39 protein-coding genes and 2 tRNA genes (1 of these 41 running past the window's edge) are annotated in these 57671 nt (G+C 58.9%); 28 read left to right on the top strand and 13 right to left on the bottom strand.

Annotation, left to right across the window (positions count from 1 at the left end; translation table 11 throughout):
- Positions 1 to 1206 carry the 5' portion of a nicotinate phosphoribosyltransferase gene (locus ACTQYB_RS05595; protein ID WP_318249932.1) on the bottom strand. Its footprint begins 147 nt before the window's first position, so the window shows 1206 of its 1353 coding nt (coding positions 1-1206); the start codon lies at positions 1204 to 1206; its stop codon lies off the left edge, out of view.
- A gap of 309 nt (positions 1207 to 1515) precedes the next feature.
- On the opposite strand from ACTQYB_RS05595, the gene ACTQYB_RS05590 reads away from it, so the two are divergent.
- The 3 genes from ACTQYB_RS05590 to rdgB all read left to right on the top strand — a co-directional run bounded on the left by ACTQYB_RS05590 (position 1516) and on the right by rdgB (position 3877).
- Positions 1516 to 2148, top strand: a complete 633-nt coding sequence (locus ACTQYB_RS05590) for a Pr6Pr family membrane protein (RefSeq protein ID WP_321046968.1) — start codon at positions 1516 to 1518, stop codon at positions 2146 to 2148.
- Between the two features lie 212 nt (positions 2149 to 2360).
- Positions 2361 to 3095, top strand: a complete 735-nt coding sequence (gene rph / locus ACTQYB_RS05585) for a ribonuclease PH (RefSeq protein ID WP_441482110.1) — start codon at positions 2361 to 2363, stop codon at positions 3093 to 3095.
- Between the two features lie 113 nt (positions 3096 to 3208).
- Positions 3209 to 3877 (top strand): RdgB/HAM1 family non-canonical purine NTP pyrophosphatase, encoded by a 669-nt coding sequence (rdgB, locus tag ACTQYB_RS05580; protein ID WP_441495915.1) that lies wholly within the window; start codon positions 3209 to 3211, stop codon positions 3875 to 3877.
- A gap of 30 nt (positions 3878 to 3907) precedes the next feature.
- Here rdgB and ACTQYB_RS05575 read toward each other — a convergent pair whose 3' ends face one another.
- The 4 genes from ACTQYB_RS05575 to ACTQYB_RS05560 form a co-directional block, all read right to left on the bottom strand.
- Positions 3908 to 4909 carry a permease gene (locus ACTQYB_RS05575; RefSeq protein WP_273303445.1) on the bottom strand — a complete coding sequence of 334 codons (1002 nt, stop codon included), beginning with the start codon at positions 4907 to 4909 and terminating at the stop codon, positions 3908 to 3910.
- A gap of 596 nt (positions 4910 to 5505) precedes the next feature.
- Positions 5506 to 5578, bottom strand: a tRNA-Thr gene (locus tag ACTQYB_RS05570).
- A gap of 170 nt (positions 5579 to 5748) precedes the next feature.
- Positions 5749 to 5829, bottom strand: a tRNA-Leu gene (locus tag ACTQYB_RS05565).
- Between the two features lie 843 nt (positions 5830 to 6672).
- Positions 6673 to 7140: a hypothetical protein gene (locus ACTQYB_RS05560; protein ID WP_441495914.1), complete on the bottom strand. Its 468-nt coding sequence runs from the start codon at positions 7138 to 7140 to the stop codon at positions 6673 to 6675.
- 349 nt (positions 7141 to 7489) lie between these two features.
- On the opposite strand from ACTQYB_RS05560, the gene ACTQYB_RS05555 reads away from it, so the two are divergent.
- From ACTQYB_RS05555 to ACTQYB_RS05520, 8 genes are all read left to right on the top strand, one after another.
- Entirely contained in the window at positions 7490 to 8731 is a 1242-nt protein-coding gene (locus tag ACTQYB_RS05555) for a mannose-1-phosphate guanylyltransferase (protein ID WP_239646922.1), read from the top strand.
- A gap of 150 nt (positions 8732 to 8881) precedes the next feature.
- Positions 8882 to 10579 (top strand): glucose-6-phosphate isomerase, encoded by a 1698-nt coding sequence (pgi, locus tag ACTQYB_RS05550; RefSeq protein ID WP_015449853.1) that lies wholly within the window; start codon positions 8882 to 8884, stop codon positions 10577 to 10579.
- A 634-nt stretch (positions 10580 to 11213) separates the two neighbouring features.
- Positions 11214 to 11579, top strand: coding sequence for a 50S ribosomal protein L19 (gene rplS / locus ACTQYB_RS05545; RefSeq protein WP_015449855.1), 366 nt, complete (start codon positions 11214 to 11216; stop codon positions 11577 to 11579).
- A gap of 541 nt (positions 11580 to 12120) precedes the next feature.
- A complete protein-coding gene (gene lepB, locus ACTQYB_RS05540; protein WP_441482078.1) occupies positions 12121 to 13053 on the top strand; it encodes a signal peptidase I in 933 nt (310 codons plus the stop codon).
- A complete protein-coding gene (locus ACTQYB_RS05535) occupies positions 13034 to 13888 on the top strand; it encodes a ribonuclease HII (RefSeq protein ID WP_441482079.1) in 855 nt (284 codons plus the stop codon). The genes lepB and ACTQYB_RS05535 overlap by 20 nt, the downstream gene beginning before the upstream one ends.
- Before the next feature lie 172 nt (positions 13889 to 14060).
- Positions 14061 to 15179: a LacI family DNA-binding transcriptional regulator gene (locus tag ACTQYB_RS05530; RefSeq protein WP_033506776.1), complete on the top strand. Its 1119-nt coding sequence runs from the start codon at positions 14061 to 14063 to the stop codon at positions 15177 to 15179.
- 479 nt (positions 15180 to 15658) lie between these two features.
- Positions 15659 to 19444: an ATP-binding cassette domain-containing protein gene (locus ACTQYB_RS05525; protein WP_441482080.1), complete on the top strand. Its 3786-nt coding sequence runs from the start codon at positions 15659 to 15661 to the stop codon at positions 19442 to 19444.
- A 302-nt stretch (positions 19445 to 19746) separates the two neighbouring features.
- Positions 19747 to 21624 (top strand): DUF4012 domain-containing protein, encoded by a 1878-nt coding sequence (locus ACTQYB_RS05520; protein WP_441482081.1) that lies wholly within the window; start codon positions 19747 to 19749, stop codon positions 21622 to 21624.
- Positions 21625 to 21815: 191 nt separating this feature from the next.
- Here ACTQYB_RS05520 and ACTQYB_RS05515 read toward each other — a convergent pair whose 3' ends face one another.
- A complete protein-coding gene (locus ACTQYB_RS05515) occupies positions 21816 to 22667 on the bottom strand; it encodes an SDR family oxidoreductase (RefSeq protein WP_441482082.1) in 852 nt (283 codons plus the stop codon).
- Between the two features lie 51 nt (positions 22668 to 22718).
- Positions 22719 to 24044 carry an aminotransferase class III-fold pyridoxal phosphate-dependent enzyme gene (locus tag ACTQYB_RS05510; protein WP_441482083.1) on the bottom strand — a complete coding sequence of 442 codons (1326 nt, stop codon included), beginning with the start codon at positions 24042 to 24044 and terminating at the stop codon, positions 22719 to 22721.
- Positions 24045 to 24285: 241 nt separating this feature from the next.
- On the opposite strand from ACTQYB_RS05510, the gene ACTQYB_RS05505 reads away from it, so the two are divergent.
- The 4 genes from ACTQYB_RS05505 (at position 24286) to ACTQYB_RS05490 (ending at position 30952) form a co-directional block, all read left to right on the top strand.
- Positions 24286 to 26397, top strand: a complete 2112-nt coding sequence (locus ACTQYB_RS05505; protein ID WP_441482084.1) for an aminotransferase-like domain-containing protein — start codon at positions 24286 to 24288, stop codon at positions 26395 to 26397.
- Positions 26398 to 27028: 631 nt separating this feature from the next.
- The gene (locus ACTQYB_RS05500; RefSeq protein ID WP_441482111.1) at positions 27029 to 28300 is read left to right on the top strand and encodes an ABC transporter substrate-binding protein; all 1272 of its coding nucleotides are present in this window, start codon (positions 27029 to 27031) and stop codon (positions 28298 to 28300) included.
- A 339-nt stretch (positions 28301 to 28639) separates the two neighbouring features.
- Positions 28640 to 29446 carry an HNH endonuclease family protein gene (locus tag ACTQYB_RS05495; protein ID WP_441482112.1) on the top strand — a complete coding sequence of 269 codons (807 nt, stop codon included), beginning with the start codon at positions 28640 to 28642 and terminating at the stop codon, positions 29444 to 29446.
- A gap of 105 nt (positions 29447 to 29551) precedes the next feature.
- Complete coding sequence (locus ACTQYB_RS05490) at positions 29552 to 30952, top strand: Nramp family divalent metal transporter (RefSeq protein ID WP_441482085.1); 1401 nt, start codon at positions 29552 to 29554, stop codon at positions 30950 to 30952.
- A gap of 342 nt (positions 30953 to 31294) precedes the next feature.
- Here ACTQYB_RS05490 and ACTQYB_RS05485 read toward each other — a convergent pair whose 3' ends face one another.
- Positions 31295 to 32860 carry an MDR family MFS transporter gene (locus ACTQYB_RS05485; RefSeq protein WP_441482113.1) on the bottom strand — a complete coding sequence of 522 codons (1566 nt, stop codon included), beginning with the start codon at positions 32858 to 32860 and terminating at the stop codon, positions 31295 to 31297.
- Between the two features lie 566 nt (positions 32861 to 33426).
- A complete protein-coding gene (locus ACTQYB_RS05480; protein WP_441482086.1) occupies positions 33427 to 35121 on the bottom strand; it encodes a sugar transferase in 1695 nt (564 codons plus the stop codon).
- Positions 35122 to 35485: 364 nt separating this feature from the next.
- Between ACTQYB_RS05480 and ACTQYB_RS05475 the strand changes: the two genes are divergently transcribed.
- The 6 genes from ACTQYB_RS05475 (at position 35486) to ACTQYB_RS05450 (ending at position 43055) form a co-directional block, all read left to right on the top strand.
- Positions 35486 to 36091, top strand: coding sequence for an arsenate reductase/protein-tyrosine-phosphatase family protein (locus tag ACTQYB_RS05475; RefSeq protein ID WP_441482087.1), 606 nt, complete (start codon positions 35486 to 35488; stop codon positions 36089 to 36091).
- A 453-nt stretch (positions 36092 to 36544) separates the two neighbouring features.
- A complete protein-coding gene (locus tag ACTQYB_RS05470) occupies positions 36545 to 37642 on the top strand; it encodes an endonuclease/exonuclease/phosphatase family protein (RefSeq protein ID WP_441482088.1) in 1098 nt (365 codons plus the stop codon).
- Between the two features lie 562 nt (positions 37643 to 38204).
- On the top strand, positions 38205 to 41027 hold the full coding sequence (locus tag ACTQYB_RS05465; protein ID WP_441482089.1) for a starch-binding protein: 2823 nt from the start codon (positions 38205 to 38207) through the stop codon (positions 41025 to 41027).
- Positions 41028 to 41231: 204 nt separating this feature from the next.
- On the top strand, positions 41232 to 41459 hold the full coding sequence (locus ACTQYB_RS05460; RefSeq protein ID WP_441495913.1) for a glycosyltransferase family 2 protein: 228 nt from the start codon (positions 41232 to 41234) through the stop codon (positions 41457 to 41459).
- A gap of 34 nt (positions 41460 to 41493) precedes the next feature.
- Positions 41494 to 42174 (top strand): transposase, encoded by a 681-nt coding sequence (locus ACTQYB_RS05455; protein ID WP_441482091.1) that lies wholly within the window; start codon positions 41494 to 41496, stop codon positions 42172 to 42174.
- Between the two features lie 20 nt (positions 42175 to 42194).
- Positions 42195 to 43055 carry an IS3 family transposase gene (locus ACTQYB_RS05450; protein ID WP_441482092.1) on the top strand — a complete coding sequence of 287 codons (861 nt, stop codon included), beginning with the start codon at positions 42195 to 42197 and terminating at the stop codon, positions 43053 to 43055.
- A gap of 441 nt (positions 43056 to 43496) precedes the next feature.
- Here ACTQYB_RS05450 and ACTQYB_RS05445 read toward each other — a convergent pair whose 3' ends face one another.
- Both ACTQYB_RS05445 and ACTQYB_RS05440 read right to left on the bottom strand, forming a co-directional pair.
- Positions 43497 to 44063: a hypothetical protein gene (locus tag ACTQYB_RS05445; RefSeq protein ID WP_441482093.1), complete on the bottom strand. Its 567-nt coding sequence runs from the start codon at positions 44061 to 44063 to the stop codon at positions 43497 to 43499.
- Positions 44064 to 45481: 1418 nt separating this feature from the next.
- Positions 45482 to 45778, bottom strand: coding sequence for a hypothetical protein (locus ACTQYB_RS05440; RefSeq protein WP_441482094.1), 297 nt, complete (start codon positions 45776 to 45778; stop codon positions 45482 to 45484).
- Between the two features lie 249 nt (positions 45779 to 46027).
- Between ACTQYB_RS05440 and ACTQYB_RS05435 the strand changes: the two genes are divergently transcribed.
- The 7 genes from ACTQYB_RS05435 (at position 46028) to ACTQYB_RS05405 (ending at position 54501) form a co-directional block, all read left to right on the top strand.
- On the top strand, positions 46028 to 46498 hold the full coding sequence (locus ACTQYB_RS05435) for a hypothetical protein (RefSeq protein WP_441482095.1): 471 nt from the start codon (positions 46028 to 46030) through the stop codon (positions 46496 to 46498).
- A 443-nt stretch (positions 46499 to 46941) separates the two neighbouring features.
- Positions 46942 to 47961 (top strand): dTDP-glucose 4,6-dehydratase, encoded by a 1020-nt coding sequence (rfbB, locus tag ACTQYB_RS05430; RefSeq protein ID WP_441482096.1) that lies wholly within the window; start codon positions 46942 to 46944, stop codon positions 47959 to 47961.
- Between the two features lie 97 nt (positions 47962 to 48058).
- Entirely contained in the window at positions 48059 to 49531 is a 1473-nt protein-coding gene (locus ACTQYB_RS05425; RefSeq protein ID WP_441482097.1) for a sugar nucleotide-binding protein, read from the top strand.
- Positions 49532 to 49535: 4 nt separating this feature from the next.
- Positions 49536 to 50444: a glucose-1-phosphate thymidylyltransferase RfbA gene (rfbA, locus tag ACTQYB_RS05420; protein WP_441482098.1), complete on the top strand. Its 909-nt coding sequence runs from the start codon at positions 49536 to 49538 to the stop codon at positions 50442 to 50444.
- A 223-nt stretch (positions 50445 to 50667) separates the two neighbouring features.
- On the top strand, positions 50668 to 50922 hold the full coding sequence (locus tag ACTQYB_RS05415; RefSeq protein ID WP_441495912.1) for a hypothetical protein: 255 nt from the start codon (positions 50668 to 50670) through the stop codon (positions 50920 to 50922).
- Between the two features lie 1084 nt (positions 50923 to 52006).
- The gene (bsh, locus tag ACTQYB_RS05410) at positions 52007 to 52957 is read left to right on the top strand and encodes a choloylglycine hydrolase (RefSeq protein ID WP_441482100.1); all 951 of its coding nucleotides are present in this window, start codon (positions 52007 to 52009) and stop codon (positions 52955 to 52957) included.
- A 653-nt stretch (positions 52958 to 53610) separates the two neighbouring features.
- Positions 53611 to 54501, top strand: a complete 891-nt coding sequence (locus ACTQYB_RS05405; protein ID WP_441482101.1) for a DUF559 domain-containing protein — start codon at positions 53611 to 53613, stop codon at positions 54499 to 54501.
- Between the two features lie 480 nt (positions 54502 to 54981).
- On the opposite strand, the gene ACTQYB_RS05400 is transcribed toward ACTQYB_RS05405, so the two are convergent.
- Both ACTQYB_RS05400 and ACTQYB_RS05395 read right to left on the bottom strand, forming a co-directional pair.
- Positions 54982 to 56196, bottom strand: a complete 1215-nt coding sequence (locus ACTQYB_RS05400; RefSeq protein WP_441482102.1) for a DUF6020 family protein — start codon at positions 56194 to 56196, stop codon at positions 54982 to 54984.
- A gap of 724 nt (positions 56197 to 56920) precedes the next feature.
- Positions 56921 to 57671: NlpC/P60 family protein (locus tag ACTQYB_RS05395; RefSeq protein ID WP_441482103.1), on the bottom strand; the 751-nt coding region annotated here is incomplete at its 5' end.

The following is a 57671-nucleotide window of genomic DNA, read 5'->3' as shown; positions in this document are numbered from 1 at the left end:
ATGATCCACGTACTGCACGAGCAGATCCTTCCAATCCTCGGGCGCCTGGAAATCGGCCAGCTTGCTTTCGGAACCGGAAATGACGTGTTCGCAATCCGCGAGATTGTACTCATAGGAGCGGTAGGCGAGTTTACGCCCGGGCACGGTCGCTTTGTCCTTGGATTTCTTGGCGACCGGCTCCATGATGCCGTCCGCGTTCTCGCGCTCGGTCAGCTTGTAGACCATCGCGCAGGTCGGGGCGCCGGACCCGGTGACGAGCATCGTACCCACGCCATAGGAGTCGACCGGTGCGGTCTGCAGCGCGGCGAGTGCGTATTCGTCGAGATCGTTGGTGACGGTGATGGTCGTGGAAGTCGCGCCCAGGGCATCCAGTTCGTTGCGCACGCGTTGCGCCATCGCGGCCAGGTCGCCCGAATCGATGCGCACACCGCCGAGGTCGGGGCCGGCGACTTCGACGGCGGTTTTCACGGCTTCCTCAATGTTGTACGTGTCGACCAGCAGCGTGGTGCTCTTGCCGAGCGCGTTGATTTGCGATTCGAAGGCCTCGCGCTCGCTGTCATGTACGAGGGTGAAGCAGTGGGCCGCCGTGCCGATGGCTTTGAGACCGTACAGCTGGGCGGCCAGCAGGTTCGCGGTGCCTTGGAAGCCGCCGACGACCGCTGCGCGCGCTGCGGCGACCGCGGCCCATTCGTTGGTGCGCCTGCCGCCCATATCCATGCAGGGGCGATCCTTGGCGGCGCTGACCATGCGGGAGGCGGCGGAGGCGACGGCGGAATCATAGTTGAGGATGGACAGCAGCAAGGTTTCGAGCAGCGTGCACTCGCCGAATGTGCCCTCGACCTGCAGGACCGGCGAATTCGGGAAGAACATCTCGCCTTCGCGATACCCCTTGATTGAGCCGGTGAAGCGGAAGTCCTTGAGCCAGTCGAGCGTCTCCTTGCTCACGATCTTGCGGTCGGCGAGGAACGCGAGATCGTCATCATCAAGATGGAAGTGTTCAAGCGCGTCGAGGATGCGCCCGGTGCCGGCGAGCACACCGTAGCGGCGGCCTGCGGGCAGATGCCGGGTGAAGATCTCGAAGACGCATGGGCGGTTTGCGGTCCCGTCCTTGAGCGCGGCGTCCAGCATGGTGTATTCGTACATGTCGGTCATCAGTGCCGGTGAGTAATCAACCATGATTTGTCCTTCTCGTGATGTTCTCGTGATTGGGTCCGTTGCCGGTTAGCGTAGTCCGACGGCACTCGCCGTGCAAGCGTCATCGGGTGGGAGGAGGGGTACTGCTAGGCCCAGACGATGCTGTCTGTGCCTGCCCCCGACGCCGTCCCTCTACAAACTGGTTACGGAAAGCGGGCCGCCAGCGTAGCTAGTTTGTAGAGAGAAGCGTCCGGATGCGGCACACCTTATTCCCCGTGTCGGTAGTGGGTTGCGCTTCTGCTTCTGCCGACGCTGAGGGGGTTGTGAGTGTCGGCAGAGGGTTGTGCCGACGGTGAGGCGGGGCGGGCGTAAGCTGACGGTATGAGATTCATTGCGGGTGTCTGGCGTCTGGCAATCGCCGCGCTGTGCTTCGTCGGCACATACGAGGCGTGGACGATTCCCAATCGATGGGTGTATTTCACATTCCAAACCGGGTTCATGCTCGGCATCGTCATGCTGTGGTCCGGCGCCGCGAGCCTGCTCAAAGGCATCCAACCGCCCGCATGGCTCAAAGGCTGCCTGACGGTGTACGCGATCATCACCGCGCTGGTTGCGTTCCTGCTCATGCCGCCGGATGACCCGCATTACGTGCCCCAAGTGCTCGGCATCATGACCAACACGATGCTGCATCGTATTGCGCCGGTCATGGCCGTGGTTGATTTTCTGTTGTTCGACCCGCACCGGCGGTTCAAACCAAGCTATGTGCTCAGCTGGATGGGCTACTTTCCGATCTATCTCGCCTTTGTGGTGATTCGCGCGCAGTTGTGGCCGCATTCGGGCCCGTCGGTTGGCGGCAACCCGTACCCGTACACTTTCATCGATTTGGGGCAGCTGGGGTGGAGCCAGTTCATCGTCAACATCGTGGGACTCGCCGTCGGATTCCTGCTGGTCGCGCTCGCCGTGTTCCTCATTGACCGGATCCTGCCTGAGAAGTCGCTGTTGCGCTCGCAGTGAGCGGTGCCGCTCGGTGACTGTCTCGGACATGCGGGCGTTGCGCTGTGCTAGGTTGAGAGCGTACGAAGGATGATACGCCGGTAGGCCCGGCACATTGCAGATAATTGCAGATGAAAGAACGCGAGGCAGACATGACACAGACGGATTTGGCGAACGAGAACGAGACGGATACCAAGGACGACGCGCAATCGCGGCTCGCTTTGGAGATCGATATGAACCTCACCCGCGTGGACGGGCGGAAAGTCAACGAACTTCGCCCGGTGCACATCACCCGGCATTTCACCGAACCGCCGGAGGGCTCGGTGCTCATCGAATGCGGGCATACGCGCGTCATGTGCACGGCGACCTTCACGCCGTCCGTGCCGCGTTGGCGCAAGGACAGTGGGCTGGGCTGGGTGACCGCGGAATACGCGATGCTGCCGCGCGCCACCTCGGAGCGCACCGATCGTGAATCCGTCAAAGGCAAGATTGGTGGCCGCACCCATGAAATCAGCCGTCTGATCGGGCGTTGCCTGCGCGGTGTCATCGATATGAAAGCGCTGGGGGAGAACCAGATCCAGTTGGATTGCGATGTTCTGCAGGCGGACGGCGGCACGCGTACCGCATCGATTACCGGTGCGTACGTCGCGCTCGTTGACGCGTTGCGCTGGGCAGAGAAGAACGGGCACATCAAATCCGCTGACAAGGTGATTAAGGATGCGGTGTCCGCGGTGTCTGTCGGCGTGATCGACGGCAAGCCGATGCTGGACCTGCCGTATGTGGAGGACAGCAAGGCGATGACCGACATGAACGTTGCCATGACCGGTTCCGGTGCGTTCATTGAGATTCAAGGCACTGCGGAGCATCGCCCGTTCACGCGTGCGGAGCTCGGGATCCTGCTTGACCTTGCCGAAAAGGGCAACCGCGAATTGCAAGCCGCCCAGGCTGCGGCGCTCGCCCAGGACTGATTGGTTCCGGACTGGTCGGTTTCGAGCCGATTGGTTCTGGGTGATTGGTTCTGGACCGACCAATCCGGCCGCCGCCGCGCGCAACCCAACCCAAATCGATGAAAGGAATTACGTTGGCACTCACCATCGTCGTCGCCTCGCATAACGAAGGCAAACTCGCGGAAATCCGCCGAATTCTCGCAGAAGACCTCGCTGGCGCGCCGATCGAACTCGTCTCCGCGGGCTCGCTTGGTCTGCCCGACCCGGTTGAGACCGGCGTCACCTTCCAAGAGAACGCGCTGCTCAAGGCGCGGTTCGTCGCACAACGTTCTGGCATGCCCGCGATTGCCGACGATTCCGGGCTGATTGTGGACGTGATGGGCGCGGCCCCCGGCATCCTGTCCGCCCGCTGGGCCGGCGAACACGGCAATGATGCGGCGAACAACGAGCTGTTGCTCAAGCAGATCGCTGATATCCCCGACGACAAGCGCACGGCCCGGTTCCGTTGTGCGGCGGCGCTCGCGGTGCCCGGGCCGGGTGCGGACGCCGATGGATTGCATCCGATTGTCTCCGATCACGTGGAAATCGGCGAGATGCCCGGCCGCATTATCCGCGAGCCGCGCGGGGAGCACGGTTTCGGCTACGATCCGCTGTTCGTACCGGATGATCAGCCTGCCCGGGCGTCGGGCGGCCTCGAGCTGACATCCGCCGAGATGAGCGCGGATGAGAAGAACGCGATATCGCACCGCGGCAAGGCATTGAAGGCTCTGGTTCCGGCCATCGCGCAACTGGTGACGCGGTAGGGGGATTACGCTCCGGGGCCCACAAGCGACTCAGCCGAGCAGCGCCATCCGTGCAACGGTCATCAATGTCAACGACACCACTGCGGTCAACGCGAGCGAGAACCCGGCAAGCCGCGCATTGCCCAGCACCTTGTCGGTGAACATCGTGGAGAACACCGCAATCGGGGCGAGACAGCACAGCGCGACCGCCTGCCGGACCTCGGCACCGAACGGCAGCAGGAACCAAGCGGCTGCGGCGAACGCGATGCCGCACGGCAGCCGCCACAACAACACCTCAGCTACGGCTCGGACATCCGCACGGCCGGCCGGCACGTCCATGAGCATGCCGACCATGAGCATCGCGCACAGTGAGTTCGCGTTGGCGAAAGGTTGCGCGATATCGGCGATACCGGACGGAATGCGGACGCCCGCGATCATCAGGACGATCATCACCATATACACGTCGAACGATACCGATGAGACGAATCCGCGCACGATACGGCGCCCCAACGTGCGCCGGGCGAGTCGTTTGGCGTCCCGGTCTGACGGGCGTCGGTAGGGCAGCGTCGGCGCGTCGCCCGCGTGCTGCTCGGCGAGCGTCATTCCCGGCGCGATATGTAGCAGCGTCTGGGTGAGCACATTCGTCCCCGCGGCAACCATGATGCAGTTGCCGACGTCGAACATCGCGGCAGGCACCAACGCCGCAGACCCGTAAAATGCCTGCAATACTGGGAAACAGAAGCAGCCGACATTGAATCCGGCGCCGTTGAGCATGATAAAAGCGCGCTGGGAAACCGGGCGGTGACGGGTGAACAGGAAAATCAGCATGGGTGGTACCGCGGCTGCGGCGAACCCGAAGAGCGAAATCCACAGCAGGCGGATGTCATGCGGCTGTGTGGCGAACGAGTAGATGATGGCGCCGGGCAGGATGAGATCGAATTCCGCGGTCTGCAACACCCGGTAATCGCGCGGTCCGAACAGTCCGAAGCGTTTGAACGCGTAGCCCACCATGATGATGAGCAGCAGGGTGACCGGTTGGATGAGTGTGTGCACGTCTTTCCTCCCTGCGATGTTGCGATGCCTGATGGACGGTGACGTTGTTCATCATAGGATTCGGCTGCGTCGGCGCGCGGGATGTGTCCGTCGTGCGGTGGGGAGACGCTGATTTGTTTCGGATGTGGCGTGCGGTGGGGTGCATGCTGCGGCGTGCGTGCGGGCGTGGTGGAATAAGTGACTGAGGCGTTGCTGTAGGCTGCGTTTTCAGTCGTATAGGAAAAAGTGGTGCTCATGATGTGACTGAGTCCTGACGGCAGTAAGCGTGTCGTGAGGTGATTAATCGTGCGCTTATTCATCCCGGCATACCGGCGGTGCGGTACCACCCGACGCCGTCGCATGCTCGTCACCGGACAGATCCGTTGTTCCTCAACCCGATGCCTCGGTTCAGCTAATCACTCCACAAACTGGTTACGCTAGCACCTCGCCCAGCGTAACCAGTTGGTGAAAAAACAATGATCGGCACACTCCTTACCGTGCCGCCGCGCCAGACACACATTTTGTTATGCAACCCATTTCCCACGGCTTGGCGGATACCATTGCATGCGAAAATGGGATAAAACAAGAACGGCACGCCCAACGACGTGCCGTACCGGAGCCACTTGACAGAATCGAACTGTCGACCTGCTCATTACGAGTGAGCCGCTCTACCGACTGAGCTAAAGTGGCGTGTTGCCCGAGAAGCATACGCTCCTCGCGCACAAGTCCTTTACTATACCGGAACCTCCAGATATTGCAAAATCGACGGCGTTGTCGCACCAATTTCCCTTGGTATGAGCCCCAAGACAATCATCACAATCATCACAATCATTCTGCCGATGCCGGGGCACATACACCAGTGCGCGCGAAGGGACTTGAACCCTCACGACAAAGTCACAGGAACCTAAATCCTGCGCGTCTACCAATTCCGCCACGCGCGCGACCTGTCCAATGTACCACCGGGGCAAGCCAGCCGTATCAGACCGCAGGCAACCGCAGAATTCCAAGCGAAACACGCTGACGCACAACGGCACGACGATTGGTGGAGCCCCCAAACCGCACGACATCCGAAAGCTCTGAAAGCACAATCAAAATCATGCCGATAACGGGAACTGCACGCCATGACGCAATGTGTTGCCCACGTTGTGCCCACAGTTTGCCCACGATTTCGGTCAGACGGCACGAGTCGCGTCCCGATTCCGGGGTCGTGGACGCGCAACCCATCCAGTCTTGCAATCCGCTTGCTGCAGCGCATCACACGCACTCAACACGACGCACTCCACGAATCCCTCTGCGCGCACAGCGAAACACACTCACCAATCACCACTGCAAACGATGGCGGTTGCGCTTCTACCCGCATCCTCGCATACCGACAGGATGCCGGCATTCACAAGGATAGAAACGTTGTCATCAACCGGTTGGTTACGCAATCATTTCGTAAAATTACCGTGAAATCAGCCTTCCATTCACGCAGCTAAAGCGCCGGGCGGGTATATTCATGATTGCGCGATTCATGCGCATCGCCGGATAATCCCGACGCATCCAACCATCATCAATCAAGAAAGGAAGGACAGACCATGACTGAGCAAATACTCAGAATGGATTCGACGCTCGCCGCGCTCGACCGACTTATGTCGGAAGACAGCGACAACGACGACGATCATGAGGAGGCCTGAGAGCCTCCTCATTTTTTATCCAGTCTTTCTGGTCTTTCCAGCGCTTTCAGATCCCTGCACTTTCAGCTTCCCCGTCTTTTGGCCTTTCCAGCCGTTTCAGTCATTGCTTCAGGCTTTTTGTCGAATACCCCTCATCTGCGGCGACACAACGGTCGGTCCGACGCCGGAACCGTAAACCGCATCCGGCAACGGCACGGTCAACCGCGTCTGAAGCCGCGCATCAAACCGCATCATCAATTCGTCTTTCACGGGCATACGCGCGATTGACAACTCCCCGGACCACACGGCAAACTCGGTTGCATCCCCTGCGGCCGGCAAGGACACGGGATACACTTCCGATGTCTCGACGTGCTTCGACTCATACCATTCGTTTCCGTATCTATTCCGCCTTGAGCGCCCGACGCCGATTGCCCGGGCAGCATACCAAAGTCTCAATATCTCCCGTTCGAGCCGCGATGTTGAGAGATTGTTCGAAAAAGTCTCAACAAGTCGCGCAAACGGCAATTTAGACGAGATATTGAGATTTCTAGATGCGTCGAGCATGATGGTCAGTCGTGAAAAAGCCTGGAATTTCAACGATTCTTGACCGCTCGCCGTCTGTGATGCCGAGTGCGGAATCTCAATAAATCGGGAAAATCTGGATTCGCGAGGAGATATTGAGACTTTGTTCTGAAAATCTCGATGACATGGTGCAAATCGCCGAGATATTGAGATTTTTCCGTTCTGTGCGCGCTCCGTTCTGTGTGCATTCCGTTCTGCGACATTCCATCTTCTCGGATTTCGTCCCCTCGAACATTCCTCCTTCGGATATCGCGCCCCCGGCCTCACAACATGCCAGAAGTTCGTGATTGGAAGCACACGTCATCAGCATCGCAGTATTTCTATACCGCATTCCTGTGCCATACGCTTGTGCCACAATGGAGCCATGAGCAGCATGATCGACGCGAATGCACAGAATGCACAGCACGGTGAACCGCAAGATACTCCGGGCGTGGCGACGGAACGGCAGGAGCCGCAGTCGCTGAGCGGGCACGCGGAAGCGAATGAAAACCAGGATTTCTACGCGGTGATTCCCGCCGGCGGCACGGGAACCCGCCTGTGGCCGCTGAGCCGCGAGGCCAAACCGAAATTCCTCTACGACCTGCTTGGCCAGGGTCGCACACTGATCCAATCCACCTACGACCGGCTGGAACGTGTTGCGGGGCGGGGCCATGTCACGGTGAGTACGGGTTGGCGGCATGTCGCGGCCATCCGCGAGCAGCTGCCGCAACTTGACGGCAACGACATCTTCGCCGAACCGGTGCCGCGTGATTCCACCGCCGCGATCTGCCTCGCCGCCGCCGTGTTGGCTCGCCGTCACGGGGAGCGTGTCGTGGTGGGGTCGTTCGCCGCGGACCATGTGATTCGTGGCGCGGCCTCCTTCGCCCGCGCAGTCCGTGAGGCCGTCGCCACGGCGCGCGCCGGCTATGTGACGACCATCGGCATCGCCGCCTCCCGCCCGTCCACGGCGTTCGGCTACATCCATCAGGGCCGTTCCCTGGCCGCGGACGTGCCCGAAGCCCCGAGCGCACGGCTGGTCGAGCGGTTTGTCGAGAAACCTGATGCCGCGACCGCCCAGGCCTACTTGTCCACCGGCGAATACCGTTGGAACGCCGGCATGTTCGTGATGCGCGCGGATGTGCTGCTCGGCCACTTGCGTGAATACAAGCCGCGTATGTACGACGCGATTTCAGCTATCGCGGACGCATACCTTGCCGGCGGCGATGCGGTCGACGAGGCAATGGCGACTCACTGGTCGGGCATTGAGAAAATCGCATTCGATTACGCGGTCGCCGAACCGCTGAGCGTGCAGGGCGGCGTGGCGATGATCCCGGGTGATTTCGGTTGGGATGATATCGGTGATTTCAATTCCGTCGCCGCGTTGCTGCCGAGCGTGAACCAGCAGAACATCAAGATTCTCGGCGATCGCGAAAACGTGTCCTATATCGATTCTGCCGGCGATGTGGTGGTGCCCGCCGCAGGGCGAACGATTGCATTGCTCGGCGTGAACGACATGGTCGTGGTCGACACGCCGGATGCTTTGCTCGTTGCGCCGCGTGCACGCAGCCAGGAAGTCAAGAATATGGTGGCGCATCTGCGACAGGAAGGCCGTGACGAGCTGCTGTGACCGGCTTCGCCGGGACGGCACCGAGGACTGTCCGGTTCTGTCCTATTTTGTGAGTATCTTGTCACATGGAAGCAAACGATGTCATTCCGCGTCGCGTGCCTGCCACGCATGCGGGAAGATATCGCTTCGATTATGAAGAAAGGACCAAGTATGGCCATCAATCCGCCAGTTGACGCCACCAAGACTCCTGAGTGGGCTGCCCTGCAGAAGCACTATGACGAGCTGCAGAACGAAGGCATCAGCCTCAAGAAGTGGTTCGCCGAGGATCCGAGCCGTGTGGACCAGCTGAGCTTCGATGCCGGCGACCTGCACTTCGATCTGTCCAAGAACCTGATCAAGCCGGAAACCCTGAAGCTGTTCGCAGACCTCGCCAAGGCTGTCAAGCTTGATGAGCGCACCAAGGCCATGTACACCGGCGTGCACATCAACAACACCGAAGATCGCGCCGTGCTGCACACCGCGCTGCGTCGCCCGGTCGAAGATGAAGGCAAGTACATCGTCGACGGCCAGGATGTCGTCAAGGACGTGCGCGATACACTCGATCGCATCTACGCTTTCGCTGACAAGGTCCGTTCCGGTGAGTGGAAGGGCGTCACCGGCAAGAAGATTGAAACCGTGGTCAACATCGGCATCGGCGGTTCCGACCTGGGTCCCGTCATGGTGTACGAAGCGCTCAAGCCGTACGCTGACGCCGGCATCTCTGCTCGCTACATCTCCAACATCGACCCGAACGATCTGGCCGAGAAGACCAAGGGCCTCGACCCGGAGACCACCCTGTTCATCATCGTCTCCAAGACCTTCACCACGCTTGAGACCCTGACCAACGCCCGTGAAGCCCGCACCTGGCTGCTCGAAGAGCTCAAGGCCAAGGGTGCCATCGACGGCTCCGACGCGCAGAACGCCGACGCCATCAAGAAGCACTTCGTCGCCGTCTCCACCAACCTGGAGAAGGTCGAGGAGTTCGGCATCGACCCGTCCAACGCTTTCGGCTTCTGGAACTGGGTCGGCGGCCGTTACTCCGTGGATTCCGCGGTCGGCACCTCCCTCGCCGTGGTCTTCGGCCCGGCACGTTTCGAGGAGTTCCTGCACGGCTTCCATGAGATCGACGAGTACTTCGCCAACACCCCGTTCGACAAGAACGTGGTCGTGCTGCTCGGCATGCTCAACGTGTGGTACCGCAACTTCTTCCATGCCGCATCCCATGCGGTGCTCCCGTATGACCAGTATCTGCACCGCTTCCCGGCGTACCTGCAGCAGCTGACCATGGAATCCAACGGCAAGTCCGTGCGTTGGGACGGCACCCCGGTCACCTCCGACACCGGCGAGATCTTCTGGGGCGAGCCGGGCACCAACGGCCAGCACGCCTTCTACCAGCTGATCCACCAGGGCACGCAGCTGATTCCTGCCGACTTCATCGCGTTCGTCAACACCCCGAACCCGACCAAGGACGGCGACCAGGACGTGCACGAGCTGTTCCTGGGCAACTTCCTCGCGCAGACCAAGGCGCTCGCGTTCGGCAAGACTGCTGACGAGGTGCGCGCTGAGGGCACGCCTGAGGACATCGTCCCGGCCCGCGTGTTCACCGGCAACCGCCCGACCACGTCGATCTTCGGCGTGGCACTGACCCCGTTCTCGCTCGGCGAGCTGATCGCCCTGTACGAGCACATCACCTTCGTCGAAGGCACGGTGTGGGGCTTGGACTCCTACGATCAGTGGGGCGTCGAGCTCGGCAAGCAGCTGGCCAAGCAGATCACCCCGGCGATTTCCAAGGACGACGACGCGCTCGCCGCCCAGGACGCTTCCACCCAGGGCCTGATCAAGTTCTACCGCGCCAACCGCGAGTTCTGATTCGCTGCGCGGTGTACGGCGGCTAGGACGTAGCCTGACCTGCCGGTAGACCAAGCCAACAGGATCCCGCCATCCGTTACCGTTACGGATGGCGGGATTTTTGTGTTGGTGGGGTCTGTTCGGTGGGGGTCTGTGTGCGTATCTGCTCGTGGTGTGACTGCCGGGTTGCGCGGCGGCGGGGTATCGGCTGCATCCGGATTGGTTGGTGGGAGTATCCGCCTGCGGTGCGACTGGCAGGTCGCATGGCAAGCGGATACCAGCTACCGCGACGAGTCAGTCGACCCCTGATGCCACTGACACGCCTGATGTCCCAGGCACGCCCGATGACCGAGCCGTCGTCATGTCCGCGCAGCCACAGTCTGTACGCCCCAGTCTGTATGCGTCACAATCCGCACGACCCCAGTCCGCACGTCACAGTAAAATGAACCTCTGATATGCCGAAAAACGGGACGCCGCATAATCCCGTCTTTCTTTGGGTCCAGCCGGAACACTTACGTGGTGGCAACGCCATGATTCCGGCGGATTGGCACCCTTCGCAGGCGAACCTGCGAAGACATTTCAGCTGAACGGAATCCCGAAGGGGACCGTGCAGCCCCGACCAATCGTCGGTATGCGGCGGCGATGGAGGAACATCATGGTTAATGCCATCGAAGCATTCGACGCCAAGCATCTTAAGCCGGCGGAGGAAATCCCTGCGTTCCGTCCTGGCGACACCGTCGAGGTCAACGTCAAGATCAAGGAAGGCAACAACTCCCGTCTGCAGGCGTTCACCGGCGTGGTGATCGCTCGTCAGGGTGCTGGTGTGCGCGAGACCTTCGTGGTGCGCAAGATCAGCTTCGGCGTGGGTGTCGAGCGTCGTTTCCCGCTGCACTCCCCGTCGATCGATTCGATCAAGCTGGTGCGCAAGGGCCGTGTGCGTCGTGCGAAGCTGTACTACCTGCGTTCGCTGCGCGGCAAGGCTGCTCGTATCGTCGAGCGTCGCGACAACAGCGAGAAGTGAGTTTCGCGCTCATCGCATGAACAGGACAGCCCGGCGACCAGTAACGGTCGTCGGGCTGTCTGCGTTTCAAACAGTGCGGACGGCGCGGGCGTGGCGGATGCACTGGCGGCCCGTGCCGCTTGTGGCAGCACGGATTTGCAATACCGGGACATTCCGTAGCAAACCGCAAATCGGAACCGCCGTGGAGTATGGACTTGGTTTTCGACCGTCCGATAAGTCCTCGCTTGCGGAGAATCGGCGGGTACGAGCAGACGTGCTGGTAACGTATGCGACAGCACCGGTCAAGCTGTGGTGGCGATAGCATGGTCGAGCCAATACGGTGAGCGACCGACAGTACTGCCCGACGGCGGCACCGACGGCGAGCGGCTGACAGCACGACCTGCGGACGCTCCGGTAGGGTGTGCTGTCAACGCGATCTGGCGGACGTTTGGCATCCTCCCGGCGTGCTCCGGCGGTGCGTTACGGCAAGATGCCCCGGCATCGCACCCGGCACGGTGCCTGACAAGGCTTCGCCGACAGCAGGTCGGCAGATGGGAGAATCATGACGCAGCAGATGTCTCGGTCGTCAAGCGACCAGCGAGGTGACGCGGATTCCCACATCCTTTCAGTCGCCGAACGCGGCATCGATCCCGCCCCTGTCACCGCAACGACACAAGCCACCGCAACGACAACAGCCTCGGCATCATCACAACCCCCGGCTTCCTCCCAGACTTTCTTCCAAGATTTCTCCCCGGAGTTTTCCCCAGCGAACGCCCCGGATGATGTATCATCCCGACACGCCCGGCACGCAGCGCGCGCAGCCCATGCGGCCCACGCGTCCGGCTCGTCGTCCCGCGGCGGTGTCCCTCGACGCTCTGCAAGCGCATCGTCAACCTCCGAGAACGCCCGCGAATGGCTGCTGTGGTGTGGTATTCCGGTACTGATCGTGCTGCTCATGCGCGTGTTCCTGTTCGGTTTCTATGTGATTCCTTCAGGCTCTATGCTGGACACCATCGAAATCAACGACCGGGTCATCACCACGAAACTTGCGCCTGACCTCATCAAGTTGCAGCGCGGCGACATCGTGGTGTTCAAAGACCCTGCCAACTGGCTGCAATCCGAGTCATCGATGGGCGGCGATAACCTGATCAAACGGCTTATCGGCCTGCCGGGCGATACCGTGGCATGCGCTGGCGCCGGCCAGCCGGTGACCATCAACGGCGTGGCCATCGATGAAAGCTCGTATCTCAAACCCGGCGTGCAACCCAGCGATTTTGCCTTCAACGTCACTGTGACCGAGGGCCATATTTTCGTGCTTGGCGACAATCGCGCCAATTCCGCGGATTCCCGCTATCACCAGGATGATGGGTCGAACGGTCTCGTCCCGATCAGCGATGTGCTCGGCGTGGCGATTGTGCGCAACTGGCCGCTCAACCGCATCGGCAGACTAGATTCCCACCACGAGGTGTTCGCGAATGTCCCCAATCCAGCATGACGAGTCCAGCAGTCCGCAAGACACCGCTCATACCGCACACACAGCGAATGCCGACCAGCCTGTGCGCACCGCAACGGCAGCGCACACTGCGCGCAGCAATCGGCACGCCCGTCAACGCAGTACGACACACGTTCGCCCGGTTCCCACACTCGAGCTGGAACGCACCCTGGCCGCTCAAGGCTACGATGTGATTGTCGGATTCGATGAGGTTGGCCGAGGCTCCCTCGCCGGCCCAGTGATGGTCGGCGCTGCCGCGATTTGGGCGCGTGACTTGCCGACATTGACGGTGCCTGAAGGGGTCGCGGACTCCAAAATGCTGACGGAACACCGCAGGGAAGCGATATTCCACCCGTTGCGCCGGTGGTGTGCCTCAAGCGCGGTCGGTCAGGCGAGCAATACCGAGATCGACGAATGGGGCATCACCTATGCGCTCGGTGTAGCCGCCCTGCGTGCGTTGGACGAGCTGGAACGCCAGCTTGGTATCGGCAGCGCGACACAGACGCTCCAAAGCGTCATCCGCGTCGGCGGGATTCTCGACGGTCCCAACGATTACATCACCGCCGCTCTTGGCACCTTCGACGCGCCGGACGTTCCGGTGCCCGCCCACATCATCACGAAAGTCAAAGGCGATCAGCACTGTGCCACGGTTGCCGCGGCGGCGGTCATCGCGAAAGTCACCAGGGACCATCTGATGGTGGATATCGCCAAGGGAAATCCGGCGTATGAGCCATACGGTTGGGCGCGCAACAAAGGGTACGGCTCGCAGGTGCATCGCGACGCGATCGCAAAGTATGGGCCGACGCCCTTGCATCGGTTGAGTTGGCATCTGGTCTGAATACGGACAATTCAGCCGTGTGACAATCCAGCCGGGGGTGCCAGCTGGATTGGCGCCAGCCGGGGGCCGGCCCACCCGGGTTGATGACACCACCCGCATATCAACCAGATTGGCTACACCAGCCAGATAGGCACCAGCAGCATCGACACCATGAGGAAAGGAGACGAATTCGATGGAACACCATACCCGCGCCGCCCGTCCGTCAATGAAGGATGTGGCCGCGCTGGCGGGAGTCAGCTATCAGACCGTCTCCCGTGTGATCAACCATTCGCCCGACGTGTCAGTTGACACGCGCAATCGTGTGCGCCAAGCCATCCAGCGGCTCGGCTATCGCCCCAGCAATTCCGCGCGAGCCCTCGCATCGAGCCGTTCCCGCATCATCGGCGTGATTATGGGAGGCGACCAGTTCCATGGCGAGGTGCAGACCTTGCAAGCGATTGAAGCTGCCGCACGGTCTCGCGGTCTGTTCGTCGCCGTGTCGATGGTTCGCAAGGCCATGTGTTCGCAAAACGATTTCAACCATCTGTGCGATGGTTTCGACGAACTCAACGTGGACGCGTTCATCATGATGGTGCCGACGGATGTCCTGTTCACTGCGGCGTGTCGTGCCCCGGTCACTAGGCCGCGGATTTTGCTGACGGCGACACACGGCGGAACCAGCATTAGCACCGGGCTGAGCATGATTCATGACGAAGCCCAGCGTGATCGGACGGCGGTCGTGGGCATCGACCAATGGGGAGCCATGGACCGGCTGCTCAGCATGATCGCCGGCTATGGGCACCGCACGGCCTTGTATATCGCAGGGCCTTCTCAGTGGCGTGATGCGACGACACGGCTCGAAGCGTGGCGTGAACTGTCCGCGCAATACGCGATTTCCTCGAATGTGGTGCGATGCCGCTCTTGGCAGTCCGATGAAGCGTACGCGCAAATGAACCATGTGCTGGAATACTTCGGCTCATCAGGCGCCAAACTGCCGACGGTGATTGTCACGGCAAGTGACGCTCAGGCCATCGGCGTGGCCCGTGCGTTGCGTGAGCACGATATTCGCATTCCGCAGGACGTCAGTTTGGCCGGTTTTGATGACATTGCGGTGGCCAGCGATACGTTCCCGCCGTTGACGACGATTCGTCCGGACTACAGCCAGCTTGGCGTTGCCGCGATGCGTGAGGCGCTGTTCCTGATGGGGGAGGGGTCGGAACCTGGCTATCCGGTCTCCACGTATGGTGTCGGCCAGGTTGAGGCGAAAGTCGTCAAACGCTCCTCACTGGCGGGCGTATCGCTGGGACGGTGACTGTCCGCTCAGTTGCGAAACACCGGAGCCGGAAGCGGAGAGCCGGGAGTGGTTGGAGCCGGAGCAAGCGCATCCGCCAGTTTTGCGGTTCCGCTCGCCTTCGCACGGGATGACGCGGGATTATGGAGTATTGGTCGCGGTTTGCGAAAACTCTGGTGGATGCCGAGACAATCAGCTACAATACCCCCATTGTGATCGTGACCGTATGCGGTTGGCATGCAGCGTCTAGGATCGTCTGAATCCCAAGTTTTCAGGCCTTCACAGCATGGTGTCCCCATCATGCGCGGACCGCTCCGCCGGCTGCCGGACGCATCGACCGTCACCGGACGGTGTCGACCAACCCCGTTGCCGTGCGACCGCTACGAAGCGGACAACACGGCAGGCAGGCGGCGAAGCCCCCGGCGCAGGCCGCTCAGCTCCAGGTCAACGGGTCCAGTGAGATGTTGTCATGTGATTCGCGTACGCGGAAAGGGGTCGGCATGTTCGATAAGCGGCTGTTTTCGTTGACGCCGGGCATCAAGCGCCTGGTGGCTGCGAAGGTGGTATGCCTATGGGTGTCGCTGTTGGCGGATATCGGATTCGCCTATGTTCTGGTTGGTCTGCTCGGCAACATCCTCGGGTATGTCGAGCCGCTTGACGCGTCCAAATGCACCCAGCTCAACGCGATCGGCAGGTGCCTCAACCCTGCGCAGACACAGGGCGATTCGGCGCTCGAATCCGGCAAACACGCCCTGTCGGCGTACCCGGACAATTACGGCATGTTCATCCTGTTCATCGCCGTCATCGTCGTCGTGAAATACGTGGCCACCCGCTGCTCCGCCTATTTCGGCACCCGCGCCAGCGAAAGCGTCAAACTTGCCCTGCGTGAGAAGCTGTACCGCAAAATGCTGCAACTGGGTCCCTCCTACGCCCAGCGCGTGCGCACCTCCGACGTGGTCCAGTCCGCAGGCGAGGGCATTGAGCAAATCCAAAGCTTCTTCGAACTGTTCCTTCCGCAACTGTTCTATTCGATTCTCGCGCCGATCACCCTGTTCATCTTCGTCGTCCCCGTCAATTGGCCTGCCGCGCTGGTGCTGCTGGTGTGCGCTCCGCTGATTGTCATCATCGTGGGGCTGGTCGCGATGAGCGCCTCCCGCGTGTTCAAGAAGTACTGGGGCAAGTACACGGATATGGGCGCTGCGTTCCTTGACGACCTGCAGGGCTTGGAAACGCTGAAAACCTTCGATGCTGACGGACGTGCGGCCGAGGACATGAACCGCAAGGCCGAGGAATTCCGCGTGATGACCATGCGTGTGCTGCAAATCCAGTTGCGCTCGCTGTCGGCGATGGACCTGGTGGCGTACGGTGGCACCGCGGCCGGTATCGGCGTGGCGATTTGGCAGTTCATGATCGGCCAGATCTGGCTGCCGGCTGCCCTGGTGGTCGCGCTGCTGTCGGCGAGTTTCTTCCTGCCGTTGCGCCAGTTGGGGTCGTATTTCCATGTGGCGATGAACGGCATGACATCCACGAAGCGCATTTTCGCGCTGCTGGATGCCCCGGTGCCGCATCACGGCAGCATTCGTCTGCCTTCTGTCGCGGATTCCGTGTCGGTGACTTTCGACCATGTCGGATTCGCCTACGGCTCTGGCGATGACCAGAAAATTGCTCTGCATGATGTTGATTTCTCCGCGCAGCCGGGCCAGTTGACGGCCATTGTCGGCGTGTCTGGGTCTGGTAAGTCCACGGCCGCCGGTCTGCTGGGCGGCTCGTTGGTCGGCTATGACGGCTCGATTCGTCTCGGTTATTCTCTGCTCGGCACATCCGCGGATGTGGAACTGAGTGATGTTGCGGAGCAGTCGTTGACGGGCGCGGTCACGGTCGTCAACGCCCGCAGCCACTTGTTCGCCGGCACACTGCGTCAGAATCTGGTGATGGCCAAGCCAGGCGCCACGGACAACGACCTGTGGGTCGCGCTGCATCAGGCGCGTATCGATGATTTCGTGTGCGCCCAGCCAGGCGGTCTTGATATGAAAATCGAGCAGGATGCGGCGAATCTGTCAGGCGGCCAGCGCCAGCGCTTCGCGATTGCCCGCGCCTTGCTGCGTGACAGCGCGATCTATGTGTTCGATGAGGCAACCAGCAGTGTAGACGTGGAAAGCGAGAACCGTATTCTCGCTACCATCCGCGATCTGGCAGACCGCAAAACGGTGCTGATGATTACGCATCGTGTTGCGAATGCGGTGCTCGCCGACCAGATTGTGGTATTCGACCACGGCACGGTCGCCCAGACTGGCCAGCATGATGCGCTGGTGGTCACTGATGGCGTGTACGCGAAACTGTTCCGGGCACAAGCGGTGTTCGAGCATGTCTCCCACCGTGATGACGCCCGAATGATGGTCGGTAGCGAGCAGATGCGCCAGCTGGCGGGTACGGGCAGCCGTGCCGCGGCATCTGGTGCTTCCGCCCTGTCTATGGGCGACACGTCTCAATCGACCTCTCAATCGGCGGCTGAGTCGGTATCTGCGGCTGAGTCGGTATCTGCGGCTTCGTCAACGGATACGGTGGCGAATGCCAACAGCGCCGACACCAGCTCGGATGACGACCCGAGAACCGCCTCCGCTGCCGGTGACATGCCAGGCAAGCGCTCCGGCTCAATGTCGTTGATCGGCCGTCTGCTTGGAGAAGTCCGGCCGTTGAGCCTGTACATGGTCCAAGCATGCCTGTACGGCACCATCGGCCATCTATCGGCGACATTCCTGCCGGTGTTCGGCGTGTGCGCCCTGTTCGCTCATCTCGGTCATCCGGTGTGGGGGCTGTCGTCCCGCACCGCGGTGATCTGCATGGTCGTGTGCGGTGTGTTGCGCGGTATCATGCGGTACGCGGAACAGTATATGAACCATAATGTCGCGTTCCGCCTGCTGGCGCTGTTCCGGTCCAAGGCTTTTGCCGCGCTGCGCAGACTGGCTCCTGCCAAGCTTGCCGGCAAGGGCAAGGGCGATTTGATTTCGCTGATCACCACTGATGTCGAATTGCTGGAGATCTTCTTCGCGCACACGATTTCGCCGGTTGTCATCGCCGTGGTGACCACGGTGGTGTTCGCGGTCGCGGCCTTCACACTCGACCCGTGGTTCGCGTTGCTGCTGGTCGTCTCTCATCTGATTGTCGGCGTGTTGCTTCCCCGCCGTTTCGCGGCGAGCGTGCGTACGCTTGGCCCGAAGATTCGCAAGTATTCCGCGCAACTTGACGATGTCATGCTTGACGATATGCACGGTCTGGACGAAATCATCCGGTTCGGGCAGGGCAGTAAGCGGCTGGGCAACATCGTCTCAAGAACCCGCCGCCTGTGGTCGGAACGCTCCCGTCTGAGCCGCCGCACCGGTCGTTTTACTGCAATCGGCGGTCTGCTGGTTATCGCAGCCACGGTGGGCGCGGTCATGGTCGCCTTGCGTGTGTCGCAGGGCAATCCGTTCTCCATCCCGAATGCGGTGGTCGCCGTGGTGTTGATTGCCAGCTCGTTCGGCCCGACCCTCGCCTTGAGCGCGCTTCCGGCGAATCTGACGCAGACCTTCGCCTCCGCGAGACGTCTGTTCGCCCTGCTTGACGAGCAGCCGGCGGTTGTGGAAACCGGAACCGACAAGCCTGAGTATGACGGCATGGCGTTCGAGCATGTGGACTTCTCATACCGCCCGGAGCAGCCGATTGTGCGCGACCTGTCCCTGGCTGTTCCCAAGGCCGGCATCCTCGGCATTCAGGGGCCGTCCGGGCGCGGCAAGTCAACGGTGCTGAAACTGTTGATGCGCTATTGGGATCCGAATCGTGGCCAAGTCCGCTTCTCCGGTGTGCCCCTTCCGCAGGTGGATGCGGCCTACCGCCGTCGTGTACAAACCATGATGAGCCAAGAGACATATCTGTTCGACGGGTCGATTGCACAGAATCTGCGCATCGCCGACGAACATGCGAACGACGAGCAGCTGCGTGAGGCGTTGCGCAAGGCTTCTGTGCTGGATCTGGTCGATTCGCTGCCTGACGGGCTCGATACGCAGGTCGGCGAGCTTGGTGGGCGTCTGTCCGAAGGCGAACGGCAGCGCATCGGCTTGGCGCGTGTCTTCCTGCGCAAGGCGGACTTGGTGCTGTTTGATGAGCCGACCAGTCGTCTGGACGCCTTGAACGAGGCGGTGATTCTCACATCAATCAACCAGATGGCCGCCGAGCGCGATGTCGCCATTGTGCTGGTCTCGCATCGGCAGTCGACGATGCGTGTCGCCGACGTGGTTGTGCGGGTCTGATGCCGATCGGACGGCGTCAATCCACTGGCGCCGTCCGCCAAAGTCCGCCTAGGTTCGTCTAGGTCCGTCCATCAGCTGTCGTCCATCTCCCGCACCCATCGTCCCAAACCATCAGTCTGATGTGTGTGGTGGTGGAAACGGAAACGTGGAACAGCGGTGGACATCCCCGTCAGGCCGTCAGATGCGTTCCTTGGGTGCGGGATAATACGATGTGGGATATTTTACAGTTGGATTGCATCGGTGCGGCCCAAGGTGTGGCATGGCCGTACCGGGCTGCGTACCGGGGATCGGTGAGGAGCAAGATGAGCAGACATACCGCGCAGCACGGCAATATGCCCGGTGCCCACGGGGGCAGGCGCAGGCATATCTGGCCATGGATTGTACTGGCTGTTCTGGTGGTCGTGGCTGCGGCTGCAGGCATCACGGCATACACCTTCTACAAGCAGGCCATGGAAGTCAAAGCCCACGAGGAGAAGGCTATTTCGCTGATGTCCGGCCTAAAGGGGCTTTCGGGCTCAGGTGCGTCCGGCGTTAGCAAAGATACGGTGGATTCCATCAACGCGGTGTTGCCGCAACTGCAATCGGAAACCGCCGCCGCCGAACAAATCACGAACGGCAAGCTGTGGACGCTGGCATCCCACATGCCGGTGTACGGCGATGACATCACAACTGTCCGCGGCATGACACGCATCGTCCATTCGTTGACCACCGAGTCGATTCCGCAGCTGAGCTCCACACTGGGCACGCTGGTCAACACATCGCTGACCACGGACGACGGGTCGCTGAACCTCGAGCCGATCACTCAGGCGGCCACATCCATGAAGGCCGCGAACGAGCCGCTCCAGAAGCTGGTCAAGGAATATGACGCCCTGCCACAACCCAAGATCGGCAAGATTGCCACCGCGTATGCCAGCGGTAAGCAGCAGCTGAACGCCGCGGGAACGACCATCAACAATCTGTCCAGCACGCTGGATATCATCCCCGGTGTCCTTGGCTCCGGCGGCGTGAAAACGTATGCAATCATGGCGATGACCACGTCCGAAGCGCGCTCCAGCGGCGGCCTGCTGGGTTCGGTGGGTGTTATGACCACGGACAATGGCAAGATTTCCATCGGGGATTTCCGTTCGAACGGCGAGTACATTCCGTATGGTGTCGGCGATCCGACCGCGGACGAGCAGCGGATTTTCAACCAGTGGGGGCCTCTGCAGATGTCCTTCGATATGCGCGATCTCGCGGTGTACACAGACGCGCAGCGTTCGGCGGAAGGTATGCGCGCGATCTGGCAGCGCACCCCGTGGGGGGCGAGCCAGAGTCTTGACGGCGTGATTATGGTCGATCCGGTGTTCCTGCAGAAGATGGTCGCGATCAACGGGCAGGTCACCTTGTCGGATGGCCGAGTGCTTGACGGCACCAATACGGCGGAATTCCTGCTCAACACCGTGTACAAGGAGTATCCGGTGAGTATGCAGGACCGGTATTTCACCGAGGTTGCAACCCAGTCGATCAGCGCGATGTTCTCGAATATCAATCTTGAGAAGCTCACCCAGGTCGGGCAGGCGATGTCCTCGCTTGCACAGAACCGGCACTTCTCCATGTACAGCTTCGATGAGACGACGGAAAACTCGTTGCTGTCCGCCGGCTTCACAGCATCCACGCCAAGTGATGAGGCCAACCCGAAGATCGGCGTGTACATCACCGAGCAGAACCCGTCCAAGATGGATTGGTACGTGCACCGCACGACCAAGATCACGCGTACGTCGTGCAATAGTGACGGCTCGCAGACCTACCACGTGGAATACACGCTGAACAACACAATGACGAATGCCGAACTGGCCAAGGTACCTGATTACATCGCCGGTGGCGTCCAAGTGCCGAGCCTGGCGCGCGGTATGGCCGCTGAGAAAATGCTGATTTACGCGCCTGCCGGCGGGTCGATTTCGAATATCACCACAAGCGGGAACGGCACGGTGTCCGTGGCGCCGAAGCAGACCACGTTGAACGGCAAGAGCGTCACCACGACGCTGGTGCTGTTGAATCCCGAAAAATCGATGACCTACTCCTTCGACGTGACCACCTCCACGAAGGCTACGGCAGACCTTGGTGTTGACCAGACGCCGATGGGCTGGGAAGATCCTGGAGTGAGTGTGGATACCTCGGCTTGTGCCATCGGGACGAAGTAATCGGAGTCCTGTAGTCGGTTCGGGGCTTCACAGCGAGCCCCACATCGGGAATTCCATATAGCACCGCACCCCCGTAACCTTCTGCCGACGCTGGGAGTTGTCTCACCGTCGGTAGAAGCGAGTACCATCCTTCTGCCGACGCTTACCCGCCCCTCAGCGTCGGCAGAAGAGCAGATAGTGGTGACCACACCTTACTTGCGGAACACCTTGGTGTAGGAGCCTTCCGCCCGCGGCCTGACCACGATCGAGTCGATATCGACGGTATCGGGCTGGTCAAGCGCCCAACGGACGCATTCGGCGATATCCTCGGCCTTCAGCGGGTCTGGCACCCCGGCATACACGGCTGCGGCCTTGGCAGCGTCGCCATGGAAGCGGTGCATCGAGAACTCATCGGTGTGCACCATCCCGGGGGAGATATCGACCACGCGAATCGGCTCGCCGATCATTTCGAGCCTCAAGACGCGGGCCATCACGCGTTCGGCGAATTTCGACGCGCAATACCCGGCACCGCCCTCATAGGGTTCGATGCCTGCGGTCGAGGAGATGACGAGCACGGTTCCGGCAGACTTCTTGAGCGCAGGGAGCAGCTTCTGCGTCATGCGTAGCGTGCCGAGCACGTTGAGCTCGTACATTGCCCGCCAATCGTCGATGCTCGCGGTGGCGACCGGATCCTTGCCGATGGCCCCGCCGGCACAGTTGACGAGCGCCTTGACTGGCCCGCCGGCGAGTATCGTCTCTACGGCTGCCTGTGCGCTTGATTCGTCGGTGATGTCGGCGGCGATCGGCTCGACTGCATCGCCGAGTTCCTGAGCCAATGTGTCGAGACGCTCGGCCCTGCGTGCCAGTGCCACGACGTGCCATCCGTCTGCGACCAACGCGCGGGCCGTCGCCGCGCCGATTCCGCTGGATGCTCCGGTCACAACCGCGCGCTGGTCGCCGTCTGCCGGCTGTGACGCTGATTGTCCTGCAGGTGATGTCGCAGCTGGCGTTACATGCTGTGTCGCCGCTGGTGTTACTGATTGCGTTGTCTGTTGTTCTGTCATGGTCATCCTTCCTGCTGCGTTCGCAGCGGTGTCATGCTCGTCTGGCTGGTTTCAGCATCCGGCAGCGGTCATCGCTTTGTCAAGCCGGGCGACGCCTTCGGCCGCTTCCTCGGCGCTGATTACGCAAGGCGGGGTCACGTGGATGCGGTTGTTGTGTACGCCGAGCACCAGATTCAGCTTGTCTGCCTCAGCCACGATCCGCTGCATACTGGCGTCATCGAGCGGTTCTTTGGTGGTCCGGTCGGCGACCAGCTCCACCGCCCAGAACACGCCCTTGCCACGCACCTCGCCGACGGTCGGGTGATGCTCGGCAAGCGCCTGAAGACCCGGTCCGAGTATGTCACGGCCGACATCGTGAGCGTTGTCGACGATATGCTCGCGTTCCATCGCCTCCTGCGTGGCCACAATCGCTCCCATCGCCAGCGGGTGTCCGGAATATGTGAGGCCGCCCGGGAACACGACGTCGTCGAAATACTTGGCCACCGGATCGGACATGATCACGCCGCCAGCCGGGACATACCCGGAATTGCAACCCTTGGCGAAGGTGATGATATCCGGCGTGTAATCGTAGTCGTCGAGGGCGAACCAGAATCCGGTGCGCCCGAAGCCGGCCATCACTTCGTCGGTGATCATCAGAATGCCGTATTTGCGGGTGATTTCACGCACACCTTTGAAATAATCCTTCGGCGGGATGATGATGCCCGCTGTGCCGGGAATCGATTCGAGCAGTACGGCGGCGATGGTGTCCGGCCCCTCGAACTGAATCACATGCTCGAGATGAGTGAGCGCGCGCTCGCATTCCTCCTCCTGCGTGGTGGCGAAGAACTCGGAACGATACAGGTACGGTGTGAAGAAGTGGACATGGCCGCGCGCGTAATCGTTCGGTTTGCGCCGCCAGTCGCCGGTCGCGCTGATTGCCGCGCCCGTATTGCCGTGGTAGCAACGGTAGGAGGAGAGGATCTTGTCGCGCCCGGTGACCAGACGTGCCGCGCGCATGGCGTTCTCGTTCGCGTCGGCGCCGGCGTTTGTAAAGAACACCTTGTCGAACCCTTGAGGTGCGCGGCGTGCAACAAGCGAGGCTGCCCGTCCGCGGGCGAGGTTCGCGTAGTCGGGGCCGATGGTGGCGAGCAGTTCGGCCTGTTGCTTGATGCCTTCGACGACCGCGGGGTGCTGGTAGCCGATATTCACGTTGACCTGCTGGCTGGTGAAGTCCAGCATCTCACGGCCATCCGCGTAGTTGAGCCACACGCCGTGGCCGGTGACCACCTCGGTTGGGTGGAGGTTGCGCTGCGCGTGCCAGGAGTGGAAAACGTGCGCGCGGTCCAACGCGTAGGCGTCGTCCCAGATCGTCTCATCTGCCGAGCAATCGTGTCCCATGATGTGTCCTTTCCTAGGATGGGTTCCGGCATCGGGCCGGCTGTGTTCATTTGGCATCGCATGTGACGCCATGTGACGTTGCAATTGGCATTGTGAGCAATGAACATTTCGCGTTTTACGTGGACATTTCCTGTTGTGCATCGTCTTGAAACACCGGAATAACCGCGATTGGCGATACTGGGCGTGTCATATGAAGCGTATGCGCGTGGGCTGCGGAGAGTGCAGAAGGCGAGAAGGCGAAATGATCACAGACAATAAGCACAATGATTCGAGGATTCGTCATCCGGACGATGCTAAGCCCGGTGCCGGCAGCGGCAGCGGACTCGTAGATTCCCGAGATTCCAGTGACTCCCTTGCCCTCCAAGGTCCACAGCAATCTCAAGGCGGGCAGGAGCCCGATGATTCCGCGGGAACTCCCGTGTTAGCCGGCTCTGCGGATCGTGGCACGTCCGGCATCCGGACGGGGCAGACGCTGGTCGTCGAGGCCGAGCGTCTTGCAGGATTCGTCCGTACACAGACCGCGAGGGCGACTCCGCAACGCATTGTCGAATCACTGACCACGTTGGTCTCCACTGAAGTTCTGCCTGAAGGAACCCGTCTGCCGACCGTTCGCGCACTTGCGGCGGCACTTCGCGTGAGTCCGGCCACGGTTTCTGCCGCGTATCATATGCTCGCCCGTTCGGGGGTCATCCATTCGCGGGGTAGGGCGGGCACGTTCGTGCTTCCGCAGGCGCTGTCCGAAGTAAACATTCCGCCGGCTTCGGCTGCGTCATTCGCAGGAGGCGCGGATGGCTGGGGAGCGCGTACGGCCATGTCTTCGGCTGCAGGCGTCCGAGCCGTGTTCGACATGTCCGATGCGGGCCAAATGCGAGGCTTCGCCGCCGTCCACGCCCCGGTCATCGACCTGTCCCGCGGAACTCCGGACAATACGCTTCTGCCGCCAATCCGCCCATATTTGGCCCGGCTCGGCAACCGGCGGGCATTCGTGAACTCGTACACCGGGCCGACAATCCTGCCGATGCTGGAGGAGGAATTGCGCGGCGATTGGCCGTATGATCCGCAGGCGATGACCATGGTGTCCGGTGCGGGGGATGGGCTTGCGCTCGCCATCGCCACATTTGTGCGCCATGGCGATGTCGTGATTGTCGAATCGCCCACGTACCCGTTCATTCTTGATGTGCTGCGCGAAAGCGGGGCAATCGCCGTCGGCGTGCCGGTTGATGCGGAAGGCATGGATCCCAATCTTTTGTTCGAGGTGCTGGAGCGTTTCAGCCCGTCCGCGGGGCCGACGCACGACCAGGGCCGTCGCATCGGCATGATCATCATCCAGCCGCGGGCGCAGAATCCCACAGGTATCAGCTATACGCCCCAGCGGTTGTCGGTGATCGCCCGGGTGTTGCGCATGTGGGAGCAGGAAGCAGCCGGGCGCGAGATTCCGCCGATTCTCGAGGATGATAGCAGTGGCATGGTCGCTGATGTATTCGCGGTGTCCCTAGGGTCCCTGTTGCCTGACCGGGTGATTCATATCCGCAGTTTTTCGAAGTCGCATGGCCCCGATTTGCGGCTTGCGGCGTTGTCGGGGACGCGTGAAGCGGTTGATGCGATTGTGGAGCGGCGACGGCTGGGAGCCGGCTGGGTGAGTCGGTTCCTGCAGGAGCTGCTGTGCGAGATGCTTGCGGATCGTCAGGCGTATTCGACCATTGCAGGCGCACGCCACACGTATGCGCTCAGGCGCAAGACGATGGCTGCGCTGCTGGAGCGTTTCGGGATGCAAACCGTGCCGGGCAGCGGATTCAATATGTGGTTGCCGGTGCGCGATCCGGCCGCGGCGAGGCGGATTCTCGCGCAGGAGCATATCCGTGTGGCGGGAGGCGGACGGTTTCTGCCGGAATTCCGTGTCTCGGCAAGTGATGACGATTCGCGTGTGCAGGAGTGTGTAATCGGCGGCGACGATTGGCCGGATGCCGCAATCTTTGGGAGCAATGTGATTGCTGGGGTTGCAGGTGTTGAGAGGACTGCGGGCGTTGATATCGCTGGTGCTGGCGGTGATGCTGAGGTTGCTGGCGTTGCTGGGACTGGTGGGGTCAGCGCTGCCAGTGTCGGGGATACTGGTTGCAGGGCTGGTCGCGACATCGGTGACGCCGCCTATCATGTCGCCGACACTGCAGGCATCGGAACTGTTGGAGCAGGTGGTCTCGGCCGTGCTTCGACTATTGGTATTGACGGCACGGCCGCAACGCTGCTGACCGATGCGGGCATCACCCAAGGCAATGCGATGCGAGTGACGATTTCGCAACCCGAAGCGATCACCGAACGTGTCGCCCAATGCCTGGTCCAAGCCGCAACCGCCTGAGCTAGGGTGGTGTGGCCTTTCACAACCATCCCGGATCTCATCCCAGCCGCCTCCCGATGATGTCCCTTGGCCCCAACCGCAAACTCCCCACTGTGTGAGCCAATCCTCACACGATGGCCGTTCTGTGGGTCCGGTTGACCGGTTTCTGCCGTCGGCCGGGTCGTTGCGTGAGCCAACCCCACCACCCCACAGCCTCGCCAAGCCCCACGCGCACCCCGCTGCACCACCCCGAAACACGATTGTGTGCTGATGGTTACGCACCGCCCCGTCCGGCAACAGCGACGTTGCCCAAGAGGAACGGCGGGGAAATGTTCAATCCGCACAATGGTGCGCAACGCAACACCCCGGTATTGCACCGGAAACCATCATCTGGCGCAAACCGCTATCGATGAGACGTGCGTTTGATGCCGATGATTCGCATCGGCTTGAACACAAGCTCAAGCTCAAGCATCAGTTTGATATCGGTTCCCGGGGAGGCGGATTGTTTTTGGGAAGCAGAAGAAAGGAAGCTATCATGACTGAATTCACAGATGCCGGGCATGTGATGAACAATACCGCAGCAGGCCGTGTAACAGGCAACGCAGCAAACCCAGACAACGAGCGGTTCAACCGCAAACACCACCACGCACGCATGCGTCGCCGCCGCTCCGCCCGCACGGCGACGACGCGCGCGACCGCACTGTTCGCCGCCGCCGCGTTCGGCCTGTCCGGCCTCGCTGCCTGCGGCTCGGGGACATCCTCGTCATCTGGCTCTTCCTCGGCGGACTCCGGGGCGTTGATGCTCGGCGGCTTCTTCCCCGAGACCGGCAGCCTGTCATACCTCGGCCCCGATACGGTCGCAGCGTTCAAGCTCGCCGTCAAGGATGTCAATGCGGCCGGCGGCGTGCTCGGTAAAACCGTGAATACTGCCATCGCCGATTCCTCGGACGCCGACCACGCCGACCAGAACACCTCCGGTGTGCAGTCGTTGCTCGCCAAGAAGCCGGGCGTCATCATCGGCTCGCCGTCCAGTTCGGTGACCAAGAACATCTACAAGCAGGCTTCCGGTTCCAAGGTCCCGGTTATTTCGGTCGGCGCCACATCGCCCAGTCTGTCCGGCATCGACGAGTATTTCTTCCGCACAATCGCCCCCGACGGCGTGCAAGGCGCGGTGATGGGCAACGTTATCGAACAGGATGGCGTGCAAAATCTCGCCATCGCGGTGTTCAACGACGAGTACGGCACTGGGCTGCGCAAGGTGATTGTCAATACGCTCGCCGACAGCAATGTCAATATCGTCTACGGCAAGACCGAGACCTTCGACCCGACGGAGACGAATTTCTCCTCACTGGTGACCACGCTGAAAGCCTCCCATCCTGACGCGATTCTGGTGATCGCCTTCGACCAGACCAAAGCACTGGTCAAGGAAATGATCAGCCAGGGTATCGATACCAACAAGCTGTACCTGACTGATGGCAACACCCAGGATTATTCGGGCGATTTCGACCCCGGTGTGCTGAAGGGTGATTCCGCGACGATTCCGGGCGCCGAAGCGAGTAACGAGTTCCAAAAACGCATCAAGTCCATCGATTCGTCGGTCAAGAACTTCACGTATGCGGCTGAAACCTATGACGCCGTAGTGCTCTCCGCGCTCGCTGCCCAGAAGGGCGGTGCGGTTGACGGCGCGACAATCAAGGACAATCTGCCCGCGGTCTCCGGTGCGGATGGTGGTACGAAGTGCAAGAGCTACAAGGAGTGCCTGGCTCTGATCAAGAGTGGAAAATCCATTCAGTACCAAGGTCTGACCGGCATCGGCCCGTTCAACAAGGACCATGACCCGTCGAGCGCCAACATCGGCGTCTACAAGTTCGACGGCGACAACAAGCCGGTCTTCGACCACTTGCAATCCGGCAAGGTAGCGTGATTTCAGCGATACGCTCGGGTAACGGCGGCAGGTTGCGCAGGCAGCTTGCCGCCGTCGTTTGTTGTTGGGGTTGATTAGGGGCCAATCGGGGCTGTCGGGACTATTGCGATGGTATCGATAGGGGCTGTCACACTCGTCCGATAGATTGAATCCGGGGCGAGCTGGGGGAGCGGCGACGGAGATGTCATGAACATCGGACACGATTGGTAACGGGCAGGGGGAGCCATGGACCGTGGGCGGAAGCAGTCTCAGCAGCATCGGCAGTATCAACGGTTTTGGGGGTCTTCGCCTGGGGCATCGCAACGGTTTCGGCGATTTCGCTGGCATCGGCGGCAGCATCTGTCGTCGGGGCGTTTCAGCCGACCGCGTGTCGCGAGTCCTCGGGCGAGGTGCCTGATTGTCATCGTTGTGGTCGCGTGCTTCGGTTTTGCGGTCGGTTTGGCACTGCCGTACGTGAGCCCGCCAGCTGCACGAATCACCGGCGAATATGTGGCGACTGGCCCGGTCGCCGATGTGTTGCGCACACTTGTGGTGGATGCCCGGCAATCCGGCAAGGGGTACCAGCGCGACGAATTCGGATATCGCCAGACCGACGATGACGGGAACGGGTGTGATATCCGCGACGATATTCTCGCACGAGACTTGCATGATGTGCGCTTCACCGTGGCGGGCGGCTGCGTTGTGCGGTCCGGCACGCTCGAAGACCCGTATACCGGCCGCACGATTGCTTTCGTACGCGGCGCACAATCAAGCACCGCCGTCCAGATTGACCATGTGGTTGCCTTGGAGAATGCCTGGCGTTCCGGCGCATCCCGGTGGAATCGCGCGCAGCGGTATTGTTTCGGCAATGATCCGTTGAATCTGCTAGCAGTCGATGGTCCTGCGAATGAGGAGAAGGGGGCGGCGTCCGCGGCATACTGGTTGCCGACGAATGCTGAGTTCCGCTGCACGTATGTGGCGTTGCAGGTCGCGGTGAAGGCCAAGTATGGGCTGAGTGTGACGCCACAGGAACATGAGGCGATGGCCGCGGTGCTGCGAGGATGTCCGAATCAGCAGATTCCATCTCGGCATTCCACTCCCATTGCACACGGCGTGTCGCCTGACGGCACAAGGGCTGAGAGCTCCAGTCCGTGCTATGTTACATAGCGTTACAAACCGGACCTATAACACTAACGGACTCGTGAGGCGGTCACCCCGCCGGCACGACAATGAATATGAGATATCACGACGAGACATGAGAGCTGGTTGAACATGAGCGAGTCGGAACATCGGGGAAAGAATACGGATACAGCCGCTCACAAGGCGCAGCTGGATCCGAATCAGTCAGTACGCGGATGCGTGGGTGGCAAATTGCCCACGGGAACATCGGTAGCACAGGGAACTGGGCACGCAACACAACCCCAACCCACTCAGCCCAACAACCAATCCCGACCACACCACCACGGCCATGCGTTCGCCTCGATCCTCGGCCCCGCTTTCGTCGCCGCGGTCGCCTACGTGGATCCGGGCAATGTGGCTGCCAACATCACTTCGGGCGCCCGCTACGGCTATCTGCTGGTGTGGGTGCTGGTGCTGGCGAACCTCATGAGCGTGCTGATCCAGTATCAAAGCGCGAAACTCGGCATTGTGACCGGCAAATCGTTGCCGCAGATTCTCGGCGAGCGGATGAGCGATGCCGGCAGGTACATGTTTTTCATGCAGGCCGAGGTGATTGCGATTGCGACGGATCTTGCTGAGGTCATCGGCGGGGCGATCGCGCTGAGGCTGTTGTTCGGTTTGCCGTTGTTCTGGGGCGGCTGCGTTATCGGCGCGGTGTCAACGGTACTGTTGTGGTTCCAAGGCGGCCGTACGCATCGCGTGTTTGAGAAGATCGTTATTGCGATGCTGCTGGTGATTACGTTTGGGTTCATTGCCGGGTTGTTTGTCGACCCGCCGAATGGCGGCGATGTGCTTGCCGGTTTGATCCCGCGGTTCCGTGGCGCGGATTCCGTGTTGATGGCATCGTCGATTCTGGGTGCGACGGTTATGCCGCACGCGATTTATTTGCATTCCACTCTGGTGAATGATCATTATGCTCCAGGCGAGGAGAAGCCGGACACCCGGCAGTTGCTGCGCGGTTCCAAGATTGATGTGGTGTGGGCGCTCGCGTTGGCGGGTACGGTGAATCTTGCGTTGCTTGTGTTGGCTGCGAACTCGCTGTACGGCATGAAGGGCACGGACACGATTGAGGGTGCGCAGCATGCGATTGAGATGGCGCTTGGCCCCGCGATTGGAACGATTTTCTCGATTGGCTTGCTTGCTTCGTCACTGTCCTCCACCTCGGTGGGCACGTATGCCGGTTCGGAGATTATGCGCGGCTTGTTGCATATTCATGCGCCGATGTGGGCATGCCGTGTGGTGACGTTGGTTCCGGCGCTGGTGGTGTTGTGGTTTTCTGCGAATCCGACGTATGCGTTGGTGATTGGCCAGGTTGTGCTGTCGATTGGTATTCCGTTCGCGATTATCCCGTTGATGCGCTATACACGTGACCCCGAGCTGATGGGACGGTATCGTGACGGTATGGCCAAGCACGTGTTGTTTATGGCGGTGGCCGGGCTGATTATCGCGTTGAACGTCGTGCTCGTCTACCTGACGCTGACCGGGCGCGGATGATTGGCACATGTGCCGTGATGCTGCCTTGTTCGGTTTGTCGCGTTCCGCATGTTCGGGCGGACGGAATATGGCTGGTGCGAGGATAGGGCACTGGCTGGTTCTTCCCGTTCGTCCCCGGGCCGCCCCGACGGTATCCTTTCCGCACCGTGCGCATTGGCGTGCGATATCGTAACTGCGGAGGTGGCGCGGCGGCCGGTTGGGCTTCCCGTGGGTGTCCAGATTGGGAGATTGGCGGTATTCCGCCATTCTTGATTCGTTCTCCTGTCTTCCGGCCGGTCTGATTCCTCGGTATCTTTTCCACACGATGGGAACCGGGAAGGTTTCCGCGTGGTTCGGAGAATATCACCGCGTGCGGATCCTTCCCAAGGCGACTTGCGCGGCTTCACGCGCCGATCCTGCGCCTTGACCACGCACGTCGAACATCACGAGCAACAGCTGGGCGAGTACGAAGCACGCGCTGATGCGCAGCGTCCATTTCACCCCATCAATATTGGCGAGTGTCGTATTGAGCCCGGCGGAATGGAACACGCGGGTCAAGGTCTCCATGGTAATAACCATCACCGGCGCACCGATCGCCCCGGCAATCTGCCGCACCGTATTGGTGACCGCCGAACCGGCTGAAACCTCCTGCCGGGCAAGACAATTCAGCGACCACGTAGTGATGGGCATAAGCACAAGCCCCATACCGATCTGCCTCGTGAACTGTGAGATGGACACCCACCAGATCCACGTATCCGTGCCGATCAAGCTCATCATGATGGTGCCGATAAGCAGCGTACTCGAACCAACCAGCGCCACGGGCCGTGCACCGAACCGGTCAAGCAGCCTGCCGCCGCAGAACTGTGCGATACACTGGCCAATCGCCCCAGGCAGCATAATCAAGCCGCTCATGGTCGCGCTATATCCGCGATCGTTCTGGATATACAGCGGGATAATCACCATAATCGAACTGAACGCGAAAAAACTCAACGCGGCGCAGATGGTTCCGACCGTGAAACTCCGGTTACGGAGCACACCCAAGTTCAGCAACGCCGGTTTTGGTGCCCATTGGCCACGCCGCAAACCGGACGACGACTCGTGCGACGTCTCCCAAGCCTGATACACCATGCTCATATGAATCTGCCGCACCACAAACCACACGATGCCCGCAACACCGACAACGATAGGCACCCAAACCAGCGGGTGAGTGAACGGATGCGCCTCAATATTCGTAAACCCGAACATCAGGCCGCCAAACCCGAAAACAGACAAGCTCACAGAGAAGAAATCAGCCTTGGCATCGCAATCGCTACGCCCGAAATTATGCAGCCCGAAAAACGCGAGCAACACTGATACCAAGCCGATAACCGACAGCGACATGAAGATGGAACGCCAGCCGTTCGCATCAGTCTGCCAACCGCCAATCACCGGTCCAATCGCCGGAGCGACACTCATCGCCATGCCGACAGTACCCATCGCCAGACCGCGACGCGACAGCGGGTAAATCGAAAACACGGTGATTTGCAGCACCGGCCACATGACGCCCGTTCCAATCGCCTCAAGAATCCGTCCGAACAGTACAACAACGAATGACGGGCCAAGCCAAGCGAGCAACGATCCGGCTGTAAACACCAGCATGGATGTGACGACAATCTGCCGCGTAGTGAATCGCCGTGTCAAATACGCGGTCAACGGCACCATCACACCCATCACCAGCTGAAACACTGAGGTCAGCCATTGACCGGTCGTCACACTCACACCAAAATCCTTGACAATCGTGGGCAGGGCGGAGCTGAGCTGAAGTTGCGTGAAATTGCCGACAAACGTAATGAACGTGAGAATAACAAGCGAGACGAACGCAGTACGACTCAAATGTCCGTCACGATAGGAATCCGCAGAATCCAAGGGCTGCCGGGCACTCGCGATCAGGGCTTTGGTTCGCGCCGACCCGCGTGCCGGCTTGTTTGCAGGGGTGCGTGCCGGCTTGTGGGGTTGTTTGTTGTCGTTCTGTGTGCTCAATACCTCACCTGTTTCATGTGGGTGCCGCGAGCGGGGCAGCGGCGTGCTGTCTGGGTCGCGATGCTGGTTGTGTGTGATTGAATCGCGGCTTATAGCTGGGATACTGTTCCACGATAGTCAGGTCCGGTCACAAACGTGTGAGCATAAGCGGGTTTGCGTATGACGATACGGTTGTGGTATCGAACACAACCGAGAGCCGGCGAGTCTGACGGCAGACTGACCGATGCCGGACCGATGCCGGACCGATGCATGCACTGAACATTCCCCGGAAATACCCGTGGGGCGGCTACTTGAAAGCAGCTGCCCCACAGGTGCGTTGCGGAATACCGTGATACGTCCCCTTCCCCGGCGCGTCAAGACATTCCGTAGTGCGCTCTACAGCCAGTAAAACCGCTGTTGGAAGCAGAGCACAAGTGCTGGTGATACTGTTTCGGTTATCCGCGGATAGCTGAAACAGCGGCGATGCGAATCGTGTATCAGTATGAACCGGTTCCGCGCAAAACCGCTACTACGGTTTTGAACAGAATCGCGATATCGCCGGTGATGGACCAGTCCTGTACATAGGACACGTCGATGAACTCGGACTGTTCCTTGGACAGATCACTCCGGCCGGAAACCTGCCATGCGCCGGTAATACCGGGCTTGACCAGCAGACGGGTGGAGTACAGCGAGTCGTACCGTGCCACCTCTTCCGGTAGCGGCGGGCGCGGCCCGACCAAGCTCATATCGCCTTTGAGCACGTTGAACAGTTGAGGCAGTTCGTCAATGGATGTTTTGCGAATAATGTGCCCGATGTTGGTGATGCGCGGGTCATCTTTCAACTTGAAGATGAACCGGTCTTCAATGCCGCGTTCTTTGGCGAGTTTCGCTTTGATAGCGTCAGCGTCGGTGCGCATGGAGCGGAACTTGTACATGGTGAATGGCTTACCATAGATGCCGATACGCTGCTGGGAGTAGAAGACGGGGCCTCCATCCTCATGCTTGACCATGATGGCAGCCCAGATCATGATTGGCGAGGCGAGGATGAGCGCGATGGTGGACAGCACCACGTCGCAGACCCGCTTGATAATCCGCGTGGACGTGCTGTATTGTCTTAGCCTGGCTGTCAGAATCGGGGTTGCGGGATTATTGCGCAAGCGAAGATCGCTACCCGCAACGTCAGCGACTTTCGTAGTCAGCGCAAGTTCTATGCCCATGGATTCGACCGCGAGCGACAAGGTGCGCATGGTTTCCGAATCACGGGTGAGCACGTCGGCGATGAGCACTGTTTGCGCGTTGAGCTGTTTGGCGGTTTGTGGAAGATGCGAGTCGAGGGTAAGCACCGCGAGGTCACGTTCGGCGTCTGTTGCGGGAACAAACTGGTCCTTGACGGAAATCAGATGCTGGGGGGCGTCGTCATCGCCTGATGTACCGGCTTCGGCGACCGGGCACACGGCGATGGGTTGGTGGCCCAGGGCGTATCCCTCTTTGAGTTGTGCGATGGTCTCATGGATGCCTTGCGGAGAGCCGACGATAACGGTCGGATAGTTGTATTCTCCCTTGCGTCTGTTGCGGTGCAAGGCTTTGCGCATCAGGCAGCGTTCGATGGTGATGAGTACCAGACTGATGATGGGAATGGCGAAAATCAGTGTGCGCGGCGTGTTGAGCCGGAAAATGTAGGTGATGGTGCACATGGCGACAAAATCCAACGCCTGCGAGTTGATGATTTTCGTGTACAGTCCGTACCCTTCGCCCATGGTGTGACGCTCATATGTTTTGCAAGCGTACAGGCATACGATGTTGCAAGCGCAAGCAAGCAGCAGGAATACTGTCAGTCCTTCGTGCTGTCCGAGCAGTGTGGCGTAGCTGTCATGGCTGAACAGGAACACGAGGGCGCAAGCGATGAGCGTCATCAAAGTGTCGAGTGCAACGAGCGTGAGATTGTAGACGTACCGCCATGTTGGGACGTTTTGTGCGATGGCCTGATTGCGATCTCCGGCTGTACGGTGGATTCCGCCTTGCGGGTCGGCGGCGAAGTATGAACCGTCGAAGAATGAGGTCTGCCCGGGGTTGGTGTTCGAAGAGGCGCGGCGTGGCGATACAAAGGAAGCGTGCTCCGTGGGTTGGAGGGAGTTAGGTGCTGTCTCCTGCCGTGCTGGCTTGGTTTGCACCTGTCTCACTGGTGTCGCCATGTGGTATCCCCCTCTGGTGGTCCGTCTCAAACTAGTCTAGTGCGCAAGCGTGTTTTCCGTCCCCCCTCCCCCGTCATTGCTGCTTGACGCAGGTATCAACCGCGAGAGGATAATGAATACGTTCGCATATTGGAAATGTAGCATCTGCTCTGCCCGTTATCTGTTTGCTTGCCGTTTGTGTTCAGATTGCGGTGGTATAGGCGTAGTGGCTGGAAGGGGGGGGTATGGTGCATCAGTGTTGCCTTGTTGTGCTGCTGCGGGCGCGGGGTGCGGGTAAGCTATAACCAACTCACAATCCACGCTGTGGAGCACCGGAGAATCTGGACTGCTGTGCCAGTCGAACTGTATGGGAGGGTCGGTCGGTATGCGGGTGATGTTCGTGTGTACTGGGAATATCTGCCGTTCCCCTATGGGCGAACTGTTGTTGTCGCGGTATCTTGCCGACACGTCGATCGAGGTGTCGAGCGCCGGTACGAAAGGTCTTCCGGGGCATCCGATTGATCCTTCAAGCGCAACACTCATGTCGAGCGTCGGCATTGATTCGAGTGTGTTCCGTTCGCGCCGTCTCACTCGCGACATGGCGAATGCGACGGATCTTATTCTGTGTTTCGAAGCTTCGCAGCGTCGGGAGATCGTGACGCTTGCCCCTGCTGTTGTCCGTCGAACGTTCGTGATTACGGAGTTCGCCGCGTTGTGCGCGTACTGTGCCGATCATGGCATGGTGAAGGGCCGTACTATTCAGGAGCGCTTGTGGTCGGTGGAAGAGGCGGCGCCGATTGTGCGCCCATTGCTCCTACCATCCCCGGATATCGAAGATCCGCATGGCAGAACCTTTGACGTGTTCTGCACAGTGGCCGATGAAACCAATCGCGCATTGCGCACCATACTCAACAGTATGCGCAAGCATGCCGGGGCCAAGATCCGTCCGCTTACCCAGCCGGAGTGGAAGCAGTTCACGGCCACCGTGTGATACCGGTTGTTCCGGTAGCGCCGGTTGCGTATGCCGGGGCATGTGCAGCTTTGGTTGTGCCGATTGATGATGGGCATCCGATCATGACTGTTCTTTCGGTGGCGCCTGTGTGAGCCAATCCTCACAAACCGACATCGATTGAAGCCCAAATCGCCGAATCAAGGCTTCCTACGTGTCACCGTGTGAGCGAATCCTCACAAACTCGCACCAATCGTCACCGCAGCGGTCTCTTTCGACGGTTCCAGCCCCCGCTGTGTGAGCCAATCCTCACATAACGGCACCTGCTCGCGTCACAGCGTCGCCGCTTTCACTGCCGGCTGATTCCACCGCCTTCGGACTCCTAAGCGTTGACGGCAATCTCGATGGGCTACTATGTGGCTGGGGTGCATCAGGTTCGGCCGGCAGTTCAATGTCGCATCCGGACCGTGCGAAACGTAAGACGATAGGCGGGCAATGAGCGATATTCAGCAGCTATATAACGCGGTGGACAGCGACCAGAATCTGTATTCGGACTGGAATCGCGAGGATTCATTGCGCGCTCGCCCGCTGTTTGTTGTGCTGTGGCTGGTGATGTTCGCCGTTGCTGTGGCGATGGCGCTGCGTATGATTCCCAACGACGTTGACGGCCGCAAGTATATTCCTGTGGCGGTTGCTTTCATGCCGTGGATGGCTGCTATTGCGGCTATTGTGCTGTTGTGCGCGTTGATTGGCCGGCGTCGCGGTCTTGCCGCGGTTTGCGTGGTGTGTTGCGTGGTTCAGGTGTGCTGGCATTGGGGCTATATCAAGCCGGCGGATACTGTGACAGCTGACTTGCCGGATACCAGCACGCTGACGGTGAACACGGGTGACCGGTATGCGCGGCTGATGACGCTGAACACGAAGAATGGGCTGGCGGATGCCGGGCAGATTGTGCGTACTGTGCGTGAGGAGCATGTTGAGGTGCTGGCGTTGCAGGAGGTGCGGGGCGTGCTGTTGCAACGGTTGGATGAGGCTGGGTTGGATGAGCTACTCCCGTATTCCGAGATCGCTTCGGCGACCAATCATGATAATGGCGGGGTTAATGCGCTGTTTTCTGCGGCTCCGATGTCGTCGCGTATGGCCAATCTTCTGCCGATTGAATCGTCGAATATTCCGTTGGCGTGCGTGCGGTTCAATCTGCGCACGGTGTGCTTTGGCAGTGTGCACCCGTTTTCACCTCGCCCGAGGAACCAGGGATTGTGGAGCAGCAGTTTGGACAGTATTGCCAAGTTGCAGTCGAATACCAAGTTGTTCGTGCTGTTGGGCGATTTCAACGCGACGTGGGATCACGCGAGTTTCCGGGCGTTGCTTGGCTCGAGGTTTGTGGATGCGGGGGAGCGTAACGGCACGTGGTTTCATATGACATACCCGTCGAATGCGGCGTTGTTCGGCGGCAGGGTGAAGGTGCCGCCGTTGGTGGAGATTGACCATATTGTTCATGATCGGAGCATTACGGTCGGCAATTTGGAAACGCTTGATATCGCCGGTTCGGATCATCGCGCGTTGCTCGGGACGCTCGATGTGGGGCGTTGACTGTTTGTGTTCCACTGCGTCGGCGGATGCGGAGGGCTTATGGGCTGTTCGGGTTGTCGATAGGCGGCTTTCGTCGAATAGGCCTGTAGGTGGCTTGTTTACCGCGAAATGCCGGGTTTCGGCGTATTGATTTGTGTATATTTTGTGAATGTTGATATCACAAATATTGCAAACGTTTCATTGGCGGTATTTTGCCGTTGATATGCCGTCGTTTGCATTTTCCTGCGTGAGATCATACGCATTGTGTGCAAATTTCATCAGCATGTTCTGGACGGTGGGGGGGGGGGGAAGCAAGGGGGAGTGCATCGAGCTTCTACTAAACGCGAAAAACCTGAGATATCAAGGAACTGCCATAGTCTCAGATTCCTTGTTTCCGCTTTCCAACACGCATGCAGGTAATTGTTATCGCAACCATCGGAATGCTCTCAGGAAACAACGAGCCGTATCAATCAGCCGTATACTAGCGAATGCGTTTGCAGTGATACAGGCGCCATCACACAACGGGGCGTGATTCGCCAGAGATGGCAAGAACGCCCCCCCTAGGAAGAGTCAAGGAGGCTCAATGCGCACTGGTCGATATTCGGCTGATGCCGGCGAAGAGAATCACTCATCGCCTCGGTCGTTCACGATTGTAGGCCACGGCATGTTCAGAAAACTTGCAGCAGCCGTGCTCGCCGTGGCTACGATGTTCGGCGGCATGGCACTCGGCAGCACGACCGCATCCGCGGCCACCAGCAGCCGGGACAGCTACACGGACACGCTGGGTAACGCGGACTTCGAGGCCGCACGTTCCAAGTACGGTCTGACCAAGGATATGAAGAACGGCGCAATCCTCCACGCGTGGATGTGGTCGTTCAACACCATCAAGAAGAACATGAAGGCGATCGCCGAAGCGGGCTACACGTCGGTCCAGACCGAACCGATGAGCGCCATCAAGGCGAACCCCGCCAACGGCAAGAAATTCACTGAGAACTGGTATTACGTTTACCAGCCGACGGACACGACCATCGGCAACTTCGTAGTGGGTTCTGAGCAGGATTTGAAGGATATGTGCGCCGAAGCCCACAAGTACGGCGTGCGTATCATCGTTGACGTGGTCGCCAACCACTTCACGTCCGATTGGAACGCGATCGGCAGTGACTGGAAGGACACCAGCCTGTTCCACTCGCGTACCAACTGCCCGGGCAAGGACGGCGACCAGATCAACTACAGCAACCGTTGGCAGGTGACGCATTGCCATCTGCTCGGCCTGTGGGATATCAACACCGAGAATCAGGCCGCCGCCAACAAGATGAAGGACTTCCTCGTCGAAGCAGTCAATGACGGTGTCGATGGTTTCCGCTTCGATGCGGCCAAGCACGTCGAGCTTCCTGACGAGTTCCCGCAGCATTCCGTGTATTGGGAGACCATTTTGAAGAACGGCGCCCAGTACCAGTACGGCGAGGTGCTCCAGGGTGACAACGGCTTGAACTATACGGGCTACACCAACATGTTCACCCAGTATTCCTCCGACGGTGGTGGCGCCACGGCTTCCGACTATGGCAAGACCGTGCGTTCGGCCATCACGAGCGGCAGCTTGAATGCCGGCAATCTGATGAGTCTGCGTAACGGCGGCGCGAAGGACGATCAGCTGGTCACCTGGGTTGAATCGCATGATAATTATGCGAACGGTGACAAGGAATCCACCTATCTCAACGATTACCAGCTGCGCATGGGCTGGGCTATCGTCGGTTCCCGTGCCGGCGGCGCCCCGCTGTATTTCAACCGCCCGGTCGGATCCGGCGGCAATAACGCACAGTTCGCCGAGCAGTCCCAGCTTGGCGATGCCGGCGACAATATGTGGAAAGACAAAGCCGTAGTCGCGGTCAACCACTTCCGCAACAAGATGAACGGCAACAGCGAGTACCTGCGCAACTGCCAGAGCCAGAACTCCTGCCTCATGGTCGAGCGCTACGCTAAGGACGGCAAGGCCGATGACGATGGTGTGGTGATCGCCAACATGGGCGGCGACGTCAACCTCGCCGGCTCGGACACCACCCTTGACAATGGCACCTACACCGACCAAGTCAACGGCGGCACCATCACCGTTTCCGGCGGCAAGATCACCGCTGGTACGGCGAAAGCCTACGCGGTCAGTGCCTTCTATCAGACGAGCGGTTCGGGAAGCGGCTCCAGCACAGGTGGTTCCGGTCAGACAACCGGCACAACCGTGGTGTATGCGACCAAGCCTTCGTGGTGGAACACCATCAACGCCTATATTTACAGGGATGATGGTTCCGCATCTGCAGCATCCAACGCATCTTGGCCGGGCGTTGCCATGACACGGCTCACTGCGGATGACGGGTGCGCGAAAGCCGGGACATACCGTGTGGACGTGCCTGATTTGGGCAGCGGCACCTATCGTGTGATTTTCTCGGACAATGGAAGCTCCAGTAACCGGTATCCCGCGGATATGGTCGCCGGAATGGCGTTCACGCGAGGTGCGGCGGTGCAGTGGGACGGACAGGGCACGTCGCTGGAAACAGTGCAATGCAGCACCCCGGCCACCAAGGTGGCCATCAGCGGTGACGGCGTGACTGACGGCAAGCTCAGCCTGAACACCGGGGCAACTGCACAACTGACGGCCGCCGTCACCCCGAGCACGGCAACCGGTACGGTCACCTGGGCTTCATCCAGTCCATTGATTGCTACGGTGGATGCCAACGGCCGTGTTTCGGCGCTCAAAGCCGGTACTACGACCATTACCGCGAGCGTTGGAAAGGTCACCGCGAGTGTTGACGTGACCGTGACCGCAAGCCAGACCGGCAGCGAAACCAAGAACGTGGTGTACGCGTCAAAGCCGAGCGGCTGGAACGCGTTGTATGCCTACGTATACACCGGCGACGGCGCCTCGGCGAAGAGCAACGCGACATGGCCGGGTGTCGCCATGACCCGGCTGACCGCTGATGACGGTTGTGCGAAAGCCGGCATGTACCGGTACGAAGTTCCCGACCTGGGAACCGGCACCTACCGCGTGATCTTCAACGACGGCGGCTCGCAGCAAACCCCCGGAGCCCAGCAGACAGGCATGGAACTGAAAGGAACCATGGCATGGACCGGAGGCGACACACTGAACACGCTGAGTTGCCAGACGGTGCCGCCAACGACCAACGGCATCACCGGTGACGGGGTAGCGGACGGTGCGCTCGCCATTACCGCCGGTAAGACTGTGCAGCTTGGTGTGAACGGCAAGACCGTGAGCATGCCCGATGCGAAGTGGTGGTCCGATGGGGCGGCGGTCGCCGTTACCGGAACCGGCCTGATCGTCGGCGTGACTGCCGGCACCAGCACCGTGAGCGTCACCACGGGTGATGCCACGTATCAGCTGGCAGTGACGGTGAAGTAGCCGGAGCGCGATATGCAGTTGGTGTGGTGCGTGGCCTGGGCTGCGCACCACACTGGCTGGTTTTGAGAAGATACGGTAGTTGTTGCGTGGATACTCGTAGACGTTGCCCTTTCAAGGCCTGCGTTCATGGTTTTCTATCTGTTCCGCATGGTTATATATCTCTAGTCGAATACCGGGCGTCGTCTGGTGAAGAGGTTGAGAAGGATGCAACAACAGAAAACGGAGTGTGCTGCGGTACCGCGTGAACCTGACTCTTCTACTGGTTCTATGAACGATTACAAGAGAGCGCTAATATCAGTTGTTATTCCGACATTGAACGCGGGCGACGGAATTGTTCATCTTCTTGATGCATTGCAATCGCAACGTAGAAAACCCGATGAGATTCTTGTAGTTGATTCGAGTTCGGATGACGGAACGGGACTGCGGTGGTGATCCTGGACCAAGAAAAGGTTACACGGAGGACCGCATGTACAGCACAGAGCAGCGCAAGCTGGCAATCGAGACCTACATCAAGTTCGACCTGAGCGCGGCAGACACCGTTGCCGAGCTCGGCTACCCGACAAGGCAGTCGCTCAGAGCCTGGTACAAGGACTATCTGGAGCACGGGGAGATCAGGGCCCCGAAGCGGCAACGGGATCCCAAATTCACCTTGGAGATGAGGCAGGCTGCCGTGGACTACTACCTCGCGCACGGAAAGAGCCTCGCCAGGACCATGCGCAAGATGGGCTATCCAGCCAGCAGGGAGTATCTCTGCGATTGGATTGACGAGCTCGCCCCCGGCCAGCGCAAGTACAGGGGGCCCGACCCAAGGCGAGAACCCGTCTCCGTCGAGAAGAAGGTGCAGGTCATCGCCGAGCTGGAGGCGAGGACGGGGCCCGCTACGGAGGTCGCCGAGAAGCACGGCGTGTCGAGGACGACGTCCTACGTCTGGCGAAGGGAGATGATGGGCGATAATGTCGGGGACATCGAAGAGAAAGGCGTTCCCGTGAGCAAGGAATACGACGACCTGCCAGACGACGTCGAGGTGTTGCAGGACATGCTGCGCGAGGCGAAGATGCAGCTCAGGCGGGTGCAGCTCGAGCTGGACGTGCGCCAGGCGACTCTCGAGATAGTAAAAAAGACCAGGGCGCCGACCCAGAGCTGCTGACGAACGAGGAGAAGGCGGCGATGGTGACGGCGCTGAGGGCTGAATACAAGCTCTGCGAGATTCTGCCCGTGGTGGGCATGGCCAAGGGCAGCTACGAGTACGCCAGGAACGCCCAGGCCGAAGGCGAGACCGAAGAGCGCGCCGCAGCGCGGAAGGCGGTCATCGAGGCGTTTAAGGCCAGCGGCGGCGCATACGGCTACAGGCGCATCACCGCCATGGTCGACGTCGGCGAGTGGACCGTTCGCGACATCATGAGGGACGAGGGGCTGGCCGCCCGCTCCGCCAAGAAGAGGCGGCGCTACAGCTCCTACGAGGGCGAGATAACCGAAGCGCCCGAGAACCTGCTGCGCGACGAGCGGGGCAGGCACCACTTCCATGCCGGCGAGTCCAACGAGCTGTGGATCACCGACGTGACCGAGTTCCGCATCCCCGCCGGCAAGGTGTACCTCTCGCCCATCGTGGACTGCTTCGACGGCATGCCGCTGAGCTGGTCGATCTCCACGTCGCCCGACGCCGAGATGGCCAACTCGTCGCTGCTCGGCGCGTGCAAGTGGCTCGGCGAGGGCGACCATCCCAAGATCCATTCGGACCGCGGCTGCCATTACCGCTGGCCGGGATGGATAAGGATATGTGATGGGAACGGCCTGGTCAGATCGATGTCGAGGAAGGGATGCAGTCCCGATAACGCGAGGTGCGAGGGCTTCTTCGGAAGGTTGAAGATAGAATTCTTCCACGGCTGCGACTGGGCCGGGGTCACGATCGAGGAGTTCATGGGGATGCTCGACGCTTACCTCAGATGGTACAGGGATGTCAGAATAAAGAGCGACCTGGATTACAGGAGCCCCATGCAGTATCGCAGGGATTTGGGCCTGGCAGCATAGGATGGATTCGGTCCAAGATTCCCACCGCAGTCCCAACAGATCACTTCTACTTGACAAAACGCACCTGGGCACATCCAGCGTTGACGTCCGAGCTCGTCCTTGCCGTTCTTCTTCATCCTTGCCCCGCATAATCCCATACTCCGGGGCCCTGCTCGATCGTCGTGCCCTCATCATTTCATGAAGACACAGGAATCAAGTCCGATACCACCCGACACGCCTACGGCCGCAACACCTGTGGGGATAATAAGCAATGACTTTGGTTCCTATATGCCGTGTAGTGTATGCACTGGGTGACAAGAACACGATTGAGTCGGTACAGAGGCGCGGGATGCAGTGGGAATATGCCTATCCGTTGCGACTTTGAACCTGATTCTGTTGTCTACTGCCTGCTGGTAACTTGTGAAGCATCAACGCGTAGACACTATTCGGGTAGTACGAGGCCTACTTCCCGTCGCTTTGAGAGTCCTCCATCCCGTCGAACAGCAGTTGAGCCAACACCAATATTGGAAACGCCAGTGCTAACAACACTGTCAGCGGCCATATGAGAATGTCGGACGGCTTGAAGCCGTCTTTTTGAGAAGCAGAAACAATGGATGCAACCCAAACAATGACAATACTTAAAGACCAGTCCAAACCTAAACCGATTTGCAATGCAATCGCAACGGCTAGCAAGAATGCTGGAATTTCTATGCCTTCAACCATTTTCTTTTTGTCTTTTAGCAAGAACGACCTACAAATTGAAACTAGTACGATTCCAAGGGCAAACACTTTCAGCAGTGTTGCGTGTTCCGTCGACCATTTGGCCCAGGTCATGCAAAACCCGGATGAGGTGCCCAGCCAGTCGAGCCACTTTCCCAGAATATCCAGTGGGGATACGTTCTGACGATGATTGCATTGATTGTATACTGAGAAAATTGCCAGCCAACCACACAAGGCATACATCAATCGCAGCAGCGTATTCCAAGAGATCATCTTGCGTGGAAGCGTATCCTTGAGGGTGTCAATCATAGTGTCTTCCTTGGTTCTCGCTTACGGTCGTCATTGTACGCGTCATACGGAGGGAAAGTTGGCATTTTCCGTGAACTAGGACTTGAATATTATCGATAACCGATGATGTCCCTTGGGTTGATGCAGGGAGGAGTAGCCTTTTGTGCGTTGCCGCGGTGTTGTCGTTGCTGCTCCTGTTGGCTGGTGTCCTGCCCCAGTTCCTGTAATGTGTCTGTTGTGTCTTAACATTCGCATAACGGGAAGGCTGCATGGCCCGTTTGAATACCTTGATTGGGCGAGATAAAAGAATTGCGCTACGACAACACGCAAGGGCGACCGCTTCATACCGCCACTGTAAAGGGAAATCATCTGACAATGACGATATCTGTTGGGGCGTACGGTGCAGGCAAATAGTTGGTGCTGAGGGAGGATTCATTCCTAATGTGTTGTTGTTCACTTAGATGTGGACTGTTTCATCACTATTGTTGAACAGTCGTGGCGTCTATTTTGGATAGTGTGGTCTGCCGCGGAATAAGGCACTGATGTCATCGGCTTTCCTTATAGATTCCCCGGGGTGCCGGTAACCGTTCTCGAGGTTCCCAGGAGGCAAGGGATTGACAACATCGATGTGTCTTATCAAGTTGAAGTGGTCCGTTTGGGTGTGTTGTTTTGGGACCATGTGAGCGGTAAGAATTGATCCATTTGAGTAACAACGGATTCGCCGCTTTCGCCATGAAAGGTCATTCCACATGGAGAAGCATGGGGGCGTCGGCGCGAGTTGCCATAGATGCGATATCACTCGTGTGATTCGGACTGTTTGAGCTTCTCCTGGAACGCAGTCCATTCACGAAGTCTGTTTGTGTCACCGACTTGTTCGCATATTTTAATGCAGAAGGCTGCAAGTTCCGCCCCGATATCGTGGGTTTCCTGCAGTTCGCATTGTTGGCCGTCAATCTGCCAGATTAGTGCGGGCTGGGTGGGGACGCAATCTGCTCTGGTGCCATACGTGTGCAAACGGTATTGGTCAGCGATGCGAAGCGCTGATTCGAAGTCCTGCAGCAGATAGTGGCAGCAGCATAAGTTGTAGACGGATAGGCATGGCGTGTGAAACCCGCGTACGCTCCCCGGTAATCCTGTTTTCTGAGATTCTGTTCAGCGGCATCGATGAGCTTTCCATATTGGATATTTAACGTGCGAGTTTTCTGTTGATAGACAGCTCGCTCGGCAATCTCCGAGTTCAGCTCATTGTTGTCAATGTTTATTGGTTCAAGCGCATTCTCGGAGAAAGAGTCTGTGTCTCCGTTATGGATATATCGATACTCTTTGTGCAGTGACTGGGTGGTCCATGTTGTTAAATCTGGAGATAGATATCGGTCGCAAAGCCATACGTAAGAAGCGACCACGGAATCATCTTCCGGACTCTGAAGGCTGAGGTTTTTTCATGTGGTAATGTTTGGTGGATTCAGATTGATCAGATCTTGGAAGTTCGTGGTGGAAGCCCAAATTTTGAAGGTTTGAAGATTCTCTCCCAAGCGACTTGCGAACTGGTGGACATTGGTTTCAGGCGTGAGTTCGCCGAGCTGTAAGCATTCCCGCCATTGTGCCAGTTTGTCTTCGGCCATCAGTTGGTTGCCTTGAGCATTCAATACTGGTGCCAATACTTGCAGCGCAAGAACGTCAACCAAGCCGTAGCGAATGATGCCATCCGTAATACCGCGAGTTTCCAGATTGTGCATCTCGGTCTTAATGCCAGTTGCTCGGCTTGCGGCATCCTTGGGGTTTGGGGCACTGGGCGGAATAGCAACTCATGCAATGCTTTGAGTATGTCACTGCAGGCTCGAGCATGATTTGCGGCGTTAGGCTGTTCGCTCGTGATATTTTCTGTCATGATACCTCTGCTTGCAAGTCAGTGATACAATAGTGTATAAAATATAACATAAGAATGTATGTACAGTAATATATGCACATGGTATGAGAGGTTCCTTATGAACAGTTTTCAGGTATCAGATCTCGCCAAACAGCGGACTGCAGTGCTGGATGCCGCGAGGAACGGTCGTGCCATTATCAAAGACAACAAAGGGTCGGAGCTGGTGATGCTTCCTAATGTTGAACTTGAGCATCTGGAACTGTACAAGGAATGGACACTGAATTTAAGTCGGCTCAGAAGTTATCTTCAACCGGGTAGTCGGCCGGGTGTGGCGGGGTGGGGAGACCTCGCCTGGCTCAGGGTCTTTGATAACGATGATCTCACCGCGTTCTGTGATGAGCTTTCTGATGAGCTAATCATCGATATTTCCGAAGATGACTTTACCGGACTTGACGAGTTGCTGCATGATTGGAAGGCAACCGCAGGGCAATTGGAAGATCCGTTGAGAAAACAGGTGCTGCTATCTCCGGGACTTGATCAGGATGATTTCACCGAAGCCGGGGCGCCGGCAGAACCGGGGGATGAGTGATGGATTCCGCGTACAATCCTATGGAACCGGCGAGAAGCCCAGGCGGTAAACCTCTTGAAAAGCCCAAGTATCGTGTACTGGTTCATAGAAAGTACGCATCAGCATGGGAACAGATTGTTGAGCGCGTCGGCTTGAAACAGGCGAGACAATTTTGGGATCACGTCGCTCAGTCACCCGGATCCAAAGATCCAATAGCAAATACCTGTTTCCTGCGAGGGAAGGCGAGTGCGCCGAAAGGGAAAGGCTTCTCGAAGACCATTCACTATGAGTTGTCGAGCATGGCTCGGATCAACTATCAGTATTGTGATGCCTACAAGACAAAACCCGATGGAGACGTGCATCGCGTCGTATTCATACTCAGCATCGATTACTCGTCGCACTAGGGGAGAATTCGTGGCGACGTAGTCTCAGTAAAATTCTTTGTCATGCGATAAGATGCAACCATGACTGAGACGTTTGTTCCGAAGAACATTATTGTTACGGGTGGGGCCGGTTTCATTGGTTCGAATTTCGTGCACTATGTGGTTGAGAACCATCCTGAGACGCATGTGACGGTGTTGGATGCGTTGACGTATGCGGGTAACCTGGATAATTTGAAGGGCATCCCGTCGGATCGCATGGATTTCGTGCATGGGGACATCTGCGACGCGGAATTGCTTGACGAGATCGTGCCGGGTCATGATGCGATCGTGCATTATGCGGCGGAGTCGCATAATGATAATTCGATCGCGGATCCGGAGCCGTTCGTGCGCACGAACGTGGTGGGCACGTATCGTCTTCTTGAGGCGGTGCGCAAGTACGGTATCCGGTATCATCACATCAGCACGGACGAGGTGTACGGGGATCTGGCGTTGGATGACCCGGCGAAGTTCACGGAGGAGACGCCGTACCACCCGTCGAGCCCGTATTCGTCCACCAAGGCGAGCTCCGACATGCTGGTGCGCGCGTGGACGCGTACGTATGGTATCCGGGCGACGATCAGCAACTGCAGCAACAATTACGGTCCGTACCAGCATGTGGAGAAATTCATCCCGCGGCAGATCACGAACATCCTGACGGGCGTGCGCCCGAAATTGTACGGCGCGGGGTTGAACGTGCGCGACTGGATCCACACGGAGGACCATTCCTCCGCGGTGTGGACGATTCTGACGAAGGGGCGTATCGGCGAGACGTATCTGATCGGCGCGAATGGTGAGAGGAACAACATCGACGTGCTCCGGTTGATCCTGCGCCTCATGGGCCAGCCGGAGGACGCGTTCGACCATGTGAAGGACCGTCCGGGCCATGACCGTCGGTATGCGATCGATGCGACGAAGCTGCGGACCGAGTTGGGGTGGGAGCCCAGGCATACGGATTTCGAGTCGGGCCTGAAGGCGACGATCGACTGGTATACGGCGCATCCGGAGTGGTGGGAGAAGACGAAGGCCGCGACCGAGGAACGCTACAAGCGCCAGGGGCAGTGAGCGTGTCGGCGGTGTTCCTCTTGCGGGGGTGCCGCCGATGCCTGTGTCTTGTTGGTTTTTGGAATGACGGAGTCGGTTTGGGAGGTTTGAGGTAGTTATGGATTTTGAGAAGGATTTGAAGGTCACACGGACGAATATCCCGGGGTTGATCGTCTTCGACCTGCCGGTGCATGGTGACAATCGTGGCTGGTTCAAGGAGAATTGGCAGCGGGCGAAGGAGACGGCGTTGGGGTTGCCGGATTTTGGCCCGGTGCAGAACAATATCAGTTTCAATGTGAAGCGTGGTGTGACGCGTGGTATCCATGCGGAGCCGTGGGACAAGTACATCTCGATCGCGACGGGCAGTGTGTTCGGCGCGTGGGTGGATTTGCGTCCCGGCGACACCTTCGGTCAGGTCTACACCTGCACGCTTGACCCGTCGAAGGCGATTTTCGTGCCGCGTGGCGTGGGCAACAGCTTCCAGACGTTGGAGGATGGCACGGCGTACACGTATCTGGTGAACGCGCATTGGAGCCTGGAGCAGAAGAAGACGTATACGTTCGTGAACCTTGCGGATCCGACGCTCAACATCCGGTGGCCTATTCCGCTTGACCAGACCGAGCGCAGCGAGGCGGACCTGCATCATCCGATGCTCAAGGACGCCAAGCCGATGGAGCCGAAGCGCACGCTTGTCACCGGTTCAAACGGTCAGCTGGGTCGTGCCATCCGTGAGTATGCGGAGGCGCATGGGCTGCACGGTTTCGAGTACCATGACATCGACACCTTCGATTTCTCTGACCCGGCTGCCTACAATCAATTCGATTGGGACCTGTATGGCACGATCATCAACGCCGGCGCGTATACGGCGGTCGACAAGGCGGAGACCAGGGAGGGGCGCACCGCCGCGTGGAAGGCGAATGCCAGCGGCCCTGCGTTGCTCGCCAAGGTCGCCCGTGAGCATCACATCACGCTCGTGCATGTGAGTTCGGATTACGTGTTCGACGGCACGGCCGAGGAGCACACTGAGGATGAGCCTTTCGCCCCGCTGGGCGTGTATGGCCAGTCGAAGGCGGCGGGTGACATCGCGGTGGCCCAGGCCCCGCAGCACTACATCCTGCGCTCCAGCTGGGTTATCGGCGACGGCCATAATTTCGTCAAGACGATGATGGCGCTTTCCGACCGTGTGGCGGATCCGGGGCAGGCGCTCGATCATGTGACCGTGGTGGACGACCAGTATGGGCGTCTCACCTTCACGAAGGACATGGCCGCCGCCATCTTCCACCTGCTCGGTTCGCAGACGCCGTACGGCACGTATGATCTGACCGGTGAAGGCGCCGTGCGCTCCTGGAAGGACATCGCGGCCGAGGTGTTCGACCTGACCAACGGCAACGGCGACGCGGTCATGCCGGTCTCCACGGAACAGTATTTCGAGTCCGCGAAGGGCCCGGTGGCGCCGCGCCCGGTGCATTCGGCGCTGTCGCTGGGCAAGATCGAGGCGACCGGTTTCACGCCGGCGGATTGGCAGGAGTCCCTGAAAGCGTATGTGCAGGCGGAGCTCGCCGTGCGCAGCGGTTCCGTGGAGGGAAGGTGAGACCGTGAAGGGGATCATTCTTGCGGGCGGTTCGGGCACGCGCCTGTATCCGTTGACGACGGTCACGTCGAAGCAGTTGCTTCCGGTGTATGACAAGCCGATGGTGTATTACCCGTTGAGCGTGTTGATGATGGCGGGGATCCGGGATATCCTGCTGATTTCGACGCCGAAGGACCTGCCGAATTTCGAGCGTCTGCTGGGTGACGGTTCCCGGTATGGGGTGCATCTGTCGTATAAGGTGCAGCCGAGCCCGGACGGGTTGGCGCAGGCGTTCCTGTTGGGTGAGGAGTTCATCGCGGGCGGCCCGTGCGCTTTGGTGTTGGGGGATAACATCTTCTACGGGAACGGTCTGGGTCGTGTGTTGCGTGGCGCGGTGCGTGACGCCGAGGCTGGCCGGTCGAGCGTGTTCGGTTATTACGTGGATGATCCGGAACGCTATGGCGTGGTTGATTTCGACGAGTCGGGCAGGGCGGTGTCGATCGAGGAGAAGCCCGCGCACCCCAAGTCGAATTACGCGGTGACGGGCTTGTATTTCTATGATGCTCGTGTGGTGGAGTATGCGAAACAAGTGCGTCCGTCGGCTCGCGGGGAGTTGGAGATCACGGATTTGAACCGCATGTATCTGGAGCATGGCTCGCTGCGGGTGCGGACGTTGGGCCGTGGGTATGCGTGGCTGGATACGGGTACGATGGACAGTCTGTTCGAGGCGGGTGAGTTCGTGCGTACAGTGCAGCGGGCGCAGGGCCTGCCGATCGCGGTGGTCGAGGAGATCGCCTACCAGAACGGGTGGATCAGCCGGGAGGAGTTGCTCGAGTCCGCCAAGCGGTACGGGAAGAGCCCGTACGGCAAGCACCTGCAAGGTATCGCCGACGGTGAGATCCGCCTCGTAGACAACAGCAAAACCCAAGATTAACCAACAATCGATCCGCGATACGGCAATGTCGACAGTTCTATTCGGTAAGTACTGAATCGCATGAGTTCAGTGCTTACCGAATAGTTTGATACTTAGTCGAATCTGGAATCGTGGTCTTGCCATACGCAGCTGCCAGTTCTGCCGTCAGGTGACTGAAAGCGTCACGGAATCGCGGGATTGTGGCCGTCGCCGGATTGCCAGTATCGGCATCAGGCAACTTAGCATGTTTTCATATACATTCTCAGCAGCGGGCTTTCGCAATCAGATTATCAGTGCTTTTGACGGCCGCGAGCAACAAACGCTGAAGTACTTGTTTGATGAAGAACTGGCATCCTCTTCCGAGCATGTAGGCTATCGAGAAGCTGACATCCTATGGTTGTGGGTCGCTCGGCAGGAGAGGCAAATTAGCTTAATCACCATCTTCATGATGAAATGCCCTAAGTACGGACTGAATCTGGGATTGGGGTGTGATTCCTGATTTAGTCTACCGGTTCAGGCAATTGGATGGTTGATGCCCTGGCGGTTCGTTTCGGGTCTGTTGACGGATTGTTGGGATGCTGCGGGTTTTTGGCGCGGTCGTGGTTGACGGGTACATGACGGTCGGCACCTGTGTGAACTGAATCTGTTTTCGGCTCTCGTTCTCCGGTTTGGTCTGTGATTCGGTTCGGAGAGTGGTTGGCATGCTGGTAATCGGCCGATCGAGTGTTCGTGGATTATTGGAATTCCAAGGTTCGTGATGGAACCGTGACCTATGGTCCAGGTGCTGTCCGGTGTCAAGTGGTACCGATGTGGACCGGATTGGTTTTCGGCTCTCCTTCTCCAGTTTGGTCCATGATTCGGGTGGTTCGGGCGGATGTCTTGACAGTGGTTGATTGCCGCAGTGTGCGCAATTCATTGGAATCTAGCGGGTTTGTGGTGTTGTTGTGGCAGACGGACAAGCGTCGGCAAGTGCTCGTGCGGACTGGTTCCGATTCCGTCGCGTGATTTCCGTTTTGGTCTGGGGCACGACTCGCCCCGTCGCCTCGTCATCATGCCCCATGCCTTTGCGTCATCTCATCATCATCCCACTCCGCATCTCGCGGCCGTACTGACCAGTCAACCCGTCAACCAATCTCCCGCATCCCACCCCCGTCAACTCCATGCTCCCGCGACCCCCACCCCACGCTCAATCCTAAGAATAACCTGAGAATCTTCTGCTGTTTTCTTGTGTGATTAAAGAGTCGTTATGGTGTAATAATCCGTCTAAAACCCTGATATATCAAGGCAAACTGCTTAACAATACGCGTGCAAATTGCCATATCCGCTTGATTCGCTAAGACTATGCTGAGTAGTGAAAGATAACAAAGCGGATGTGCGAGGGCAACACGGTTGCGCCTGGCTTCGACAGCTGAACCTGTTGGTTGAGTTGCCGACGGGGCGCCGCGCTGGAGTCGGATGCGATGACAGTCGGTCGGCGATTGGCAACCATCGACAGCCGCCGGAAACCACCGGTGGCGTCAACCCTCAAGCGCAGTCCGCAAAGCTCCCACGAGGAGCGTTGATGTTGATAAGGAGCAGGTGACATGTGCACTGGAGTTCGTTTTGCAGATGAAGACGGCAACATGTATTTCGGCCGCAATCTTGATTGGTCGTTCTCGTATGGCGAGAAGATCGTCGTGACGCCGCGCGGGTACCAGGCGCCGGTCGCATTCAATGCGACGGTTGCTAACCCGAAGCCGGTCATGGGTGTCGGCATCATCGTCGAAGGCATGCCGATGTATTTCGACTGCGCCAATGACGAAGGTCTGGCGGTTGCCGGCCTGAACTTCCCTGGATACGCCCAGTATGCGGACGCTCCGGTGGACGGCACGGTTAACGTCGCTGCCTACGAGCTGCCGTTCTGGATCGCTCGCAGCTTCTCCACTGTTGATCAGGTGGAGGAAGCCCTGAAGAACGTGACCGTCGTGGCCAAGCAGGTCAACGAGCAGTACCCGGTCTCCTTGCTGCACTGGATCGTCGGCGATGGCAAGCGCAGCATTGTGATCGAGGTCATGGCTGACGGCATCCATGTGCATCACGATGGCGTCGACGTGCTCGCCAACCAGCCGACTTTCGACTGGCACGCCGAGAACCTGCGCAACTACCTGAGCATGGATCCGCGCGTCCCTGAGTCTGTCAAGTGGGGCACCCAAGAGCTCAGCGCGTGGGGCTCCGGCTCCGGCATGCGCGGCATTCCGGGTGATTACAGCTCGCCGTCGCGTTTCGTGCGCGCCGCCTACACGAACGCCCACTATCCGGCGCAGAAGACCGAAGAATCGAACGTCTCCCGTCTGTTCCACACGCTTGATTCCGCGGCGATGGTGGACGGCTGCGCGCTCATGAGCAACGGCCAGTATGAGAAGACGATCTACACGAGCGGCTTCTCCGCCAAGACCAACACCTACTACAAGAACACGTACGAGGATCCGGCCATCAAGAGCTATCGTATGGCCGACTTCGACCTTGAGGGTGTTGAGCTGCAGACCGCTGAGTGAGTTGGGCAGCTGTCAAGCGTCTGATTGGCTGAACGTCTGAACCAGTAGGAACGGCTGAATGCGGGGCGCTGGGTGCGTGCGGGATAACCGCGGGTTGCCTGGCGCCCCGCATTCTTCTGTGCTGCTGGTTCGTGGATTGTGGCAAGTACATCGTCGACAGACAATGCTGTTGCTTTAGAAAATGAGGGGATGCGCGACGGATGGTCGAGAACAGCGGCCGACTGAAGAACTATTTGCTTGCAGCGGCATATAGGAAGCGGTGACTTTGCTGTGAAATGTGCGGTGGTTTGTTCTGTTGCGGCGCCTCTCGTAGCGTTGTCGACTGTCTATCTGCGCTATCCGTAGTACCTGCCGGAGATCAACTCAACTACGAGGGTTCGCTGATGCCCGATATCGAAGATAGAACTGTTGGTATTCCGTGGTATGTGCTTGAGGATCAGGCATCGGCGAACCCTCGTAATGAAGATACGTTCTGGCAAGTACTACGGATATGCGAGATATAATCTCTCCCCTGCCATAAACCCATCAATACACGAGATACTTGTCACCAGACTTTGTCGGTAATCAGATGAACGGGCGGCGTCGCACGACTTCTGACCACATCTTCAATTCCGGCTCGCACGTGGCGGACAGGATTCACTAGGGTTGCTGTCATGGCAGATTATCCTATGTATCAGCACGACATCATCCAAAACCATGCGGCGGCACTGCGAGCGTGTGACGAGGCCCGCAACCGAACCTCGATGACGCTGGTTTTTACGCTGTCGACAGCCTTGGCGCTGCTTGGCATCGAGCCGCCTCGCGAACGAACGCGATTACAAGATGATGTGGTGTACGCAGCAGTTCACCACGAGAGTGATCGCTGGCGAGTGAAAGGTGTGCGTTTCGTCACTTGGCCGGGAAGTTTCGAGACGGTAGTTTTGCAGCGTGGCAGGTTTCGCTGCGTTCATGCGGTGTATGTGTGGGCGATGTACGCTGCTAGGTTGTCGCTGCAGGAGTTGGTTGTGCTCGGTGATTCGATGATGCGGCGTAATTCGCGTGGCATACGAATAGAAGATTTTATTCGGTTGTTGCAGAATCTGCGTGAGGAGGCGCAAGCGCGGGGTCTGCGGCTTCCTCGGGGGTTCCGGTCTATGAGCAGGGCGGTGCGGTTGATGCGGGAGCACACTGATTCTTCGCAGGAGACCCGGCTGCGTTTGTTGTTGATGCGCTATGGCTTGGGCTGTCCCCGTATCAATGTGCCGATTCGCATTCCTGATTCGGGCCGGTTGTTCTATTTGGATATGGCATATCCCGAAAAGAAGCTGGCGGTTGAGTATGATGGTACGCATCATCGCGATCAGTGGCTCGCAGACTGTGATCGATTGAAGTTCATTGATGAACGGGGATGGCAGCATATTCAAGTGACTGCATATGATTTGTCAAGCGAGGATCAGAGGGAGCGACTCGTTTCATTGGTGGCTAAAAAGTTGGGGATGGATGCGTTATCGAGTCCGCTGACGTTGGAGCAGGTGGCGGATGGCCGTCGGGTCTGGAACCGTTGAGGCAGAGAAGCACATTATTGGTTCGGGAAGGGAAGAGCAGGATATAGGGGAACAGTTTTTCAGCCTCGTTCATCTTGTCTGGTTGGAGGCAATAATACTGGTTTCACAGGGTAATAGGCGCGAGACAAGCTCGTTCGGAGTAACTGTAACGATATGCGTGAACGGTGGTCTGATGCTGGGAAAGGCAAATCCGATGAACACCTCGCTCGCATCGGCTATCTGCGTTATCCGTAGTACGTGCCGGAAGCCATCTTGCCTACGGGGGTTCGTGGATGCCTGGTGTCGAAGATAGAACCATTGACATTGCATGGTTTGTGCTTGTGGTTAGGTCAATAATGAAACCCTCATAATGGAGAAACGCCCATGCACATACTACGGATAGACTAGATACACGCCTTCAGGTACCGCAGGGAAGCAAGATATGCTGGCATAGGCGGCATTCGATTATAGTGATGTCGCCGTGCTCATACCACAGCAATGTCAATCACCGACTCGCAGAGCACGATTCTCCTGACCGACTGTGAACATCGCGCACCCGATCGGAGCAATGAACACCATGGGAATCACATACCGCATGCCTTCGTACGATACGCTCGCCCCGGAAATCCACAGAAAAGGCATCGTGGCGAGCATCGGTATAAGCCAAGCAGCCATCGTATGCGCCCGCAGCCTGCGTACGGCAAGAGAACACTGCATGAATGGCGGCCAAGTTGCCCAGAACGCACGGCAGAACCACGGCTGGAGGAAGAACTGCTCGTTCAGCCATGCGAAGCCCTGATCTAACCCCGAGTAGAACAATGCGTGACTTGACACGGGAAGTCCTGAATCTGCCATGTTCGGTGAGGGGGCAGTTTTCGTGTACACGTATGCCGAGCGCATGCCGGAGTATATCGATTTGTAAGCCGCTTGGTTCGACATGGCGACCCAGCCTTGTTCCAGCAGGAAATATGCGCGCAAATACGTTGCGGGGTACCTTACCCCGTTACGCAGCCACACACGCAAGAACGGTTTCAACAATCGTTCGCGTTGCGCGGTCCAATGCGTGCCTTTCACCGGATCGACAGCAGGGCAGAAGAACTTGTTGGCGGCATCGGGCTCGAGAATTCCTGCGAACACGTCGCGATCCGCCTGGGACAGCTCGTCACCATGCTCTTCCAACAACAGTGCCGACTGCTGCAACGGAACGGCAATCATTTCCTGCTTGCCACCAGCCACAATATGACACAGCGGGAACAGAATACCGGGCAGTACCAGAAACATGACGATGGCGCTCGCCAGCACTGTTCCTGCCAATCGGAGCCGCACTTTTCGCCCTGCCGCGACCAACATCGTGAGAATACAGGCGATGATCACCGTGTAGATTCCGGTTTTCTTGGTAAGCGACACCAGCAGCGCCAGTGTGCTGATGAGGATCCAAGCTTTCGGGGTTGCGAGGCTTGCGCCACGTGTGCGTGCCGCTTCCAGGCATTGTATGGAGAACAGGAGAAAGCAGGGGAGGAACACTGCGTCTTTGACCATCGCCATGGCGTATATCGGGACGAACAGGAATAAGTAGAAGAACCCGTATACGAGGAGGCATGTCCGTCTGCTGTCTCCTGAACGGGCGAGATAGCGGACTATGTATACCAGCACGGCGATGGGTGCGGCGGTGATTGCCGTCGTGTAGAGAGCGACACCGAAAGCCGGGGAACCCACACAATCGCCAAGTCGATAGAACAGTCCGAAAAATCAGGGTGTCGAACACCGGGTGTTGATCGAACCACACGCCACTGGTAATGGTGTTGGACTTCCCTTCCCATTGCAGCACTCGCTGCACGGTGTCATACCAGATTGCTCCGGGGAAGGTTAACACGGAGTAGGGGAGCCATCATACCGCCATGATGTCCGCGGCTTTGAAGAAGGATTTCCGCCCGCCAGTGAAATCGGGGAGAATCCCTTGCCGCAGATGGGTTGCGGATTGGTGGAGGCTTGCGCTCTCTGCATCCTTGATGTTTCCGTCATCTTCCAGATGTGCTGACGCGAGTTTCGCTTGTATAGGTGTTGTCCTGTTCGGATTCGCCTTCCAGCCATGTGATGAATCGTTCGAACAGCAGTGTCAAAATGAAGAAGATGCCGCAAAGACGAGGATATGCGGCAGTCGTCTCGCACGTCCTGCCTCCCCCTCATTGAGGTATGCGCAATACTCGGCAAGTATTGCCAAGATGATGTTGCAGCAGACCAACCCCAGTCGCGGTATCCGATGATGTTTTCGCACAGGGGCTTGCTCTGAAGATGCTGCAGATGCTGAAGATGCTGCTATTCCCCTCCGTCATGGCTAACAGTGCAGCAAGAGTTGGGGTACTGAAACAGAAAGGGCCGCGAGAGCAGGATTGCTCTCGCGGCCCTTTTCCATTGCATCCTATGCTGTATGTGTTCCCGATCAGATGAACGGCCGTGCAGCGCCCGTCGGATGACGGTTCCCCGCGTACATGTTGGCAACTCGAACACGAGGCGGAACCGCTTCGATTACTTGGTCATTGCCCAAGTAGATGGCTACATGACCTGGATAGAAAATCAGATCACCACGCTGGCGCTGGCTGAGCGGAATATGCTTGAACCGGGAGTCGCTGCTCATATTGTTTGCATCATGGCTGTGCCAAGGGTCATACCAGTGTGCGGTCGGATTGTAATCCTGCAGATTCATTCCGGTCGCATAGAGTGACTGCATGACAAGCCCGGCGCAGTCTACGCCGTTGCCGGGTTGCATGGCATAATCCCAGACATATCGGGTTCCGAGATAGTCGTATGCCCTGCCGATGAACGCATTCACGACTTGGTCGCGGTTGGCGTTGATGCTGATTCTTGATGGGGAAGCATAACCGAATGCGCCACCGGGAACACTGACATTGCAAGAGCTTACTTGGAAGAACCCAGCTGGATTCTGATAGCCGATTTTTCCACAGCCGGCGATTGAGCCGTGCTGGAATCTCTGGGAAGGTCCTGTCTGGTCTTCAACGGGGAAGCCGTACGGACCTTGCTCATAGCGGGCAGCGGCATACTTGCTCAGCGTTGTACCGGCCACGGCGTGTGTGCCGGTGCTGTTGGACCAGAAGAGGGTGCCGTGTTGGAAGGTCTGGGATGCGCCGCCTTTGACGGTGAGTTCGTCGCCGGTGGGCCAGCCGAGCCAGCTG

The organism is Bifidobacterium sp. LCP19S3_E9 (assembly GCF_052121135.1).
Taxonomy (GTDB): Bacteria; Actinomycetota; Actinomycetes; order Actinomycetales; family Bifidobacteriaceae; genus Bifidobacterium; species Bifidobacterium thermacidophilum.
The sequence above is the reverse complement of the archived record's forward strand: the minus strand, read 5'-3'. Positions and strand labels throughout refer to the sequence as shown.

What these genes read in the sequence shown, in the direction of transcription:
- ACTQYB_RS05415 (WP_441495912.1), top strand. Translation starts at nt 50,668, where the DNA reads ATGTTTTCATATACATTCTCAGCAGCGGGCTTTCGCAATCAGATTATC.
- ACTQYB_RS05455 (WP_441482091.1), top strand. Translation starts at nt 41,494, where the DNA reads ATGTACAGCACAGAGCAGCGCAAGCTGGCAATCGAGACCTACATCAAG.
- ACTQYB_RS05405 (WP_441482101.1), top strand. Translation starts at nt 53,611, where the DNA reads ATGGCAGATTATCCTATGTATCAGCACGACATCATCCAAAACCATGCG.
- bsh (WP_441482100.1), top strand. Translation starts at nt 52,007, where the DNA reads ATGTGCACTGGAGTTCGTTTTGCAGATGAAGACGGCAACATGTATTTC.
- rplS (WP_015449855.1), top strand. Translation starts at nt 11,214, where the DNA reads ATGGTTAATGCCATCGAAGCATTCGACGCCAAGCATCTTAAGCCGGCG.
- ACTQYB_RS05435 (WP_441482095.1), top strand. Translation starts at nt 46,028, where the DNA reads ATGAACAGTTTTCAGGTATCAGATCTCGCCAAACAGCGGACTGCAGTG.
- rph (WP_441482110.1), top strand. Translation starts at nt 2,361, where the DNA reads ATGAACCTCACCCGCGTGGACGGGCGGAAAGTCAACGAACTTCGCCCG.
- ACTQYB_RS05460 (WP_441495913.1), top strand. Translation starts at nt 41,232, where the DNA reads ATGCAACAACAGAAAACGGAGTGTGCTGCGGTACCGCGTGAACCTGAC.
- ACTQYB_RS05500 (WP_441482111.1), top strand. Translation starts at nt 27,029, where the DNA reads ATGCGTCGCCGCCGCTCCGCCCGCACGGCGACGACGCGCGCGACCGCA.
- ACTQYB_RS05535 (WP_441482079.1), top strand. Translation starts at nt 13,034, where the DNA reads ATGTCCCCAATCCAGCATGACGAGTCCAGCAGTCCGCAAGACACCGCT.
- ACTQYB_RS05425 (WP_441482097.1), top strand. Translation starts at nt 48,059, where the DNA reads ATGGATTTTGAGAAGGATTTGAAGGTCACACGGACGAATATCCCGGGG.
- ACTQYB_RS05490 (WP_441482085.1), top strand. Translation starts at nt 29,552, where the DNA reads ATGAGCGAGTCGGAACATCGGGGAAAGAATACGGATACAGCCGCTCAC.
- ACTQYB_RS05470 (WP_441482088.1), top strand. Translation starts at nt 36,545, where the DNA reads ATGAGCGATATTCAGCAGCTATATAACGCGGTGGACAGCGACCAGAAT.
- ACTQYB_RS05590 (WP_321046968.1), top strand. Translation starts at nt 1,516, where the DNA reads ATGAGATTCATTGCGGGTGTCTGGCGTCTGGCAATCGCCGCGCTGTGC.
- ACTQYB_RS05555 (WP_239646922.1), top strand. Translation starts at nt 7,490, where the DNA reads ATGAGCAGCATGATCGACGCGAATGCACAGAATGCACAGCACGGTGAA.
- pgi (WP_015449853.1), top strand. Translation starts at nt 8,882, where the DNA reads ATGGCCATCAATCCGCCAGTTGACGCCACCAAGACTCCTGAGTGGGCT.
- ACTQYB_RS05450 (WP_441482092.1), top strand. Translation starts at nt 42,195, where the DNA reads ATGGTGACGGCGCTGAGGGCTGAATACAAGCTCTGCGAGATTCTGCCC.
- ACTQYB_RS05520 (WP_441482081.1), top strand. Translation starts at nt 19,747, where the DNA reads ATGAGCAGACATACCGCGCAGCACGGCAATATGCCCGGTGCCCACGGG.
- lepB (WP_441482078.1), top strand. Translation starts at nt 12,121, where the DNA reads ATGACGCAGCAGATGTCTCGGTCGTCAAGCGACCAGCGAGGTGACGCG.
- ACTQYB_RS05440 (WP_441482094.1), bottom strand. Translation starts at nt 45,778, where the DNA reads ATGCACAATCTGGAAACTCGCGGTATTACGGATGGCATCATTCGCTAC.
- ACTQYB_RS05475 (WP_441482087.1), top strand. Translation starts at nt 35,486, where the DNA reads ATGCGGGTGATGTTCGTGTGTACTGGGAATATCTGCCGTTCCCCTATG.
- ACTQYB_RS05525 (WP_441482080.1), top strand. Translation starts at nt 15,659, where the DNA reads ATGTTCGATAAGCGGCTGTTTTCGTTGACGCCGGGCATCAAGCGCCTG.
- ACTQYB_RS05505 (WP_441482084.1), top strand. Translation starts at nt 24,286, where the DNA reads ATGATCACAGACAATAAGCACAATGATTCGAGGATTCGTCATCCGGAC.
- ACTQYB_RS05465 (WP_441482089.1), top strand. Translation starts at nt 38,205, where the DNA reads ATGCGCACTGGTCGATATTCGGCTGATGCCGGCGAAGAGAATCACTCA.
- ACTQYB_RS05530 (WP_033506776.1), top strand. Translation starts at nt 14,061, where the DNA reads ATGGAACACCATACCCGCGCCGCCCGTCCGTCAATGAAGGATGTGGCC.
- ACTQYB_RS05515 (WP_441482082.1), bottom strand. Translation starts at nt 22,667, where the DNA reads ATGACAGAACAACAGACAACGCAATCAGTAACACCAGCGGCGACACAG.
- rfbB (WP_441482096.1), top strand. Translation starts at nt 46,942, where the DNA reads ATGACTGAGACGTTTGTTCCGAAGAACATTATTGTTACGGGTGGGGCC.
- ACTQYB_RS05480 (WP_441482086.1), bottom strand. Translation starts at nt 35,121, where the DNA reads ATGGCGACACCAGTGAGACAGGTGCAAACCAAGCCAGCACGGCAGGAG.
- ACTQYB_RS05510 (WP_441482083.1), bottom strand. Translation starts at nt 24,044, where the DNA reads ATGGGACACGATTGCTCGGCAGATGAGACGATCTGGGACGACGCCTAC.
- ACTQYB_RS05445 (WP_441482093.1), bottom strand. Translation starts at nt 44,063, where the DNA reads ATGATTGACACCCTCAAGGATACGCTTCCACGCAAGATGATCTCTTGG.